The organism is Secundilactobacillus silagei JCM 19001 (assembly GCF_002217945.1).
GTDB classification, from domain to species: Bacteria; Bacillota; Bacilli; order Lactobacillales; family Lactobacillaceae; genus Secundilactobacillus; species Secundilactobacillus silagei.
On sequence record NZ_BCMG01000016.1, the window covers coordinates 1 to 44859 of the forward strand.

General features: G+C 45.9%; 38 protein-coding genes and 1 other annotated feature. Of the genes, 25 read left to right on the top strand and 13 right to left on the bottom strand.

Annotated elements, in window-relative coordinates; genetic code table 11:
- Positions 1-245 precede the first annotated feature (245 nt).
- The gene (locus tag CES79_RS11815; protein WP_054656437.1) at positions 246-446 is read right to left on the bottom strand and encodes a cold-shock protein; all 201 of its coding nucleotides are present in this window, start codon (positions 444-446) and stop codon (positions 246-248) included.
- Positions 447-775: 329 nt separating this feature from the next.
- Here CES79_RS11815 and CES79_RS11820 point away from each other — a divergent pair, with 329 nt between their 5' ends.
- On the top strand, positions 776-1024 hold the full coding sequence (locus tag CES79_RS11820; RefSeq protein ID WP_089137321.1) for a hypothetical protein: 249 nt from the start codon (positions 776-778) through the stop codon (positions 1022-1024).
- A 69-nt stretch (positions 1025-1093) separates the two neighbouring features.
- On the opposite strand, the gene phoU is transcribed toward CES79_RS11820, so the two are convergent.
- The 6 genes from phoU to CES79_RS11850 form a co-directional block, all read right to left on the bottom strand.
- Positions 1094-1771, bottom strand: a complete 678-nt coding sequence (gene phoU / locus CES79_RS11825; protein ID WP_089137322.1) for a phosphate signaling complex protein PhoU — start codon at positions 1769-1771, stop codon at positions 1094-1096.
- A gap of 15 nt (positions 1772-1786) precedes the next feature.
- Entirely contained in the window at positions 1787-2542 is a 756-nt protein-coding gene (pstB, locus tag CES79_RS11830) for a phosphate ABC transporter ATP-binding protein PstB (protein WP_089137323.1), read from the bottom strand.
- A 16-nt stretch (positions 2543-2558) separates the two neighbouring features.
- Positions 2559-3359 carry a phosphate ABC transporter ATP-binding protein PstB gene (pstB, locus tag CES79_RS11835; RefSeq protein ID WP_054656440.1) on the bottom strand — a complete coding sequence of 267 codons (801 nt, stop codon included), beginning with the start codon at positions 3357-3359 and terminating at the stop codon, positions 2559-2561.
- Between the two features lie 7 nt (positions 3360-3366).
- Entirely contained in the window at positions 3367-4254 is an 888-nt protein-coding gene (gene pstA, locus CES79_RS11840) for a phosphate ABC transporter permease PstA (protein WP_089137324.1), read from the bottom strand.
- Positions 4251-5174, bottom strand: a complete 924-nt coding sequence (gene pstC, locus CES79_RS11845) for a phosphate ABC transporter permease subunit PstC (protein WP_054656441.1) — start codon at positions 5172-5174, stop codon at positions 4251-4253. Before pstC ends, pstA begins: the two co-directional genes overlap by 4 nt.
- Before the next feature lie 171 nt (positions 5175-5345).
- Positions 5346-6248 carry a phosphate ABC transporter substrate-binding protein PstS family protein gene (locus CES79_RS11850; RefSeq protein ID WP_089137325.1) on the bottom strand — a complete coding sequence of 301 codons (903 nt, stop codon included), beginning with the start codon at positions 6246-6248 and terminating at the stop codon, positions 5346-5348.
- Positions 6249-6444: 196 nt separating this feature from the next.
- On the opposite strand from CES79_RS11850, the gene CES79_RS11855 reads away from it, so the two are divergent.
- The 3 genes from CES79_RS11855 to CES79_RS11865 are packed head-to-tail and all read left to right on the top strand — an operon-like array spanning position 6445 to position 8454.
- A complete protein-coding gene (locus CES79_RS11855) occupies positions 6445-7158 on the top strand; it encodes a response regulator transcription factor (RefSeq protein WP_159459496.1) in 714 nt (237 codons plus the stop codon).
- Between the two features lie 43 nt (positions 7159-7201).
- Positions 7202-7669, top strand: coding sequence for an NUDIX hydrolase (locus tag CES79_RS11860; protein ID WP_054656444.1), 468 nt, complete (start codon positions 7202-7204; stop codon positions 7667-7669).
- Positions 7654-8454, top strand: a complete 801-nt coding sequence (locus CES79_RS11865; RefSeq protein ID WP_089137327.1) for a C39 family peptidase — start codon at positions 7654-7656, stop codon at positions 8452-8454. The genes CES79_RS11860 and CES79_RS11865 overlap by 16 nt, the downstream gene beginning before the upstream one ends.
- On the opposite strand, the gene CES79_RS11870 is transcribed toward CES79_RS11865, so the two are convergent.
- Positions 8451-9545 carry a DmpA family aminopeptidase gene (locus CES79_RS11870; protein WP_089137328.1) on the bottom strand — a complete coding sequence of 365 codons (1095 nt, stop codon included), beginning with the start codon at positions 9543-9545 and terminating at the stop codon, positions 8451-8453. The genes CES79_RS11865 and CES79_RS11870 overlap by 4 nt on opposite strands.
- A gap of 208 nt (positions 9546-9753) precedes the next feature.
- Here CES79_RS11870 and hisJ point away from each other — a divergent pair, with 208 nt between their 5' ends.
- The 13 genes from hisJ to CES79_RS11935 all read left to right on the top strand — a co-directional run bounded on the left by hisJ (position 9754) and on the right by CES79_RS11935 (position 30249).
- Positions 9754-10590: a histidinol-phosphatase HisJ gene (hisJ, locus tag CES79_RS11875; RefSeq protein WP_089137329.1), complete on the top strand. Its 837-nt coding sequence runs from the start codon at positions 9754-9756 to the stop codon at positions 10588-10590.
- 150 nt (positions 10591-10740) lie between these two features.
- Positions 10741-10999: a binding site (T-box leader), on the top strand.
- Between the two features lie 54 nt (positions 11000-11053).
- Positions 11054-12199 (top strand): ATP phosphoribosyltransferase regulatory subunit, encoded by a 1146-nt coding sequence (locus tag CES79_RS11880; RefSeq protein WP_328590732.1) that lies wholly within the window; start codon positions 11054-11056, stop codon positions 12197-12199.
- Positions 12200-12838 (top strand): ATP phosphoribosyltransferase, encoded by a 639-nt coding sequence (hisG, locus tag CES79_RS11885; protein ID WP_089137330.1) that lies wholly within the window; start codon positions 12200-12202, stop codon positions 12836-12838.
- Positions 12838-14118 carry a histidinol dehydrogenase gene (gene hisD, locus CES79_RS11890; RefSeq protein WP_089137331.1) on the top strand — a complete coding sequence of 427 codons (1281 nt, stop codon included), beginning with the start codon at positions 12838-12840 and terminating at the stop codon, positions 14116-14118. Before hisG ends, hisD begins: the two co-directional genes overlap by 1 nt.
- Before the next feature lie 11 nt (positions 14119-14129).
- Positions 14130-14714, top strand: coding sequence for an imidazoleglycerol-phosphate dehydratase HisB (gene hisB, locus CES79_RS11895; RefSeq protein WP_054656445.1), 585 nt, complete (start codon positions 14130-14132; stop codon positions 14712-14714).
- On the top strand, positions 14714-15340 hold the full coding sequence (hisH, locus tag CES79_RS11900) for an imidazole glycerol phosphate synthase subunit HisH (RefSeq protein WP_089137332.1): 627 nt from the start codon (positions 14714-14716) through the stop codon (positions 15338-15340). Before hisB ends, hisH begins: the two co-directional genes overlap by 1 nt.
- Positions 15318-16046, top strand: coding sequence for a 1-(5-phosphoribosyl)-5-[(5-phosphoribosylamino)methylideneamino]imidazole-4-carboxamide isomerase (hisA, locus tag CES79_RS11905; protein WP_054656446.1), 729 nt, complete (start codon positions 15318-15320; stop codon positions 16044-16046). The genes hisH and hisA overlap by 23 nt, the downstream gene beginning before the upstream one ends.
- Positions 16036-16794, top strand: coding sequence for an imidazole glycerol phosphate synthase subunit HisF (gene hisF / locus CES79_RS11910; RefSeq protein ID WP_054656447.1), 759 nt, complete (start codon positions 16036-16038; stop codon positions 16792-16794). Before hisA ends, hisF begins: the two co-directional genes overlap by 11 nt.
- Positions 16795-16796: 2 nt before the next feature.
- Complete coding sequence (gene hisI, locus CES79_RS11915) at positions 16797-17132, top strand: phosphoribosyl-AMP cyclohydrolase (protein ID WP_054656450.1); 336 nt, start codon at positions 16797-16799, stop codon at positions 17130-17132.
- Between the two features lies 1 nt (position 17133).
- A complete protein-coding gene (gene hisE / locus CES79_RS11920) occupies positions 17134-17454 on the top strand; it encodes a phosphoribosyl-ATP diphosphatase (protein ID WP_054656448.1) in 321 nt (106 codons plus the stop codon).
- A 12-nt stretch (positions 17455-17466) separates the two neighbouring features.
- Positions 17467-18543, top strand: coding sequence for a histidinol-phosphate transaminase (hisC, locus tag CES79_RS11925; RefSeq protein ID WP_089137333.1), 1077 nt, complete (start codon positions 17467-17469; stop codon positions 18541-18543).
- Between the two features lie 196 nt (positions 18544-18739).
- Positions 18740-19609, top strand: coding sequence for a helix-turn-helix domain-containing protein (locus CES79_RS11930; RefSeq protein ID WP_089137334.1), 870 nt, complete (start codon positions 18740-18742; stop codon positions 19607-19609).
- Between the two features lie 686 nt (positions 19610-20295).
- The gene (locus CES79_RS11935) at positions 20296-30249 is read left to right on the top strand and encodes a KxYKxGKxW signal peptide domain-containing protein (protein ID WP_159459497.1); all 9954 of its coding nucleotides are present in this window, start codon (positions 20296-20298) and stop codon (positions 30247-30249) included.
- A 184-nt stretch (positions 30250-30433) separates the two neighbouring features.
- Here CES79_RS11935 and CES79_RS11940 read toward each other — a convergent pair whose 3' ends face one another.
- Together CES79_RS11940 and CES79_RS11945 are read right to left on the bottom strand one after the other, a co-directional pair.
- Positions 30434-31051 carry a DedA family protein gene (locus CES79_RS11940; RefSeq protein WP_089137336.1) on the bottom strand — a complete coding sequence of 206 codons (618 nt, stop codon included), beginning with the start codon at positions 31049-31051 and terminating at the stop codon, positions 30434-30436.
- A 95-nt stretch (positions 31052-31146) separates the two neighbouring features.
- Positions 31147-32310, bottom strand: coding sequence for an NAD(P)-dependent oxidoreductase (locus CES79_RS11945; RefSeq protein WP_089137337.1), 1164 nt, complete (start codon positions 32308-32310; stop codon positions 31147-31149).
- Positions 32311-32373: 63 nt separating this feature from the next.
- Between CES79_RS11945 and CES79_RS11950 the strand changes: the two genes are divergently transcribed.
- The 6 genes from CES79_RS11950 (at position 32374) to CES79_RS11975 (ending at position 38618) form a co-directional block, all read left to right on the top strand.
- The gene (locus CES79_RS11950; RefSeq protein ID WP_054656467.1) at positions 32374-32997 is read left to right on the top strand and encodes a DapH/DapD/GlmU-related protein; all 624 of its coding nucleotides are present in this window, start codon (positions 32374-32376) and stop codon (positions 32995-32997) included.
- 148 nt (positions 32998-33145) lie between these two features.
- Positions 33146-33469 carry a PTS sugar transporter subunit IIA gene (locus tag CES79_RS11955; protein WP_054656468.1) on the top strand — a complete coding sequence of 108 codons (324 nt, stop codon included), beginning with the start codon at positions 33146-33148 and terminating at the stop codon, positions 33467-33469.
- 116 nt (positions 33470-33585) lie between these two features.
- Positions 33586-34884: a nucleobase:cation symporter-2 family protein gene (locus tag CES79_RS11960; protein WP_225362437.1), complete on the top strand. Its 1299-nt coding sequence runs from the start codon at positions 33586-33588 to the stop codon at positions 34882-34884.
- Positions 34885-35233: 349 nt separating this feature from the next.
- On the top strand, positions 35234-36010 hold the full coding sequence (locus CES79_RS11965; protein WP_054656469.1) for a hypothetical protein: 777 nt from the start codon (positions 35234-35236) through the stop codon (positions 36008-36010).
- A gap of 87 nt (positions 36011-36097) precedes the next feature.
- On the top strand, positions 36098-36571 hold the full coding sequence (locus tag CES79_RS11970) for a nucleoside 2-deoxyribosyltransferase (protein ID WP_089137339.1): 474 nt from the start codon (positions 36098-36100) through the stop codon (positions 36569-36571).
- Between the two features lie 214 nt (positions 36572-36785).
- Positions 36786-38618 carry a glycoside hydrolase family protein gene (locus tag CES79_RS11975; protein WP_054656470.1) on the top strand — a complete coding sequence of 611 codons (1833 nt, stop codon included), beginning with the start codon at positions 36786-36788 and terminating at the stop codon, positions 38616-38618.
- A gap of 219 nt (positions 38619-38837) precedes the next feature.
- Here CES79_RS11975 and CES79_RS11980 read toward each other — a convergent pair whose 3' ends face one another.
- Positions 38838-39716: a matrixin family metalloprotease gene (locus CES79_RS11980; RefSeq protein ID WP_089137340.1), complete on the bottom strand. Its 879-nt coding sequence runs from the start codon at positions 39714-39716 to the stop codon at positions 38838-38840.
- Positions 39717-39888: 172 nt separating this feature from the next.
- On the opposite strand from CES79_RS11980, the gene CES79_RS11985 reads away from it, so the two are divergent.
- Positions 39889-41082 carry an acetate/propionate family kinase gene (locus CES79_RS11985; RefSeq protein WP_089137341.1) on the top strand — a complete coding sequence of 398 codons (1194 nt, stop codon included), beginning with the start codon at positions 39889-39891 and terminating at the stop codon, positions 41080-41082.
- Between the two features lie 65 nt (positions 41083-41147).
- Here CES79_RS11985 and CES79_RS11990 read toward each other — a convergent pair whose 3' ends face one another.
- Positions 41148-41759: an alpha/beta hydrolase gene (locus tag CES79_RS11990; RefSeq protein ID WP_054656472.1), complete on the bottom strand. Its 612-nt coding sequence runs from the start codon at positions 41757-41759 to the stop codon at positions 41148-41150.
- Positions 41752-42726 (bottom strand): ring-cleaving dioxygenase, encoded by a 975-nt coding sequence (locus tag CES79_RS11995; RefSeq protein ID WP_054656473.1) that lies wholly within the window; start codon positions 42724-42726, stop codon positions 41752-41754. The genes CES79_RS11990 and CES79_RS11995 overlap by 8 nt, the downstream gene beginning before the upstream one ends.
- 573 nt (positions 42727-43299) lie before the next feature.
- Here CES79_RS11995 and CES79_RS12000 point away from each other — a divergent pair.
- The gene (locus tag CES79_RS12000) at positions 43300-44208 is read left to right on the top strand and encodes a GH25 family lysozyme (RefSeq protein ID WP_054656494.1); all 909 of its coding nucleotides are present in this window, start codon (positions 43300-43302) and stop codon (positions 44206-44208) included.
- The last annotated feature ends 651 nt before the right edge of the window (positions 44209-44859 follow it).

The following is a 44859-nucleotide window of genomic DNA, read 5'->3' on the forward strand; positions in this document are numbered from 1 at the left end:
TTAAGAATTTCCGTTTGCGCGTCCTTGTTATGTTAAGGACAAAAACAAAACACCCAATCATCAAATAATGATTGAGTGCATTATGGTCGTTACCAACAACAGTTGACAGAGAACCGTTTTAACTAGATAAAAATAACGAGCTGACAGAAACTCCAAGTTGGGGTTTCTGTCAGCTCGTTTTTAACATCTAGACAATAAAAAAAGAACCCACCAAAAGGCGAGTTCTTTTAAATTACTTAAACGAATTAAGCAACAGTAACGTTGGCTGCTTGTGGGCCGCGGTCGCCTTGTTCTACGTCTAAGGTTACATGTTGACCTTCTTCAAGAGTCTTGTAACCTTCAGCATTGATTGCTGAGAAGTGAACGAAAACGTCTGAGCCGTTTTCCAAAGTGATAAAGCCATAACCCTTGTCGCCGTTGAACCATTTAACAGTACCTTGTTCCATAAGAATGAAACCTCCGAGCGCATAGCGCAATAAATTTGTGTATCTGAAACTTTAGAAATCGGGGAAGTCATTCTCACGAACGTCGTACCAAAATTTCGAAGTATTAAATACATTAGTTATAAGCTTACCAGCTATTGGTCGGAATAGCAAGGCCTTCCACCCCGTAAATTGAAAACTCTTTTTAGTTGTGGTGCGTGGCCCCTACTCCCAAAGCAGTTTGACGTAATTAAATTTTATTTTCATGGACTACAACTAAATCGGAAGCAGTAGCCGTATTTTCACCCGCAATTTTACCTGATATCAGATATTCTGCAAGGTTAGTCTCCCGTTTGGTACTGATTGACAATATGCCACTCAGTGTGCCATCGCCGCAAGCCGCGGTACGGGCAGTGAGTCGAGTAGCAGGATCGGCCACGATTGCTACGTTCGAAATTGCTGCAGCGGCTTTGCCAGATGGTGAGTATAATTTAATGACCTTACCAAAGAACTTTTTGAAACTATCCGAAACGGTCACTTATCTTAAGACGGCTGACAATCAAGTTCTTGATTTAGTGACCTATTTAGAAAATACGTTATAAACGTACGCAACAGGGCCATGCACTTCCGCTGGTAGAAGTGCATGGCCCTGTTTATGATTCCTTAGTTACCTAGTTATTAGGATGCAGCCGGCCTTGGTTTAATTCAACAATTTCGCCGGTTTGGTTATAAACCATTTCTTCAGCTAAATTAACGATCCGATCACCGATGCGTTCTAATAATTTGGTGACCATCAGATAACTCGCGCCGGCTTCGGCTACAGCTGGATCGTCCTGAATGGCTGCCGTAATCGTACGCCGAATTTCGTCGAACTGAGCGTCTACTTCTTGGTCTTGTTCAGCGACGGTTTGGGCTTGTTCCATGTTGATAGCTTGCAAAGCCGTCAATGCTTCAGTCAGCATACCGCGAATTGTTTTAGTTAATGACGCAATCTTGGCTTCAACATCGTCGTTGCGCTGCAATCCCTTGACCCGAATCGTTTCCAAAGCAATGCCAGTGGCGTGGTCGCCAATTCGTTCTAGGTCCGAACTGGCTTTTAGGATGGTAATGACATTACGGAAGTCATCTGCTACCGGCTGTTGCAGGGTCATCAAAGTGAGTGCCTGTTTTTCCAGGTCAACTTCATTGGAGTTGATGGATTGGTCTTGCTGCACTAATGCTTGAGCAGCGGCCTTGTCGTGGTTAACGTAGGATTCAGTGGCCTGTTTGATCTGGTCGCTGACGGCGTTACCCATTTCAGTGAAGACATTATAGAGTTTTTTGAGTTCAGTGGTAAAAATATTATTCATCTGTTTTGTCCACTCCTAACCAAATTTGCCGTTGAGATAATCACTGGTATCCTGCTTGGCAGGCTGAGTGAACATCTTGCTGGTAAGGTCGTATTCAACGAGGTTGCCATTTAACATAAAAGCGGTTCGATCTGCAATTCGTGAGGCTTGCTGCAGATTGTGGGTGACAATAATAATGCAATAGTCTTTCTTTAGTGTAATGAGCGTTTCTTCAATTTGCGCGCTGGAAATCGGGTCGAGGGCACTGGTGGGTTCATCCAGTAAAATGATGTCGGGCTGAACCGCTAATAAACGTGCGATGCAGATGCGTTGCTGCTGTCCACCGGAAAATGACATGGCGCTTTTATTCAGATTGTCTTTGACTTCATCCCAGACGGCGGCTTGTTTTAACGCCCGTTCGACCTGCTCGTCCAGAAATTTACGCTCGTGATGGCCGGCTAGTTTTAACCCGTAAGTGACGTTTTCATAGACTGAAAATGGGAAGGGGTTGGGCTGCTGGAACACCATGCCAATTTGTTTGCGTAATTCGACTAAATTCGTTGTTGGGGCGTATAGATCCTGTCCATGAAATTGAAAGCTACCGGTGATTGTTGTGTTAGCAATGAGGTCGTTCATCCGGTTTAGACACCTTAAAAAAGTGGATTTACCGCAGCCTGACGGGCCAATTAGCGCGGTGATACTGTGATCATCAAAGTCGAGATTGATCCCGTGAAGAGCTTCTTTACTCCCATAGGAGAGGTGAACGTTCTTAGTTTGAAGAATTGCAGGCATCCTGTCAGCTCCTTTCTTAACCGAAGTTACCCGTAACGTAATCATGGGTAGCCTGAATGGTAGGGGTTTGAAAAATAGTTTCCGTTTGATCGTATTCAATGACGTGACCCAGGTGAAAAAAGGCCGTGTAGGAACTCACTCGAGAAGCCTGCTGCATGTTGTGGGTCACGATAATGATGGTGTAGTTTTTAGCCAGTTCTTTAAGGGTCACTTCCAGCTTAGCTGTGGAAATGGGATCTAAGGCACTGGCGGGTTCGTCCAGTAATAGAATATCTGGTTTCATGGCGATTGAACGAGCAATACAAAGCCGTTGCTGCTGCCCACCAGATAGGGCCAAAGCGCTTTTGTTCAGGTCGTCTTTGACTTCATCCCACAATGCAGCTTCTTTTAAACTGGTTTCAACGCGCTGACGTAATTCTTGCCGATTCGTGATGCCGGCAGCTTTGAGTGCAAACGTGATGTTTTCAGTAATCGATTTGGCGAAGGGGTTGGGTTTTTGAAAGACCATTCCAATGTGCTTGCGGACCTCATAAACGTTCACTTTAGGACTATTAATATTCGTGTTGTGGTACATGATCTCACCATGAACAGTTGCAATCCGGTCATTCATCCGGTTTAACGAACGCAGGTAGGTTGACTTGCCGGAGCCAGAAGCACCAATCAGCGCGGTGATCTGGAAGCGCGGAAAGCTCAGGCTGGCATTAACCATAGAAGCCTGTTTGCTGTTACCGTAGTTGACCTGCAGTTGATTAGTGGACAGTGCAATTTCTCCAGGTGGTGTGACGATATGATTTTTATTGAGATCATAAGCTTGCATGGGCGCCTCACTTTCCTCCGGTCATTTTCTTATACATCCGGTTACCAATTGCGCGGGCACCGAAGTTAAACAGCAGGATGATGATAATTAAAACGGCGGATGACCCGGCTGAAATACTGACAGCATCGGGGGTGACCCCTTCTGTATTCACTTTCCAAATATGGACGGCTAGGGTTTCGGCCGGTCGCATGGGGTTCAGAAAACTGCTGCTGGCGGTGGGGTTCCAATTCGTATAATCCAATATCGGCGCGCTTTGCCCCGCCGTATAGATCAAAGCAGCGGCTTCGCCAAAGATTCGACCGGCACTTAAAATAATGCCAGTCAGGATTCCCGGTAGAGCCATTGGTAGGAGGATTCCACGAATCGTTCGCCAGTTGGAGAGCCCCAGTGCGATGCCGGCTTCACGTTGACTATTAGGGACGGCGTGCAGGGAACCTTCGATACTCCGAATTAAGAGCGGCAGGTTGAAAAAGGTCAGCGCAATCGCACCGGACAGGATGGAAAAGCCTAAGTGAAATTCAATCACGAACAGCAGGTAGCCAAATAAACCGACGACGACTGAAGGCAGTGAGCTCAGTACTTCAATCGCAGTTCGAATCAGACTGGTAAACCAGTTATCGCCGGCATATTCCGATAGATAAATCGCGGAACCCAGCGCCAGTGGAAACGAAATGATCAGCGTTAAAACTAGTAGATAAAGTGAATTGAAGAGTTGGTCACGAATACCACCGCCAGCGCTGAAAGAACTGGCTGGTGACGTTAGAAAATGCCAACTAATGTGGGGCAGACCACTGATAATAATGTCGCCCAATAAAAACAGTAAGATCAAGACCACGATTAAAACCAGAAATTGAATGAACCGAGTAGCAAGTCGGTCGGTTTGGTTGGGAGTCATGATTTAATTTCGCCTCGCTTTCCGATGTAGCGAACTAGTAGATTAAACACTAAGGACATTAATAACAAGATCAAAGCTAGTGACCACAGCGCGTTATTGGGTAAGGTGCCCATAATGGTATTCCCAATATTAGTTGTAAGTTGGCTAGTTAACGTAGAAGTTGGGGTGATCAGGTTACGCGGCATCAAAACGGCGTTACCAATCACCATTTGAACGGCTAAGGCTTCACCGAAGGCCCGAGCCATACCGAAAATAACGGCGGTGAGTAACCGGGGCATAGCGGCCCGGAGCAGCACCTTATAAATGGTTTGAAACCGGGTGGCACCTAACGCCAGGGAAGCAGATCGAAAATAGGCGGGAACCGCTCGCAGTGCGTCAACGGCTAGTGAAGTAATCGTGGGCAACACCATGACGAATAACACGATGGTTCCGGCTAAAATACCGGCACCGGTGCCACCGAAGAGGTTACGGATGACGGGTACGACCACGGTTAGACCGATAAAACCATAAACTACAGAAGGAATCCCGACTAGTAGTTCAATGACCGGCTGGAGAAATTTCGTGCCACTCTTAGGGGCAATATCCGTCATGAATAAAGCGACTGCAATGGCAAAAGGGGTAGCAACTAAGGCGGATAGAATCGTGACACTAAAAGAAGTTACGATCATGGGCAGTGCGCCGACTTGCGGCTTCCCCTGAGCGTTTAATGAACCGGGATTCCAGTCTTTACCAGTTAAAAATTGCCATAAATTCACGTGATCAGTTAAAAACGTTGCCAAACCACGTGAGGTAATAAAATACAGGATGCTGATCACCAAGATGATAATGGCCGCAATGCAGGAATAACTAATGATCCGGCCGACAATGTCTTCGTGAGATGCCTTGGACGGCGATGCTAATTTTTTTTGAATATCATCCATAAAAATCCTCCCATAAAATTAAATGATTATGGCTTAACGCCAGCAAAAATGATGGTGTTTTTGCTGGTACTTCGATAGATAAGCGGAAAATCAAGGATCGCTAGTGATCGCTTGATTTTCCGCCTATTTATTGGGGTAATGGGGTTACTTTTGATTTAGGGTTAACTTTAATTATTTAGCAACAACGTTTTTAGCGTTCTTAGTGACTTTCATGTCATGAATACTGATGTAGCCAAGCTTGTTGACCAAACTGCCTTGAACTTTACCGGAGTTCATGTATTTTAAGAAACCCTGCGTTGCCTTGTTAGGTTGTCCCTTGGTATACATATGTTCATATGACCAGATCGTCCACTTGTTGTCGGTTACGTTAGCATCGGTTGGTTTGACGTTGTTGATTGAAAGGGCGTTAACCTTGTCATTGACGTAAGAAAAGGCGAGGTAGCTGATGGCACCGGGCGTTGTTGAAACTAATTTTTGAACGGTACCATTGGAATCTTGTTCCTGAGAAGTAACGGCTTTTTTGCCTTCTAGAACGGCTGACTCAAAAGTTGCTCGGGTACCAGAACCTTGGGCCCGGTTGATAACGGAAATCTTTTGGTCCTTACCGCCAACTTGTTGCCAGTTAGTGATCTTACCAGTGAAGATATCGCGTAATTGTGCCATTGAGACGTTCTTGACACCCGTTTTGGGGTTCACTACCGGGGTCATACCGACTACGGCAACCTTATGGTCAACGAGTTGTTTTGCTTTAATACCGGATGACTGTTCTGCAAAAATATCAGAGTTTCCAATTTGAACGGCCCCTTGCTGAACTTGGCTCAGCCCAGTACCTGAACCGCCACCTTGCACGGTCAGATTCACGTTCTTATTCGTTGCTTGATAGTCCTGAGCAGCCTGTTCAACCAGTGGCTGAAGGGCGGTTGACCCGACGGCAGTGATCTTAGTGACCTTGGCTGCTTTGGTATCGCTTGAGTCACTGGACTTCTTGCTTGATGAATTTGAACTGCAGCCCCCTAAAAGTAAGCCAGCAAGACTAAATGCAACTAGAGTGGAAATTAATGTTTTCTTGTGCATGAGCATATTCCCCTTTGAAAGTATTATGTCCTAGAAATGGTCGATAGAAACGTGCGATTCCTAAGTACAAAATCAGTATAGAACGCCTACGTAAAGGTAATGTATAGGTCGTGTAAAGATTATGTAAAATGGGTTTTGCTGGACGGAGAAACGTGGGATAACTATTGTAACAACCGAAATGAAAAGAGGAAGCCTCATGGAAAGAAGTATTTTACTGATTAGTGATAACGCTAATCTCTTAAAGCGACTGAAGCAGATCATGACCGATTGGCAAGTCATCAGCAGTTCGACTTATTTACCAGACTTCTTATTAAACCGTGACAATCAAACCTTAATTATCATTGATTTGGATCATTTTTTGGCTTTAGGTCACAGAGTTGAAACACTGGTCCTCATGCGGCAGCAGTTTCGTGGCCCCATGCTGGCCATTCACCACAAACGATTGGGGGCCGCGATGCTCTATGACGTGTTTGAACGGTTTCACTTTGATGAACTATTATCGGTCGAAATGGCTAACCGCGAACTGCATGCCCGAATTCAGCAGAAAATTTGGCGCTATTATCAGCCCCAAGAAGAAAGTCGTGAAGTCTTAAATACCGGTCAGCTGAAAGTTGATTTTCAGCACTACCGGGTGACGGTCAATGGTAAACGGCTCACGATGGGGCCCGTTGACTTTCGGATGCTGGTCTTTTTTATGCAACACGAAAATATCGTTTTGACCCGTGCTCAGATTGCTGAAGGGGTTTGGCGCAACGGGCGGGATTCGACCATGCGGGCAATCGATTCGCACATCAGTAAGTTACGTAAATTAATTGAGGTTGATTCCAAGAACCCGCAGTGTTTAAAGACGGTGCGCGGGTTTGGCTACATCTTTAAAAACCTGGCTGAAGGGGACATCAGTATTGAGTAACTGCTATAATGAAGCTGAATTTTGATGTTGAAAGGATGGTTTTATGGCAGACTATATTCATGAAATGCGCGCGTTAGTGGGACATCGGCCCATGATCTTAAACACCGCTGCTGGTGCGTTATTAGATGATCAGCACCGCTTATTGCTGCAAGAACGGGCAGATACTGGTGGCTGGAGCTTTCCAGGCGGCTACATGGAATTTGGTGCCAGCTTTGCTGAAACCTGTCAGCGTGAGTACCTTGAAGACGCCGGGATTAAAGTCGAGCCCGTTAAGCTGATCAAGTTTTTCGACAAGGACTTCTACACGTATCCTAACGGTGACCAGACACAGCTGATCACAGCACTGTACTTAGTTCGTCAGGTCGGCGGGAAACCCCTAGATCACGTCACTAATGAAACTAAACGAGTTAAATACTTTGATCTGGATAAGGTACCAACGTTGTTTAATGGACAATCTAACAAAATGGTTCAAGCCGTTATCAATGAGGTGAATTCATGGCAGACCGATTAGCATTAGCACCGCATCAGCCGCAACAAAAACAGGGGTTGGTGATTGAAGATCATACCGCAATCGTTGATGCTGATAATCAGCAAGTAGCTGAGGTAAACGCTTTGACGACGGTTGACCTTAGCCAAGAGCTGACGGATGAACACGGTGAACATCTTTATCAGCTGCGAGACGGACGCTACATTTTGAAAAATGCCGTGACCACCGACCCCGAGTTATGGCGGGCAGCGTTAAAAAACGGTCAGCAGCTGGTTAATCTGGGTGCCGAGAATATTAATCAAAATTGGTGGCGGATGCCCAACGGTTGTGAACCAGCGGCGTTACTGGAAGGACTGCATTTAAAACAGGTTGCCACTCAATTTAATTATTTAGATTTTTTAAAACAAATGCCACGAGCCGCTGATTATAATCCGTATCACGGCTTTGGCGGGGAACCCGACCAAGATGTTGCCGGCCACTTTGAGGCAATCTTTCCGGAACCGCTCATCGCATGGGCGCAAGAATATGCACCGGTCCGCAATTTAAGTGGCTTAGCAGCTGATCAGCTAGCGGTGTCAGTACAACAAAAAAGGCCCGTGGTGGCATACGTCACCGTGGGCTTTGAAGCGCCGCAATGGGCGCAATATTCGTTTGGTAAAGCACTGCGTAACAACCATGCTGTGTTAGTTGATGGTTTCTTTGGTGAACTCCTGCACGTTTCAGACCCCATTGAAGGGCGTTATTGGCTGAGTCTAGCGCGCTTTAAACAAGCCTATGATGCGCGTTTGTGGGCGATTGAAATTGGTTAAATGCCTAACTGTGCCTGTAAACGCGCAACCTCTGGGTCGGCATGTTCGGCTTGGTAAGCTTGTAATGCATCATGAAGGCTTAAACGGGGATTACCCTTACGATCAGTGACCGTTGTGGCGTGCGTTAAGACGCTTAAGATGGCTTCTTCCACCACTGAAACGGTCATCCGAAAGTAGCGGTCAATTTTATCGTCTGTGATGGCAGTTTGTGCAGTGAGTTCGGTCTTCGGGTAGTGGGCGACGCGGTTAGCCGTTGAAAAGGCTAAGACAATCTCACCGCTGCCGTTACCAATGAAGGCACCAGTACGGGTGATACCCACGCTGGCACGCTTGGCGATACGGGTTAATTGACGTGAATTAAAGGGGATATCGGTTGCTAAGACAGTCACGATACTGCCCTTTTCTTTTTGTCTTTTTTCAGCCTTGTCAGTGGCTAATTTTTCGCCAACAGGGACGTTGTAGATGTTGAGGTCGCGCAAAAAGCCATAGTTGGACAGGACTAACGCGCCCATTGTAAAGGGCTTGCCGTCAATATTGATGACCCGGCTAGCAGAGCCGATGCCGCCTTTTAGATCATAGCAGCTCATGCCCACGCCTGCGCCGACGGTCCCTTCAGCCACTGTTTGGCTAGTCTGATGCAAGGTGTTCAAAACGTCTTTCTTAGTGATAAAAACGTCACGAATATCGTTGATGTCACCGTCATTGCATTCCATGATGACGGGATTGACCGTACTGGTCGTGTCACCGATTGCCGGATTTTCGGCCATCATCGTTTCTGCCAGCGCGGTTTCGGCGGTACCCACGGCAAAGGTATTGGTTAGAACGATTGGAGTTTCCAAGGTGCCCAGTTCGTTGATCTGAACCAGACCGGTACTCTTGCCAAAGCCGTTAATCACGTGCGCGGCTGCCGGTAATTTGTTCAAAAATACATTATCGTCGGTAGGTTTAACGACGGTGATCCCCGTGTGATGGGTGCCACTATTGAACGTTGTTTGGCCGACCGAAACGCCCGGCACGTCGGTGATCAGATTTAACGGGCCGCGAGTTGATTCGGTACTGATGGTATCTAAAAAAGGTTTTGTAAGTCCCACAGAATTTTCCTCCTCATATTGCGTAATTAAAAATGATAAAAAGATGAGATAATCAAACTCATTATAGCAATTATGCGTTGAATTGCGCATCGTTTGGTGAGCAGTAGCATATCATTTAAGTGGTTTAAGCTGATCATTTGGCCTAAAACAGCAACATTCAGCCGAGAATATGTTACAACTAAAACAATTAATCCTAAGGGGGAATTTTATGCTGAAACAAGATGGACATTCACACACCGAATTTTGTCCTCACGGCAGTGGTGATGACGTGGAATTAATGATTCAAAAGGCCATTCGGCTGGGATTTAAAAGCTATAGCGTCACTGAACACGCACCGTTGCCGCCAGCCTTTAAACAGGAGTACGCGGGGGTGGAAACGGGATATACCGAAGCTTCAATGGCAATGAGTGATCTGCCAGCTTATTTTAAAAAAATTCACCAGATGCAGACCAAATATGGCGCTCAAATTCACATTAACATTGGGTTTGAAGTGGACTTTTTGCCCCATCATGTTCAGTGGACGCGGGACTTTTTGAATGCGTACGGGCCGCAGACGACCGATAACGTGCTGTCAGTTCACTTTATGCAGGGAACCAATGATCAGTTTTGGTGCATTGATGACACCCTCGAGGACTTTAAACGGGGATTGTTAACGCCGGCAGCGGATGGACAAGCGCTGTACCGCCAATACTTCAACGCCGTTACTGAAGCGGTTATCGCCGATTTAGGCCAGTATGCACCCAAACGGATCGGCCACATCACGTTGATCAAAAAGTTTCAGGATTATTTTGGCTTGCCCCGAACTTATGATGAGCAGACGCAGCAAAGTATCACGACATTATTGCAGGCCATTAAGCAGCGGGGCCGTGAGCTGGATTATAATGCGGCTGGTCTTTACAAAGAATTCTGTAACGAAACCTACCCGGATCTGCCGATTCTGAAACAAGCGCAGCAGATGAAGATTCCGTTGGTTTACGGCAGCGACGCACACAGTATCAAAGAAGTCGGCCACGGTTATCACACGTTAATGGACCTAGTTAATTAAAAAATGATGAAAAACTTTTTTAATTTGAAATGCCGTCATAATGGGATAAAAACGGATAAATAGCTAGATAATCGTAAAAACAATTAAAAGTGGCGTTGACAAATTAGATTTTGGTGTTAAATTATATACAACCATTAAAACTGAATGACAAAATAAGTTGTGATTAGAAAAAGTAGTTGGCTACCAATGTGAAGAGAGCCTGGGTTGATGGAAACCGGGTGATTGGGACAACGAAACACCTCTATGAACTGATCGGCTGAATCAAGTAAGTCGCTCCGCATGTTTAGCGTTATCAGGGTTACCTTAACTGTTCTTGGACTGTGCCCAACGACTAGTTACTGGCAACGTAAGGCCGTCATCGTGAGGTGGCGACAAAATGAGGTGGAACCGCGATCTAATCGTCCTCGTAAACTAACATAGTTAGTTTGCGAGGGCTTTTTTGTTTATCAGAAAGGAGAACAGCATGATTAAAAATCGAAATTTACCCAATGGAACTCGGGACGAATTTGGTCCGCGAGCGGCCGTTAAGGAAACCATTTCCACACAGCTTTTTTCAATCTTTAAGCAACGTGGCTTCACTAAATTAACAACCCCGATTCTTGAATATGCCGATGTATTTAAACCGTTGAATCTGGCTAATTACCGGCCTTACCAATTACTGGACGAACAGGGAGAGGCGTTGGTGTTACGGCCCGACTTGACCCTGCCAGTTGCCCGGATGATGAGTACCACCGGCGTTGAGTTACCCGCTAAGTGGTATTACGGCGGCGATGTGTTCCGGGTCAAAAAGCAGTTATCCGGCAGTTACAACCAAGTGACACAAGCAGGAATTGAGCTGGTCGGCTACGGTGGCATTAAAGGGGAGCTGGAATGTTTGACCATCGCGCTGGCCGGCTGCCAGACCACGGGGATCGAGGAAATGACCTTGGAACTTAGTGATGCTCGTTTCGTAGAAGGGGTCCTAGCCGCGTTGCCGGTGCCTGAACCAACCAAAATCGCGCTGAAACAAGCCTTGTTTGATAAGAACCTCACCGTCTACAACCAGATTTCCAAATTACTGGCGGACACAGCGTTCGGTGATTTTCTCAGTGAATGGCCGTGGTTATTCGGTGATTTCGATACGGTGATGAAAGTCGTTCAACGGCTGCCAAAAATCCCGCAGATTGAGACCGTAATCAAGAATTTAAACGTCATCCGACAATTTATCAAGCGGATGGCACCAGATCAAAAAGTTGTTCTCGACCTCAGCATTCCGTCGCCGCAGACCTATTACACGGGCATGGCATTTCGGGGTTACACCCAAAACGCGACCGATTACCTGTTTAGCGGCGGTCGCTACGATGATCTGCTGACCAGCTTCCAGCAGATTAAGGAACCAGCTGTTGGATTAGCCTTTGACGTTGATGCGTTAGCGGATCGCGCCCCGCTTCCGGAAACTCCGAAGCAGACCCTGATTTATTTCAACCAAGACCAATGGCCAGAAGCCGAAAAGGTGTTAAAAGAAACACCCAACAGTACCTTATGTCTCGCGGATAGCCGTGAGGAAGCCAACCGAATTGCGGTCAGCAATAATAAGCAGCTGCTGGATCTAACGAAAGAAGGTGAGTAAATGCCAATCAAAATTGCGTTAACTAAAGGCCGCGTGGAACAGCAAGTCGTGCCTCTACTGGAAGCCAGCGGAATCGACTGCAGCGGGGTCCGTAATAAGGGGCGCCGGCTGATCTTCAACGAAGACCCGGTGTATCAGATGATTCTAGTCAAAGGGCCGGATGTTCTTACGTATCTCAATAACGGATCCGTGCACCTCGGTATTGTGGGTAGCGACGTGTTAGCTGAACAGGGCAATCCCCAGTACGCCATGTTAGATCTGGGCGTTGGCCGGTGCCGCTTCGTGCTCGCCTCCACCAGTGATTTTAATCCGCAGCAGGTTCGCCGCAAGATCATTGCCACCAAGTATCCCAATATCACGAAGCGTTATTTTCAAAGTATTGGCGAAGACGTTGAGATCATTCGAATCGAAGGGTCAGTGGAGCTGGCACCGTTGATTGGCTTAGCGGATGCCATCGTTGATATTACGGAAACTGGGACCACGTTACGTGAGAACAATTTGCACGTCTACGCGGAACTGCAGCCGGTCAGCACTCAATTGGTAGTGAACCGGTTAGCTTTAAAACAGTACCATTCAGAAATCAGAACCTTAGTTGATAATTTACAGCAAGCCAAAATTAATTTAGGAGTGAATGCATAATGAAAATTTTAAAAAACCAAACTTTAGACCAATTACTCGAACAAGTCGATCGTCAAACTGACCAGCAAGCTAACCAGCCAGAAGTTGAAGCTACCGTCTCAGAAATTATTGCCAACGTGATCAAAAACGGTGATAAAGCCCTTAAGGAATACAGTCGGAAATTCGACAAAGTTGAGCTAGATGACCTACGGGTGCCACAAGCTGATATTGATAACGCCTATAAAAACGCCGATCAGGATTTGCTGGATGCATTGAATCTAGCTAAAAACAACATTATTAGTTACCACAAAAAAGAGATTCAAAACGGCTTCGTGGACGCTGAACAGCCCGGTGTTGTCCGTGGCGAAAAGATTACCCCGCTAGCTGCGGTTGGTCTGTACGTTCCCGGTGGTACCGCTGCTTATCCATCATCCATTTTGATGAACGTAATTCCCGCTAAGTTAGCCGGTGTTGGTAAGATCGTGATGGTCACACCACCACAAAAAGATGGCATTGGTCAAGCCGTTTTGGCTGCTGCTAAGGTTGCCGGCATTGACGAAGTTTATCAAGTCGGTGGTGCCCAAGCGATTGCTGCTCTGGCATACGGGACTGAAAGCATTCCTAAGGTGGATAAGATCACTGGCCCCGGTAACATTTTCGTAGCTGTTGCTAAGAAGCAAGTCTTCGGTCAAGTTTCGATCGATATGATTGCTGGCCCATCAGAAATTGGTGTGATCGCCGATGATACGGCTAATTATAAAGAAGTTGCTGCCGATCTGCTTTCTCAAGCTGAACACGATAAGATGGCCCGGCCAATGATGGTCACCCCTAGTGAGAAGTTTGCCGAAGCGGTAAGCGATGAAATTGACCGTCAAGTTCAGACGTTGCCACGAAAAGAAATTGCCAGTGCTGCGGTTGCCAATAAGGGCTTTATCGCCGTGGTTGACGACATCAACGAAGCCTTTACCGTCATGAACGCCATTGCCCCAGAACACTTGGAAGTCGAACTGGAAGATGCTATGCAGTATCTCAACCAGATCAAGAATGCCGGTTCCGTCTTCTTCGGCTATAATGCTTCCGAACCTGTTGGTGATTACGTGGCTGGTCCTAACCACATTTTGCCAACTGGCGGGACTGCTCGATTCTTCTCACCACTGGGCGTTTCCGACTTTGTTAAACGCACGCAGTTTGTGACTTATTCTAGAGCTGCTTTAAAGAAGGAAGAAAAAGCCATCACGACCTTAGCTCGAGTTGAGGGCCTTGAAGCCCACGCCCGTGCCGTTGAAGCCCGGTTTAAGTAGGGGGCAGCGCAATGAGAGAAGCAACGATTGAACGAAATACGAAGGAAACCCAAATTAAATTAAGTTTGAACCTTGATAACTACGATACGATCAGCATTGATACTGGTATTGGTTTTCTGGATCACATGCTGGACGCCTTTGCCCGCCACGGCCGCTTCGGCCTGGTGGTCAAAGCTCACGGTGATTTGAACGTGGATCCGCACCACACCACAGAAGATGTTGGTATTGCCTTGGGGATGGCCTTGAAACAGGCGCTAGGTGACAAGGTCAGCATCGAACGGTTCGGTTCGGCTTTGATTCCGCTAGACGAAACGTTGAGTCGGGTCGTCATTGATCTATCCGGACGCAGTTACCTAGTCTTTAAAGCCGAACTGACCAATCCCAAATTAGGAGATTACGATACAGAGGTTACCGAAGACTTCTTCCAAGCCTTTGCGTTTAACGCTGAATTGAACCTGCACGCCGAAGTGCTGTACGGCCGTAACACCCACCACAAAATTGAAACGTTATTCAAGGCACTGGGCCGGGCACTGCGCGCAGCGGTGACCATCAACCCAGAAATCAAAGGAGTGCCATCGACTAAAGGAGTGATTTGATGATCGCGATTATTGATTACGACACGGGGAACACTAGAAACGTTAAAAAAGCCATGGATTATCTCAACATTCAAAATACCCTGTCGGCTGATCCCGCAGTGATCGGCAATGCGGATGGTTTGATCCTCCCTGGCGTGGGGGCGTTCGGCAAGGCCGTGGAGGCTTTAAAACAGCGTCAACTGATACCAGTGATCAAGCAGGCCGCTAAAGCCGGCACACCAATTTTAGGCATTTGCCTAGGGATGCAGTTATTATTTGACCGCAGTTTTGAATTTGGCGAAACGCCGGGGCTAGGCTTAATTCCGGGGGAGGTCGTCGCCATTCCGGATGATCTCGGTGTGAAGGTCCCACATATGGGCTGGGACCAAAACCAGGTAACGCAGACTGATCCCATCGCTAACGGCTTTGACCAGGAAGCGACCTACTTCGTGCATTCGTACTATGTCAAAACGCAGCCGCAATACATCCTGGCTGAGAGTGACTATGGCGTTAAAATTCCCAGTATCGTGCGTAATCAAAACGTGATCGGCATGCAATTTCACCCAGAAAAGAGCGGTCGGATTGGCTTAAACGGTCTGGCTGCGTTTAAGGAGGTGGTAACTAATGGAAATTATTCCCGCAATTGATTTAAGAAATCAGCAGAGTGTCCGGCTTTACCAGGGCGACTTTGACCAAACAACATTAATCGATCAAGACCCGGTCAAACAGGCGAAACAAATTGAAGCAGCTGGCTTAAAACGGCTGCACCTAGTTGATTTGGATGGTGCTAAAAGTGGCCGGCCAGTTAACCGGGACCTGATTAAACAAATTTGTGCTGAGACTAACCTCAAAGTTGAAGTTGGCGGCGGTATTCGCACGTTGGCGCAGATCAATGGTTACCTCACCAGTGGGGTTTCACGGGTCATTTTAGGCTCAGTAGCACTGACGGATCCTAAGCTTGTTCAAACCGCCGTGAATCAATTTGGCAATGACCAAGTCGTCGTTGGCATTGATGGTCAAGACGGTAAGGTTGCCATTGCCGGCTGGCTGGAAAAGAGCGACGTGTCAATGAGTTCGTTAATGACGTCCATGGTGGCGGTCGGTATCGTGAACTTCGTCGTCACGGATATCACTAAAGACGGGACGTTAAGCGGCCCTAACGTGAAATTACTAGCTAAATTGCAACGGGACTTCCCAACGACGGCAGTGATTGCTTCCGGTGGCGTCACCACGGTTGATGATCTAAAGCGGTTAGCCGATGCTGGCATTAAGTCCGCCATTGTTGGCCGGGCAATGGCTACTGGTGATCTGCCATTAAGCACCTTAGCGGAGGTGTCCGACAATGCTGGCTAAACGAATTATCCCGTGTCTGGACGTGGATCACGGTCGAGTCAAGAAGGGCGTTAACTTCGTGCATTTAACGGATGTTGGCGACCCGGTAGCAATTGCTGCGGCCTACGAAAAGCAAGGCGCTGACGAATTGGTCTTCTTGGATATCACGGCAACTAACGAAAAACGGCCAGCCATTGTTGATACGATTGAAAAAGTGGCAGCCCAGGTATTTATGCCACTAACCGTTGGCGGCGGCATTCACACCGTGGCAGATATGCAGCGGTTACTGAAAGCCGGTGCGGATAAAGTCGCAGTGAATTCCCAGGCGGTTCGTGATCCTTCACTCATTTCAAAGGGCGCAGAGAAGTTTGGTGCCCAGTGCATCGTGTTAGCTATTGACAGTAAATGGGATCCCGCAAAACAGCGGTATACCGTTTACGTCAACGGTGGCCGGCAAGCCACTGACCTAGACGTCATCGAATGGGCGAAACAGGGCGTGGCAGCCGGTGCCGGTGAGCTGATGGTGACCAGCATGGATAAGGATGGCACCAAAAGTGGCTTTGATATTCCGCTCTATCAAAAATTGACTGTAGCGGTCAACGTACCGATCATCGCTTCCGGTGGTTGCGGTAAGCTGACTGACTTTAATGATGTTTTTAAACAAACAGACGTTGACGCGGCCTTAGCTGCCTCCGTGTTTCACTTTGGTGAACTGACGATCCCAGACGTTAAGGCAGCCTTGAAAAAGGATGGTGTAACAGTACGATGACGTTGAAACCTGATTTTGATAAATACCCGGATGGTCTCGTGCCGACCATCGTGGTAGATGATAAAACTGAGCAAGTGCTGATGCTGGCGTACATGAACGCTAAAAGCTATCAGCTTAGTCTAACCGACAAACAGACCTGGTTTTGGTCCCGCAGCCGTCAAGAACTGTGGCACAAGGGCATGACTAGTGGTAACACTCAAGACATTGTGTCGATGCAGATCGACTGTGATGAAGATACGCTGTTAGTGCGGGTAAATCCGGCCGGTCCAGCTTGTCATACTGGGCACACGAGTTGCTTTTACCGGAATATTGAATTAAATTCAGCAGGGGGCAAATAAGATGCAAGATTTAGATGAATTATACCAATTGATTTTAGACCGTAAAAACAAGCCTAAGGAAGGCTCATATACCGATTATTTATTTACTAAGGGCTTGGATAAAATTTTGAAGAAGGTCGGCGAAGAGTCTACCGAAGTCGTCGTCGCGGCTAAAAACGATAGCGACGATGAATTTGTTTACGAGCTGGCCGATCTCGCTTATCACGTGTTAGTCCTCATGGTTGACCGCGGTATCAGCGTTGACCAGGTCAAAAAGGAATTAGCTGAACGTGAAGGCCTGATGAGTAAAACTAAGGAACGTCGAGATATTAAAGATCTATAGGAGGAAACGCCAATGGTCAAAAAAACGATTGCTAAATTAACACCCTACATTCCGGAAAAAACGATTGCTGAATTGAAGCAGGAGCAGGGTTTAACCAAACTGGTTCGCCTGTCCGCTAATGAAAATGAGTGGGGCACGTCGCCCAAGGTCGCCCAGGCGATTTTGGACTGGGGTGTCAAGGATGCCAACCGCTACCCGGATAGTGAAGTCACCGACTTACGGCAGGCAATTGCGACTGGCCTGAACGTTGATCCAGAAGGACTAGTTTTTGGTGATGGGCTAGACGAAATCATTCAATTGCTGTCCCGAACGCTGCTGTCGCCTGGTGACGAGGTCGTCTTAACACAGCCCACCTTTTCAGAGTATGCTTTGCACGCTGAAATTGAGGGTGCCAAAATGGTCAACGTCCCAGTCGATGTTTCAGGCGTGACTGACCTAAATGGTATGCTGGCAGCTATCACGCCGGCAACCGCAATGGTCTGGCTCTGCAATCCCAACAATCCTACGGGAACCTACGTCTCACATCAAGCGATTGCTGAATTTATGGCTAAGGTCCCTAAGTCGGTAACGGTAGTGGTTGATGAAGCCTACATTGACTTTGTGACGGCTGAGAAACCGGCTTCAGTGGTTGATCTCCTGTCGAAATTCACTAATTTAATCGTTTTGCGGACCTTCTCGAAAGCCTATGGCCTAGCTAACTTTCGGGTCGGCTTTGCGGTGGTGGATCCTCAGCTGGCGCAGACACTGCAGACCGTGAGACTGCCCTATAACCTGAGCACCTTTGCTGAAATTGCGGCTTCAGCGGCCTATTCTGATCAGCAGTTTGTCCAGAAAGTGGTTACCGTAGTGGCTGAAGAACGGCAAAAATGGGCGGCCTTTTTCAAGCAACTAAACCTATTGAGTTATCCTTCCCAGGCGAACTTTGTGTTTTTTAAGGTTGATCAGTCGGCTCAACTGAGTCAGTATCTTTTAAAACACGGTTATCTCGTTCGTACCGGGCTTGGACCGGACTGGTTACGGATCACGATTGGACAGCCGGCTGACAACCAGGCGGTTCAAAAATTGATTCGTGAATTTGTTAAGCAATAATAATTATAAATAAGTGTTACTAATCCTAAAAAAAGTACGGATTTAGTAACACTTTTTTGTTGTTATAACGTCTCTGATATTGTTAAAATAGAAGCTGAGATTTATAAATCAATGAATTATTTTTCCAAACGGATCAGAATTTGATTAGGCAACTCAACTATTCAAGTGATAGCAAGTGCTGTTAGGAGGACGTAGCATGGCACAGACTGCATATATTTCGCTGTCTTGTCTGCCATTACCGACTTTTATTGAAGGTCGCCGGGTCGAACTTAAACCTGATGGTGGTAAGATGAACCAGGTTCACTTGGAGTATTTTGTATTCGCTTTTGTACGCCAAGGACGCTTAGCAATGGTCCAAGACGGCGTGGAACAGCATATCAATAACGGCGAGCTCTTCATTATGACTCCGGGATATCATAAATACATGTGGTGGGCGGAAGGCGCAAAAGTAGAATTAGACTGGATCTACGGCTATGTTGCTGGTGATTGGCACGTTCAATCGTCTTTGACACCGGCCAAAAATTCCATGGACACGCTGATGCTTCACCCACCAGTACCGGTTCAAACCCTGTTTTTGATGCAGCATCGCGGCGTTGAAAAACCTGAAAACGTTTATCCGCTAGTTGATCAGTTAGTCTCTAAAGAATTAAATTGTAATTCTAAGCAATTTTTCGAGGCGCAAGAGACGTTTATTAAACTACTGAGTTATCTGCAGACGCAAGATAATGCTAAAAATGAGTTAACACAGATGTCGCTTTCCATTCAAAAATTTCTTAAAAAGAATTTTAATCAAAAAATTACCGCCGCTACTTTAAGTGAGCACTTTGATGAGCGACCGAACTACATTGTACGTGTATTACGGCAGACGATTGGCTTATCACCAGCGGAATTTTTGATGCAGTACCGGATGGAAGAAGCTGCGCAATGGTTGCTGAACACGGAGACTTCGGTGGAAGATATCGCACTGAACGTGGGATTCCAAAACATCTATTACTTCTCAACCTCGTTCAAAAAGTATACCGGGGTTTCGCCAACTAAGTATCGCCAAAGTGCCAAACGCGAATAGTAACATTATTTAAAGGGCAACTCGGTTAATTGCCAGTAAATAACGACCAGTTTTCTGAATAAGAGAACTGGTCGTTTTTTAGATTAAAATAAGATTAAAATTTATTGTGAAAAGCATTGACAGTACTAGCTGATAATGTTTAAATAATAAGCACAGTAGGCTTAACTGTTTTCTCATTTTACGACATAGCTTTAAAAGATGTTGGCAAAGGCACGGATAGTTTCCTGAATTTGGAAAATTGATCTGGATTTTTACCGTTTGACTGGGAAGCTGATTGGTTAGAGCATGGATAATATTTTTGATAGTTAGAACCATAACCTTAAATGGTCATTAGTTTTTCATGCAACAAGCTTCACGTTCCACAACCTATCAACCTATAACTGATTTTCCTGAACATTTTAGACAAAATAATTGATTGTTTTGGTTTGAAGGCGCATTATAATCAAATGTAAGAATAGTATTTAAGTTATTCTTAATTTGGAGTATACTGTTTGTGAACATTTATACATAAATGTAAGGATAGGGGGCATACGGGGATTTTAGTAGGCGTTACGTATGATTTTTAAGTTTAACGAGTTGGCATTTCCGCAACTAAGTGCACTAGTCGGATAGTCAGTCACGGGGCCGCATGGAGAACGGTCGTTACAAGTGACTCTTGGCACTTAGTTGCGATGGGGGTTATACAAATGAATAGTAGGCGTTTTATGAAGTCGCGTAATCAGCTGTTGCGTGATGAAGGGCAAACAAAGACCCATTATAAGATGTATAAGGCACATAAGAAATGGCTCTACGCAGGCATTTCGATGCTGTTTTTTGGCGCTGGTATGCTGTTAACGGATGTTAACGTACAGGCTGACAGTGATTCAAGCAACGCCAATTCAACAGACACTACTGCCGTTGAAACCGCACCTAGTCAAGCATTACAACAGAAATCTGTTGTGCTTGGCACTGGGGCGGCTAATTCTGTATCTTCAGATAGTGCTAGTGATGCTGCAGCACCAAAAACTGCTGATACTACTGGCAGTACAACAGCTGAAAACGCTGGAACTGCAGCTAACGACAATGCCACGCAAAATACGCGTGGTGATAAGGTCAGTTCAGCTAGTGCTGATACGGCTGCTAATACGGATCAAAGTGCAGCTAAGAGCACTACTCAGTCGAAGACGGGTACTGAAACCGGCAATCAACCAGCTTCAAGTACTGTAACTGATAATTCGGCTACGAAAACTTCTGATGCAGACAGTCAAAATGAAACACCAGTAACGAAAGCTGCTAGTGATTCTTCTACTAAACAAGCTACTGATAAGCAAGCTACTGAAAATGACAATCAATCGGCTGCTAAATCGGCCGCTGCAACTACTGATAAGGCTAAGACAGCTGATACATCATCAGCTTTGTTTGCTAAAGACGGGTCGTTGTCAGACGCTGCTAAAGCGCTGATTGCTGTACAGGATAAAACCAATTTAAATACTACCAATGCTACAAGTAAAACTGGTGACGCTACGGCCACTAATAATGGGAAAACTGCGAGTGTTTCTGCAGTCACCGATAAGCTTGCCCAAGCATTAGCTAAATTACCTGATGGCTCAGCATTTAAGACCTTAGCTGATGGCACCGTTGAATTTGATTTGCCAGCTGGTGTGACTAGTGAAGAACTACAATCCGCTCAAAACGCTTTGGCCAATAGTGGGCTTAAGGCGATTAAGGTGACTGCGGTTGAAGATGGGAATACTACAGGCTGGCGCAATTATGACACTTTAGGCACCGATAATGTAAAAGCAAATACAGGTGTCAAGACCGGTTATTTGGAAAACGTACTTCGGACGCCAATGACCATGGCTGATTTTGCGTTAATGACTGCTGCTGGGACAGGTGCGTTTAATGACCCAGTTACAAATGCAAACGTGACAAACGCTACCGCAACACAACTACAAACATTTTATAATGACTTGGTAACAAAATATGGTCCATCTGGAGTCCATTTGACAAATGCATTAAGCGATGGTGTTTTAAGCGATACGGCCAATGGTAACGCTACAACAATTGAAAACTTTGCCGGAATGATGGATTATCTGTCAAAGATGTACTATTACTTTGTGGGTTCAAGTGATAGTTACGTCAATCAGTTGGTTGACAAATTGAATAAGTCGACGAGTGATATGCAGGTTGCAATGACTGAGTATGGTCACGGCGCTGATACTGATATTTTGCATGTCTTTGAACTAGCAAATAACGTATTTTCAACTAAATACATCATGCCTGTAAATGAAGGATCAACACAACAAGACTTAAAGGCTTCAGCAATGGATTCATATACTACCTTAGATAGTACGGATCCTACTTTTGCAAAGGATATTTTCGAACCATTTATTAACGGTATCGTGGGTACTTATATTTCTGAAATTGTACCTGGTGCTGAAAAATATATTATTGAAAATGTTGTCCCAGCCGTCAACACTATTTCTGATACTCGAAATTCGACGGTATCAGATAAGGCTGGTGTGTTAGCTGCAACAAATGCCAATTCTAACGCATTAACACATACTTTGATGACACTTGATGGGTCATATTCTTTGACAACGATTATCACTCACATTGAAGCTATGTATCAGAAAATTGGTTCATCATTTGATGGTAGTATTTTTACGTCTTGGATTCCTGCGTTCATGAGTCTCGATTCAAATGCTTATGTAGGTGTCTATGTCGGAGCTCTTGAACCATCAAACAATTTGACTTTTGATCATGACAAGTTGGCTGGTAATGCGACACCATTCTATAATTTCTCAATGTATAACCAACTCTATCTAGCTTATTCAAAGGCGATTGTTAGTGCCGCCTATGGTTACGCTATGGTTGGTAAGTACAATGCCATTAAGTTAATGTACTCAGAAAATCCAAGCGATCCGAATGCTGTTTGGAATGGTATGAACGTGTCAACAAAGCCTGCTGATATTGATATTTCTAAGTTTGGTTCTCAGGTTGCACCAACGTCTGATGTCGCGGGTACTACGGTTCAAAACGATGTCATTAAACAAACTTATCAACAAGGCATTTGGGATGTCTACCATTACATCAAGCCATTCTATGATCAAGCAATCAAAGATAAAGCTGCAAATAATGCTATTTCAAGTTCAGACCCTGACTTTGTGAATAAAGTTTGGAATGAAGTAAAGGGATCCCTTGTAGATACTACTGGGGCAGCTGTTACAACAAACTATACAGGAACAGACACGGGTAGCGCTAATCCTCATGATCAATCCAATTACGCTAGTCCTCAAACTCAGGCGTATTTAGCAAGTTTCTATGCTAATGCTGTTGGGGAGAATCAGTTATCTTATTCTCTTCAACCGACACTCGAGACGGTGGTTCAAGATGCCAGCGGTTCTGTTATCAAGACTAACTACACGCCTCTTGGGAAACCAGTGATGACTGGTAGCAATGGTCAACCATTAGTTGGCTCTTTTGGTGGTCAGGCGGATCTTTCTAACTTGCCTCAGACTGCTTACGATGCCGAGAACAATCCTTATCAGAAACCAGCTAACTTAACTTCAGTCATCATTCCTGAAAGTGGTGGTCTGATTAACGTACCATACGATGTTGAAACAGTTACTGCTGGCCAAGTAACCGTACAGCAAAAGGGTGCACCTGCTGATGCAACCTTCGATTATACGATTACTGACTCAACTGGTAAGGTCATGGGCGGTGCTCATGGGGCTACTTACTCTGACACTAATAAGATTGACCTGAGTGATGGTCAAACTATTAATATTAGTGTTCCAACCACAACTGGATACGTAACCAGTGTTACTCCACAATCATCAATCAGTTACAACGATACAATTAACGCAATTAACAAAATTACCGTTAATTATGGTCATCTTGTTAATTACACGGTTCAAGCTAAAAGTGCTAGTGGCGATGTTCTTGGGACATCAGCCAGCATTTCTGGTGTTAGTGGTGCACCTATTGATGTCAGCAAATTGCCTGTCATCAACGGTTACACTGCACCAAAATTCAATGATAACGATACAAACACTAAAAACGATACACCTGTAATTCCAACAACAGACGGAGCCGTCGCAGTCACTTATGTGGGTGATGCACAGACTTTGACCGTTACACAAACGGGTGCACCAACTGGGCAAGAAATGCCAACGCCTAGTTTTACCTACAAAGTTAACCAAGATACTACAGAGCAGACTGGTACGTATGGCGCGGCAATTAATGTCCACACTGGCGATAAGATCACAATTACTCCAGGTGCAGTCTCAAACTATCATGCTGCTGGGTCTGCAGTAACTGTGAAGCCTACTGCAACTAAAGCAGTAGTTAATTATATAGGTAATAACGCAACGTTGACTATCAACCAAGTCGGTTTGCCCGCTGGTAGTAATCCTGGATTTACCTATGTCGATGGCTCAGATGCAGCTAAGCAAGGTACTTATGGAACGAATCTCACTGTGCATTATGGCGACCATATCGTTATCACAGCAGGCGCATTTCCAAACTATACGCCTACCTTTGGAACTGAAACAATTAATACTATGGGCAATACCGCTTCGGTAAACTTTGTTTATGTGATCGATACCAAGACGGTTCCTCTTTCATTAGCTAACGCCTCAGGTCAAGCAATTAGCGGGACTTATGATGGGACAACCAAAGCTTCAGACTTGCTGAAAAAAGCAGTCCAAACTGGTGATGGTACTAGCTGGTTAGCATGGAATACTGGCGCACTGGGTACTTATCTGAATGATCCAGCAAACTCATCTGCAAAGACCATCTTTTTAACCAGTCTTAAAAACATGGGTACAGACCAAAACTTTACTAAATACTTTAGCGTTGACGGCGATGGTACAGACGTGAAACAAGGCGGCTATGATTATTCTCTGACTGCCGATGGTATTGCCAAAATTAATGCTGCATTATTCACTGCTGGCAATAAGTACCAAGTTACATTCACACCTGATGCAACGAAGGGTAAAGTCAACATCAAGCAACTCGGTGTTACCGTTACACCGGTGGTTACTGGATTTACTTCAAAGAGCACAGTTAAGACCGTAACGCCAGAAGGTGGTGGGGCACCAGTTTCAGAAAGTGTTCTCACGATTACTCCAACTGCTACTTTGACTTACACGGTTACTGGTAAGCCAACTACCAACGTACCAAGTACTACTGGGTTAGTCACTGCTTTCCCAGATGCTGATGACTACGCTGTTACTAATCAGACTGATTTCACACAAGTGAAAGTTGCGGTGTCTGCTAAAGGGCTTGGTGTACTTTCAGCTGCAAATGGCAACTATGCGTTTACAAGTGCCACTGTGCCAGTTGATACAGTTTCTGCAAGTTTTGCTTATACGGATCTAGGTTCTCCAGTTCCTACAGTGCTCTTTACTGATCATGTTGTGGACATGGTAAATGCCTCAACTAATGGCAATAACAGAACATACACAGTTAACTTAGCTGGTTTCCCAAATGGGAATCTGTATCAGCTACAAAATCCAGCAGACAAAACAGTTACTTATAACTTTACGAACAATAAATCGCATCTTATTTATTTGACACATTTGAACACCACAATTCCAGTGACTGTCACGGATACAAATGGCACCGCGTTAAAGAGTGGGACTGTCACAGTTGATCCACTTGACAAGCCTAATGGTACAACGACTGTGGATCCAACGGTTGACGGTTATCCAGTATCCCAGTTACATTCTATTACGACTACCTATATCAATGATGTAGCACGTAATCCACAGGGTGTCGTAAAGCTAGTCTCGACAATGACTGCAGACGGTACTTCGTTCACGACTATTCGTACTCATGCTGATGGCACAATTGAAAATATGGGAACGACTAACGCAACTCAATTTCAAACTGCCGGTCAGTTGATGGCTAAAATGTATACTGGTGGCGGAAGTCCAATCAGTTTCGGTTCTCCTGTAACGATTACAACACCGAATAACTTCGTACCTTTCGCATCAGTTCAGGTCGTTTACAACGCCAAAGCAACTGCAAATATTACTTTCCATGACGATACAGATAACAAAGATTTGCCTGATACTCAAACTGTATCTGACTTTCCTGGTGGATCAGCTCAGAACGTAGTTGTTAACATTCCTACAAATTACGTTCTTGCACCTTCAATGACGACAGGTGCGAATTTGACAATTGCCCCTGGTGTTGTTACCTATACTGGTAGAGTCACAAATGATGATTATGATAATGCTGTTGTGCATTTGGTACACAAGACTACTACTATTAATCCGAACGATACTACAACTGACACTGATGACTACAAAGCCACTCATAAGATGATTTCGGTCAATGTAACAACGAACAACCCAGATGGCGGTACTGTCACCAATGGTACTCAATCTGCTGTATATACTAGAGCAGCTCTTAAGGATGCCATTACAGGTGCATACGGTTATGGTTCAGATACCTCATGGGCAATTGATCCGTCTGCCGGTGCATTGAAACCCGTTTCTGTGAGTGTAAACACCGGTTATAAAGCTACCTATTCAGGTACTGAGAACGGAACGGCTCTGACTATTTCAGATAACTCGGTTGCTAATATTGGTACTCGAATTTCAGACACGGATATTAGTAATGCTGTTAAAGCTGATAATGCCGACGATGTTAATTTGGCATATGCAGTTGAATATACTCAGACTAATTTTGATCCAACTCATGGTGGAGATACCACAAAAGGTGATCCAGAGGGCTCACAAGCTAAGTATTTGAACGGTGTTATTAACGTTAACTACACGGCTGATGGGGCTACTACTGCTTCCATTAACAGTCATGATCAGAAGATTAAAGTTTACCGGACTGCCACTCTTAATAGTGATGGTAAGTCGGTTAGCTATACACCATGGACTAAGAATACGAATGGAAAAGTTTCTACTGATCCTGCTAACCCTGAACCAGCTGACTTAGTTGACGAGTTGACTAAAGTCAATGCTCCAACTGTTCCTGGCTTTACGGTTGATGCTGTCAGTGGTGATACTGATGCAGTTACCGCAACTGATATGGCTGAGGTAACGCCGAGTGAAAATGATACGACCACTAACAAGACATTGAAGCGGACCGTTGACTATACGGCGGTTGAGTATGACAAGAATCATGCTGGTACGGTTGAAGGTACTCAAGTAGATTATCTACAGGGTAAGATCACCGTTAATACCAGCTATCAAGGTTTGGACACTCCAAAGGCGGCCACCAAACAAACTGTGAACGTCCAACGGACGGCGCATGTTGGCGCTGATGGTCACAGTGTCACTTACGGCGACTGGACGACTAGCGATGGCCAGACGACTACGTTAGTAACTACCTTGACTACGGCCAATGCCACACCACAACCAACCTATGATGTGACGAGCGTCACGGGTGATACCGGCGCTTATGACAGTGCAGCCTTTGATAAAGCAATTGACGGTGATGCCACTGCCACGCCAGCTAAGCCAGCGCAAAAAGCCAGTGACGGCTACAAAGACACGTTGAACCGGACCATCAACTACACCAAGCACAGCTTCGGTCCAACCGATGACGGTGGGACCAACGACCCAGATGGGACGCAAGCGAAGTACTTGAACGGTGAAATTACCGTTCATTACACCGCCGCAGGCGCCAACCAAGATCTGAGCAGCCTCGATGGTCAGCCGGTTAAGGTTTACCGGACGGCAACTGTCGGTGATGACGGTCATAGTGTCAGCTACACATCATGGACGACTAATACGAACGGAAAGGGTGGCAAAGACAGTGATGTCTTAGTTGCCAGCCTCGCTCCAGCCGATGTACCAGGTGTACCTGGCCATACCCTGAAGAATATCGATCAGTCCGATTACACGGCGAAAGACTTTGCCGGAGTAACCGCAGGTGCCACGGATACCGAAACGACGTTGACTCGGACAGTGAACTACACGACCGACGAGTACAACGTTACCCATCCAGGGAATGTCGACGGGACGCAAATCGAATATCTGCAAGGTAAGATCACCGTTAATACCAGCTATCAAGGTTTGGACACTTCAAAGGGTGCCACTCAAGAAACGGTGAACGTCCAACGGACGGCGCATGTTGGCGCTGACGGTCACAGTGTCACTTACGGCGACTGGACGACTAGCGATGGCCAGACGACTACGTTAGTAACTGCCTTGACTACGGCCAATGCCACACCACAACCAACCTATGATGTGACGAGCGTCACGGGTGATACCGGCGCTTATGACAGTGCAGCCTTTGATAAAGTAATTGACGGTGATGCCACTGCCACGCCAGCTAAGCCAGCGCAAAAAGCCAGTGACGGCTACAAAGACACGTTGAACCGGACCATCAACTACACCAAGCACAGCTTCGGTCCAACCGATGGCGGTGGGACCAACGACCCAGATGGGACGCAAGCGAAGTACTTGAACGGTGAAATTACCGTTCATTACACCGCCGCAGGCGCCAACCAAGATCTGAGCAGCCTCGATGGTCAGCCGGTTAAGGTTTACCGGACGGCAACTGTCGGTGATGACGGTCATAGTGTCAGCTACACATCATGGACGACTAATACGAACGGAAAGGGTGGCAAAGACAGTGATGTCTTAGTTGCCAGCCTCGCTCCAGCCGATGTACCAGGTGTACCTGGCCATACCCTGAAGAATATCGATCAGTCCGATTACACGGCTGAAGACTTTGCCGGAGTAACCGCAGGTGCCACGGATACCGAGACGACGTTGACTCGGACAGTGAACTACACGGTTGTTCCACAATTTAAGGCATTTGTCGGAGATGCATTGAGCATCAATCCAGGCGACTACTATGGTCCAACGACGAAGCAGGATCCTGACGGCGGTACTACAACGACGGTCACGAATCCAAAGCACGAAGTGACGACCATTGATAAGACATGGCCAGATGGCGACAAGACGCACGTGGATATCACACCAAATGATACCGATCCATCGAAGACGGCAGTTACGATGACTGAAACAACTAAGGGCCAAACTCCGGTAGGACCAGTCAACGTACCAACAGGTACGTCGGTAACGACTGGTAAGACGACAGTCACGAACAACGAACCCAAAGATGGTGTGACCTTGAAGCATCAGCCAACTGACACGCCAAGTGACCCGGCAGGCAGTACGACGACTACCACGGGTGAAACGATTCTGCCAGATGGTACGCGGGCTTACAGTAAAGGCCAAGTACCGGACGCAGTGAGTGTTACCCCAGGCGACTACTATGGTCCAACGACGAAGCAGGATCCTGACGGCGGTACTACAACGACGGTCACGAATCCAAAGCACGAAGTGACGACCATTGATAAGACATGGCCAGATGGCGACAAGACACACGTGGATATCACACCAAATGATACCGATCCATCGAAGACGGCGGTTACGACGACTGAAACAACTAAGGGCCAAACTCCGGTAGGACCAGTCAACGTACCAACAGGTACGTCGGTAACGACTGGTAAGACGACAGTCACGAACAACGAACCCAAAGATGGTGTGACCTTGAAGCATCAGCCAACTGACACGCCAAGTGACCCGGCAGGCAGTACGACGACTACCACGGGTGAAACGATTCTGCCAGATGGTACGCGGGCTTACAGTAAAGGCCAAGTACCGGACGCAGTGAGTGTTACCCTAGGCGACTACTATGGTCCAACGACGAAGCAGGATCCTGACGGCGGTACTACAACGACGGTCACGAATCCAAAGCACGAAGTGACGACCATTGATAAGACATGGCCAGATGGCGACAAGACACACGTGGATATCACACCAAATGATACCGATCCATCGAAGACGGCGGTTACGACGACTGAAACAACTAAGGGCCAAACTCCGGTAGGACCAGTCAACGTACCAACAAATACGTCGGTAACGACTGGTAAGACAACGGTTACGAATCACGAACCTGATGGTGGTGTGACCCTGAGTCACCAGCCAGATGATGATATTACTGGTCAACCAACCGGCAGCACCACAGGTGAAACTATTACGCCAAACGGTTCAATCAGTTATACCAAGTCAAGTATGACCACACCTGAGAGTGTGACGACTGACGATTATTACGACAATACTCAGACGTCAGGGAACGATAATAGTGGTCGTACTGATACTACTGATACTACTGGTACTCCAACTGGTTCTACTGTTACGACTGGAACTGCAGTTACTAATCCTACGACGACTACTACTGGTGATGCTATTGCCAACAGTGGTACTCCTAACGCTACTGGTACGACAACTGCTAATGATGGTACGACTGATACCACAAGTGCCACAGTTGCTAATACTAAGAATGGTAAAGCTGGTAATCCAACTGGTACGACTACGAACCAATCTGGTTCTGAAACGACAACTAGCACGAGTGCTGCAAATACAGTAAGTAATAACAGCACGAATGGTACAGGTCGTAATTTGAGTAATGATCAAGCAACTGGTCAAGTGGTTACTGCAAGTCAAGCTGGTACAGCCTCAGTCTCATTGAAGGCAAATGCTAACAAGACGAACCAGGGTAAGTTGCCGCAAACATCAGAAGCTTCTCACAATGAAACAGCAGTATTCGGTCTCCTAGGTGTAATCTTGTCATTCTTCGGTTTGGCAGGTGCACGTCGTAAACGTCACGATGATGACTAAAATACTAAGTAACAAGTTAACTAACGCGCAGAGACACGTTTAGCTGACGACAAATGGACACCCTTCAATAACTGGAGGGTGTCTTTTTGTGTCGTAAACAGGATTCATATTTAGCATATTATTACTTAAATTCAGCACAAAAAGCCCGCATATCACAATTGATATGCGGGCTTTAGCATCATTTTCAATTCTTTCGTTGCTTCTTTAAATAGTACAGAACACTAACGAGCACGATTAAGATGATAACCACAATTAAGATGATTGATGAGGCGTCTTCAAACCAGCCCAGAACGGTTTTCCAATGATTACCAGCAAGCGCCCCTGCATAGATCAGGACCGTGTTCCAAATCGCTGCTCCCAGAATTGAAAGGACGACAAACGACCAGAAGGGGTATTCAGCCATACCGGCGGGGATTGAAATCAGACTGCGAACTACCGGTACGAAACGACCGTAGAAGATGGCGATGCTGCCCCGGCGATTGAAGAAAGTACTGGCACGTTCAATGTCAGACTGTTTTAAGCGAAGCAGCCGGCCCATGCGGGTACCGACAAATTGACTTAGCCGCTCCACTGAAACCAGTCGGCCAATACCATATAGGAGAATTGCACCCAGTATTGAGCCCAGTGTTGAAGCCAGAATCGCGCCCCAAACGGTTAGATGACTGGTGAGGGTTAAAAAGCCAGTAAAGGTGAGAATGACCTCAGAAGGAATTGGTGGAAAAACATTTTCTAGCATGATTAAAAAAATGATTGCCAGATAACCATACTGATCAATGAGTGTCATGATCGTTTGCGTATTCATAAGCGCGCTCCTAACGATGTAGTGGGATGAGTTCTCTTTAGTTTAGCGAAACTTTAGTCACGCGGTCAATCAGCTTGCACCAGGCTTAGAGATTCTTAAGCATTCAGATTATCGAGAATACGAACTCGCAAGGTGCCAGTAACTGCCTTAAGTTCATTAATTAACTGATTTTTCTGATCAGTTGTGACGTTGTTAGCCACTAGATTAATGTTGACCAGCATGTAGCCGTAGTCGCCCTTAGTATTACTGATCATCTCCAGGATCGGCACATGGTAGCGGTTGAGGATGCTTGAAACGTCATTCCACAATGAAGCGCGCGACTTGAAGAAGACGGTTAAACGGTTGGGACTGCTAAAGCTGAGGTCGGCGGTTGGAAAGTTAACGGAAGCGCGAATGACACCCGTTTCCAGGAAATCCCGCATGTTTTTCACGGTCAGGTTGGCGCTCTTGGAGAGGGCTTCGACCGTGTTGCCGCCTAGGTGCGGTAACATCACCACGTGACCTTGGTCCTGGAGGGCTTCAGCTGGAAAATCAGTGATGTATTGTTTAAATTGGCCCTGGTTCAAGGCTTCAATTACGGCTTGATCATCCACCAGCGCACCCCGCCCAAAGTTGAGCAGCACCGCTTTTTTCTTCATCAATTGGAACTGTTTGGCAGCTATAATCCCGCGGGTACTTTCAGTAAGCGGTAGGAGCAATACGACGAAATCCGCTACGGCTAAGACGTCATCAATGGTTGCCAATTGCTGAACGGCTTGCAGCCCCTTAGAACTGCGGTTATAGCCCACCACTTGCATACCGAGGTGATAACAGCTATCGGCCAGTTGCTGACCAATTGTACCAAGGCCCACGATGCCGATGGTTTTACCGTATAATTCGCCGCCAATAAACTGGTAGCGTGTGGCTTCGGCCTGCGTCTGCAGGTCATCGCCAGTCAGGGCTGCCGTGTGTGCGATGGCGGTCTGCAACGGCCGCACACTAGTAAAAAGCGCCTGCAAGATAAGTTCTTTAACGGCGTTGGCGTTAGCACCTGGGGTATTAAAAACGGCCGTTCCGTTTTGCGTGCAGGCCTCAATATTAATGGTATTCGTGCCAATACCGGCGCGCGCTACTAGTAACAGCCGTGGCGTGATCAACTGATCTGAGACGTTGGAACTGCGGACAATAATGGCGTCAGGCGTGTTGGTATCGCTGACCTGGAAGGTCTTGTCGTTAAATGCACTTAAGTTAAATTCATCAATTGCTTTTATTTGATACATCATTTAACCTCCAAAAAGGATTTTCGAGTATAATAAGTTCAAATTTTAAAAGGGGTGAGACCAATGCATATTGATTACGTAAAACTCTCAAAGGATCGGCCAACGATTGGCGAAGGTGGCCAGATCAAGGATACTAAATTTGGTCACTACGTTGAAATTGGCAGCCAGAATTTTATCGATAACAGTACCATTGATGATTACACGTATACTGGTCAGCTATGCTTTATTCAAAACAGTGAGTTGAAGCGTTTCATCAGCATGGCAGCCATGGTTCGCATTGGCCCGACTAACCATCCTTATAATAGACCAAGTCAGCATATTTTTGCATACAATGGTGTTGGTTACGGCTTTGGTGATCCCGACACGGCGTTTTTGCAGCAGCGCCGAGAATTGAAAACGGTGATCGGTAACGACGTCTGGCTGGGACACGATGTAGTGGTTCAAGCTGGCGTAACCGTGGGCGATGGCGCGGTGGTCGGGGCTGGCGCGGTCGTCACTAAAGATGTTGAACCCTATACGATTGTTGGTGGTATTCCGGGCAAAAAGATCAAGGACCGATTCCCGGATGAAATTAAGGCGGATCTGGCTAAGATTGCTTGGTGGAATTGGTCGCGGGAAGAATTGGAAGCAAACTACGCCGATTTTAGATTACCGATTGAAGAATTTGTTGCTAAGCATTTACAGTAGAATTATCAGAGGCTCTACCGTTGTGGTAATAATGGTAGAACCTTTTTTGATGGGCAAATAATGTAGACCAATTTCAAAAAACAATTGCATCTGACGGCAATTGGCGCTACGGTAATAGTTAAAAAACTTTTAAGAAGGGAGCATCCAAATGACCGATGATGAACAGCACGTGGCCATGCAATTGATCTTAGCTGCGGGTGACGTTAAGAAGTTGGCGTTTGAGGGGATCGACCTAGCCAAAAAGGGTGATATTCAGGCAGCCAAGGCCAACTTTACTGCTGCCCAAAAGCGCCTGGGTGAGGGGCATCAAGCCCAAAGTGACTACATTCGCGACCACGTTGATTCAGATGATGGGCCATCGTTACTGATGGTGCATGCTCAGGATCATCTGAGCATGGCGATGACGACGATTGAACTTGGTCGTGAACTGGTCGAAGTCTACGCGCAAATGGCTAAACAAAAATATCTGTGAAACCGAACTTTTAGCAAACAATTGTGTTTAATGTTCAGAATTTATTTGAATGACGATTCTATAGATGATAGTATGGAAATACAGACAATATAAAACCGAATGAGGGGTAGTGGATCTTGGAAACTGTTCATAACGATCGTTCAGTAGTAAAGAACTTAATTTTAGGCTTTCAGCATTTATTAGCGATGTATTCTGGTGACATTTTAGTTCCGTTACTGATTGGTGGCGCGCTTCACTTTAGCGCTGCTCAGATGACTTATTTGGTTTCAATGGATATTTTTATGTGTGGTATAGCAACGTTGCTGCAGTTAAAGCGAACGGCGATTACCGGGATCGGGTTACCGGTCGTCTTGGGGTGTGCCGTTGAATACGTCGCACCGCTGCAGAGTATTGGGAATCATTTCGGCTGGACTTATATGTATGGCGGCATTATTGCTGCTGGGATCTTTATCCTTTTGGTGGCTGGACCATTTGCCAACTTAAGACGGTTCTTTCCACCAGTAGTGACCGGCTCGTTGATCACTTTGATTGGTTTTACGTTGATTCCGGTGGCGTTTCAAAACCTTGGTGGCGGCAATGCGGCTGCTAAAAGCTTTGGTTCACCAATCAACTTAACGTTAGGGTTTACAACGGCATTAGTGATTGTGATTTTTAACATCTGGGGTCGCGGTTTTATTAAGCAAATTGCGATTTTAATTGGTATCTTAGTTGGCACATTGTTAGCCATTGCGTTGGGAAAAGTGGGCTTTGCACCAGTGAGTGCCGCTCATTGGCTGCAGCTGCCGCGGCCATTTTACTTTGGCGTTCCCCGCTTTGAATGGTCATCCATTGCCACGATGATCTTAGCTGCCGTTACTTGTATGATCGAATCCACCGGCGTTTACTTCGCACTGGCAGAAATTACCGGTCGTGATCTGGACACGAAGGACCTGAAGCATGGTTATCGTTCTGAAGGGATTGCAGCCATTCTTGGTGGTATTTTCAATACCTTTCCATATTCGACCTTCTCACAAAACGTTGGGATCGTTCAATTATCGGGAATTAAAAAATTACGACCAGTTTACTATTCAGCGTTCCTATTAATTGTCTTAGGTTTGATTCCCAAGTTTGGGGCCATCGCAACGTTGATCCCAGCTTCTGTCTTGGGTGGCGCGATGCTAGTGATGTTTGGCATGGTGGGCGCTCAAGGCATCAAGATGCTGATGAAGGTTGAACTTAACAACCGTAACCTGTTGATCATTGCGGTTTCTGTCGGCCTAGGATTAGGCGTGACTACTCAGCCCGCACTGTTCCAGTTCTTACCAGCTGAAGCCCAGACCATTTTGAGCAACGGGATGGTAGTTGGGAGCTTTGTCGCGGTGATCCTCAATATTTTGTTAAACAATACGTCACTGCAGCATAAAGTTGAAGAATAATAGTTAACGAAGCAGTCCAGTAACGGGCTGCTTTTTTTGTTCTAAAAAAGCTTGAATTAGCAAGCTTAAGGTAAGTTGAAAGTCATAAAGTGTAAAGGACCGTTAAACAGTGGCTAAAGGAAGCCAATTGGACTGATTCTAATCAAATTTTAACTGAATAAAGAGCTAAAAACTGCTACGATAAATGTGCTAAATACTTGTTGGCATACGATTTTGCCGTCGTGTGCAGAAGAAGGGGTCTCAATAACTAATCAGTTATTGGGGCTCTTTTTGCGTAAGGTCTTAATCGTTGCATTTGCCGTAAAAGTTCAATATGATAACGGAAAATAATGAATAGGGGGAAGCACAAATGTTATCTGAAAAGGATTTAAAACGCCCATTGCTGGCTGAACTGAAGACCATTACGCTACCACCAAAATTAGTTGCCCAATTGCAGGCGAGTTACGCTTGGGTGGCTGTTGAAGGTGAGCAATCCTTTGCGAGCTTAATTTCGCCCGTGGGTACTGACGAGGTGGCACTGGCGCATTTTATGGATAATGCCCAGCTGAACCACCATGATCTGAAACGGTTCAAGGACCGCAACGTTTCCGACGGCGATATTTTAGCAAGCTTTAAATTCAACGAAGTAACGGCTACTACTGAGCAGTATTTAGGCACCTATTTGTTACAACAAGTTCAACACGATGCCCGGTTGCTGCCGTTGATGGGGGCGCTGTCGTTAGCGCGTTACGACACGATCGGCGTGTTTGCGGCAATGTTAACGTCAATGACTGATTCGGTAGCCGATACGCTTATTGAAATGAGTGCCCGGTTATTAGCCCGGATTGCGCCTCAATTAGAAACGCTGGACCATGTACCAGCAGAAGCGGATGTCATTGTTCCCGCAGACCTGGTAATCGCGGTTGAAGATCAGCAGGGGCATGTCAGCAAAATTCCGGTTGCGATGATCGATTGGCTCGCCGATAATTTGGCAGCCATCAAGCAGTTAGCCTCTGACGATGAAATTGGACTGCTCAACTTACTGAACGGACAAACGGATGATAATAGTCTTATTATTCGTGACTGGCTGATACGCAACAATGATGATTCTAAGCCGTTTACTCAGTGGATCTTTCAGCAGCGTTAGCCGGTTAAAATGAGGGCATTTTAATGATTAAATTCGGTCTAAATATGGTATGCTAATGGATAATATAACAAAGGAGTGTGCCTTGTCATGAATAATATTTATTTAGCAGCCCCATTCTTTAGCGATGGTCAAAATGAACGTGTGAACGAAGTTGTGAGTTTATTGCGGGCTAATAAAACGGTCGCTGAAAATGGTATTTTTATTCCTTCTGAACACCAGCAAGAAGATCTCGAATTCGGTACCTTTAAGTGGCAAGTTGCAACGTTTAATAGCGACGTGCGCCAGATTCGCAGAGCGAACGCGGTAGTTGCCATTTTGGATTACCAATACGAAGAAACCAAGGAAAATGAACCAGATTCCGGCACCATTTTTGAAATTGGTGCGGCGTGGCAGGCGGGTATTCCAGTCATTCTGGTTCAATATGACGAAAGCAAAAAGTTGAACTTGATGCTGGCACAGTCGTACACTGCTTTTTACAATGGCAAGGAGGCCATTCAAGCATTGAAGACCTATGACTTTAATGACCTGGCACAGCACTATACAGATAAAGAAGTTTTCTAAAACAGCGATTCTAGTAGCGATAACGTGTTTTTCAGTTTTAACTGAGGAACACGTTATTTTTGATTTCAATTCTGTTAAACCGCTTCCAACTTGTAATAATACAATAACTGAAATGTAGCTTAATAGTAACGCCTTTAAGTAAAATTTTTGTTATTATATTAACAGTGGTACCATATATAGGTGCTTTTTGTTTCGGGAGAGGATGAAGTAATATATGCGAAAACCTAGAAAAATGATACTAGGATTTTTAGTTTTAGGCCTTATTTTAGGCGTGGGCGTTACGCAGACCGGCATGAATTATAGCAAAAACAGTTCAACCGTTGTCGCTCATGCGGATGATAACATCAATGCTACAGATCAGGGAATGATCGGTGACGGCAAAACCGATAACGCTCCCATGCTGCAGAAAATTCTTGATGATACTAAGAATGAAGATAACGTCACGATTCACGTGCCAAAGGGTAACTACTTATTTACCAATGCTGAATTAAATGCTATTGTGCTGCATTCACATATCACCTTTGATTTTGATAAAGATGCGGTTTTCCAGATTGCCCATGGCGACCGGATGGCCTTTGTTTATCCGAGTCCTAATGCCGGCTATGATGGCGGTATTAGCTATGTTAACTGGAACAACGCCACGTTCCGCGGTGACTATACCCAAGATGATGGTCAAAGTGTCTTCGTACAATCGATCAACCATGCGCAACACGTTAACTTCAATGGCTGCACGTTTGATAATGCTGAGTCACCAACTGGCCACTACATTGATATCGATGGTAGTCACGATGTTAATATTGAAAATTCAACCTTTACTGGTTTTAATGCCAATACTGACTTCGATTACAAGGAAGCCATTCAAGTTGACTATTCAAATACGAAGGCCATGTCTTACCACCAACCAGGTGATGCCTATGACAACTTGCCATCGTACGATATTAACGTCAATAAAAACAATTTTGTACCGCTGTCAAACGCTTCAGGGACAGTGAAATCATTTGCACCAAACCCAATTGGCCAACACGTTGTGTACGCTAAGGGTGTCGGTGGTATTATCCACGATATTCACTTTACGAACAACTACGTGCAAGATGCCAAGCCACAATTAAGTGACGATGGTGCTAACATTCACTTCGTTTGTGTTTCAAATCTGTATATTAGTAATAACACGTTTGAAAATAAGGGTGCTTTAGGTTCAGGTAACTATATCCGAATCTTTAACACGTCACCAACTGTTAAGATGTCTAATATCCAAATTACCGATAACAACTTTGTGAACTTGGATCCAAATAACCGTTACGTCTACTTTGATAACACCAAGGGTGCGGGCATTAGCGGCGTTAAGGTTACTGGCAACAAGATCACGAGTTCTAAGAGCAACATTCCGTTCGTGCTGAGTGCTGGGATGAATACCGGTGATATGACGGTTAGCTCCAACACCAACAATAAGAACGTCACGGTTAAGCCAACTGATGTGAAGAACACGACCAAATTAAAGAAGCTGACGGGTAAGTATAAGAGTAATAAAGCCACCAATAAGAATGAGACCTATGTTTCTGGTCTTAACTCACAATACGCGAAGCTAAACGCAAAGGCTGCCAAGAATTACAGCCTTTACAACCACGTCCGCGGCCACGCTAACTGGTACATCTATAACCAAAAAGATGGCTGGGCTAATGCTAAGAAGTCGGGTATTGTCTACGTTGATATGCGCGCAACGGCCGACACTGGTAAGTGGTACCGGATTCGCTTCAGTTCTAACCCGAATGCTCGGAAGTACTGGGTACGTTCTGGTGCATTACAGTTCGATAAGATCACGTATGAAGACTACGAACGGACAATGAATCCAATCAAGAATTATCCAATGTACTCCGCTGTATTTAATGATTCGCAGTTAGCTAAAGCTGCCGGAACCACTGCTGATCTGGGTTCCAAATCAGTTGATATCACTAAACGGGCACGTAGAGTTTCCGTATGGAATGGTAAGACAACCACTTATTACTTGATTAATAACAAGTATTGGACTAGAGCCAGTGCGTTCTATTAAAATGAGGCAACAAAAAAGCCGACCGCAAAAGCGATCAGCTGGAATAATTGCTCTATGTGCATTCACCAAGAGTGAATAGATAAAAGTGGTGATATGTACGCTTGATTTCTATCTCTCATAATAACATGGCGGATGACCTAAGTTCAATAGAATTTTAGTCAGGCAAATGAAAAGAACCTGGCACGACTATTTGAAATAGTTGTGTCAGGTCCTTTTTAGTTAGTAGTGGGCATCATGGACACGCAATGCTAATTTGGCGCGGTTCACGTCCGTTTTGTCTAAGGTATTAAAGCCGTTTTTACTACTCTTTACTTTACTGTAGTTATAGATATTGGGTGTGGAACTGTTAGCTGCCATGGCGTCTTTGGCGTTAGCCGAGTGCTTGAGCCCCAGTGAATGGCCCATTTCGTGAGCAATAATGTTAGCGTACTTAAAGGTTCTTGCCTTCACATCGACCTTCTGGCCGACAATGTTGCGCTTTTGAGAAGCAATCTGTTTTTGTGCAGAATTGATCTGTGTTGCCCGGTAAGCATTGTATTGATGGGCAAAGTTAGCGCGGTGAGCGATAGCGTGACCGTAAGCGGTGATCCGCTGGTTAGCGGTATTGACCGCCGTTGTCGTACTTTGATTGATCATTTTATTACGGATCGAACCGAGCTGCTGGCTATAATCGGCCTGTTCCAGGACGATCTGGTGCTGTGCCGGCCTCCACCAGGCATCAGCGCTGGTGTTTTGAGCGGTCATGCTAATCGTCATGTTGTGATTGTATTTAGTGCCGGTGACGAAAACTTTACGACCGAGTTTCTGGTTCCAATATGAAATGGCTAGATTGGCACTTTTCTTGACCTGAGCGTCGTTACTGGCAACGTAGACCCGAGTGGTTTCGTTGCGTGTTAAAGCCGTTTGTGAAGCGTAATTTAGCCCGTAGCGACTAGCTAAACTCCCAGCGTTTGTTCGGTAGTAAGACTTGCTTTGTTTCAGAACAGCAGCGCTAGGCGTTAAGGTAGCAGCCTGTCCCGTAGTTGCCAGCGTTGTCAGTGGTAAAACAACGGCTGTGACTAAAGCGGTGACCACAGTAAAAAGACTTCCTTTTTTCAAAAAAGATTCCCCCTCGAAAACCCTATTAGTTGTATCAAATTGTATTGTATAAGATAAGTTTTGCCTGTTCAATGAATATGCATTTTTTTCGAAAGGTGTATGACCTTTCTATGAACTTACCTTAATTGGCCATAATCTCCTGTAAAATAAAGGTAAACGGAGGTGTTGACCTATGACAAAAATACTGCTGATCAACGCAGGAAGCTCCTCTTTAAAGTGGCAGTTGGTGAACATGCCAGCTGAGCACGTCATCGCTTCAGGTCAAGTTGAACGGCTTAATCTGCCTGGTACGATCGTTAAAGTTGAAGTGGGCGGCAAAAAGAGTAAAGAAGTTGTTGAGACCTTAGATGAAATGACGGCGATCGATCGGGTACTGAAACGCTTGATCACGGTTGGCGGCGTGCAGTCGTTGGACGAAGTTGAAGCCGTGGGTCACCGGGTAGTGGCTGGCGGAACGGTCTTTAAGGGCCCCGTTAAGTTAACGCCCAGCCGGATCGACCAATTAAAAAAACTAAGTGAACTGGCACCGCTGCATAATCCGCTAGAGGTGAAGTGCATTGAACTGTTAGCGCAAAAACTGTCAGGCGTGCCGCAGTACGCGGTCTTTGACAGCGCGTATTTTCACGGGTTACCAGAGAAAACGGCCATTTACGGGATACCCTATGAATGGACCAAAAAATATCAAATTCGGCGTTATGGCGAACACGGGATTTCCCACCAGTATTTAGCTAATCGGGCAGCGGAAATGTTAGCCAAACCGCTGAATGAACTAAACCTGATTACCATGCATTTAGGCAGTGGCGCGTCGATTACCGCCGTGAAAAATGGCCAGCCCTATGATACTTCTATGGGGCTCACACCGGTGACGGGGGTCATGATGGGTACTCGCAGCGGCGACGTTGACCCGACGTTAGTGCCGTATCTAATGAAACGTTTAGATCTGGAAACACCCGAAGTGGTCCTGCAAGAATTAAATGCTTCCTCCGGTTTACTAGGGGTTTCGGGCGTTTCTTCAGATATGCGTGATCTGCACGAAGCTGCTAAACATAATAAGCGCGCTAAGTTAGCGCTGGAAATGTTTGTGAACCAGGTCGTGAAACTGGTGGGGGCCTACTACACTGAAATTGGCGGCGCGGATGCGCTGGTATTTGCGGGTGGCATTGGCGAAAAGGATCCGGAAATTCGGCAGGCGATTATCGATGGGCTGAGCATTCTGGGTATCAAGATCGACACAACGTTAAATGAAGCGGGGGATACTGGCCCGTTACAGACGGAGGACAGTCGAGCTCAGATATTGCTGATTCCAACTAATGAAGAATTGGCCATGGCGCGGGGTGTGCAGCAGGTGATGGATAAAGATAAATGAGACCATGAAAAAACGGCTTACTATCAGTATTAGACTGGTAGCAAGCCGTTTTGTTATGGTTTAGTTCATAATTTCTTGATCCAAGTCTGAGCAGCCATTAATTCCGTTTGGGTAAGCCGGTGTGACTGGTGATTTTTGAAGCTTTCAATCGTGGCGTGCGCATCGGTTAATTGCTGCATGAGCTGATCAAAGTTAGCTTCGGGGACGATGGAGTCAACGTCACCGTAAGTGGCAAATGCGCGGAAATCCGTGAGATCAACGGACTGTACCGGTGGGGTGATCATCATCGGATGTAACAGGACCGCCGTTTTAAATGGGGTGGACCTATTTAGCCAAGCATAAGCGGCGATATTAGCGCCATTGGAAAAGCCCAAGACGATTAATTGATCGGCGTCTAAGCGGTAACGCTTTGTTTCCTGTTGGATGGCCGTTAACAGCCAGTCAGTTTCCTGATTTAAATTATCGAGGTCAAAGGTCCCATCTTCGCGGCGAATGAAGTAACGGTTGCTGCCGTTTTGCTTGACGCGCCCGCGAATGCCTAATTTGGGGTGTTCGGGGAACAGAAAAGTCGCAATTGGCAGCAGATCACTTTCATCGCCACCGGTACCATGCAGCATAAGGACTGGTACTAGATTCGGTTTACCCGGGTAAAAGGCAGCGTGAATTTCTTCAGTCATGATTTATCACCTCCCCAGAATTAAACGGTACGAGATTAGCTTCAATCGCTGACCGCTGGGCTTCTAAGAACGGCGGTAATTCTAAATGGATACCGGCTTGCTCATAGGTTTCATCGACTAGAAAGCCGGGCCCATCGGTAGCAATTTCGAATAGTACGCCCGGTGCTGTGCGGAAGTATTCCGATTGAAAGTAGAAACGTTCCACGAAGCCGGAGTCGTGGAGATCGGTCTGCTGGATGCGTTCGATCCAATAGTTTAAGCTATCAGTATCAGGCGTCCGAAAAGCCATGTGATGCACCGTACCAAAGCCTTGGATACCATCTGGTAAAATTAAACTGCTCTCAACGATGACTTGCGCACCATGGCCGCCATTGTGAAGCTCATACAGTGTTTGTGCGCCCTGGGTTGCCAGTTGGCTAAAGCCCATTAGATTGGTTAAAATATCACCCAATCGGTTCGGCTGCGAGACGGTGATCATGGTCGGGCCCAGGCCGCTAATGGCCATTTCACTAGGCACCGGACTATGGCGATAAGGCGTGCCACCGGGAAGACCAGCGTTATGTTCGTCCGAAACTAACTGGTAGCGCTGCTGGTCAAAGTCGTAAAATGGCAGTATTTTAGCGCCAAACTGTTCTTGAATAGCATCAGTTTTAACACCATATTGCGCGAACCGCTGGGCCCAATAAGCTAACGCGGCATCGCTGGGTACCCGAAAACCGATACGGGAAATACTGTTTTTGCCGTAATGACCACGGCCGATTCCTGGAAAATCAAAGAAGGTCAGGTCAGTGCCCGCGGTTCCCATATCGTCAGTGAAATAAAGGTGATAGGTAGCAACATCATCTTGATTAACGGTTTTTTTGATCAGATGCAGGCCCAGTACTTCCGTCATGAAGTGAAATATCTTGGGCGCACTCGAGGTGATTGCGGTGATATGGTGCAAGCCGATTAAGTCAGTATTTTCCATAATGATTCCTCCTCCAATGCAAGGCTTAATTTTGACCGTATTATGACAGATTATGGGGTTGGGGACAATGATGTTGGCTTGAGAGGTGTAATGTATTCTAATCGGGTTCAAGTGGGCAGAGAGCTGCATGGAAGCCGCCTAAGACATAAATCCAAGTTCGGAATTTTCGCCTTAGTCAGCTTCCACTACGCTCTCTAAGCACCCACTTTCACACCTTGCTTAATCGGGCTCCAGCAGGCAGAGAGCTGCATGGAAGGTGACGATGGCATAAATCCAAGTTCGGGATTTTTGCCTTAGTCGGCTTCCACTACGCTCTCTAAGCACCCACTTTCACACCTTGCTTAATCGGGCTCCAGCAGGCAAAGAGCTACATGGAAGGTGACGATGGCATAAATCCAAGTTCGGGATTTTTGCCATCGTCACCTTCCACTACGCTCTTTAAGCGCCTGCCTTCGCACCTTGTCTTACACCTTGTCACACAACAGTAAATGAACTGTAATTCTCATGTTTTCACTCTGTTTCATTTGTGCGTTACACTAGTTATAATTAATAAATTAGATTAAGGGGAATTGTATGAAGACTAATTCGTTATTTAAGAAAATTTTTGCGGGTTCATTAGCCTTAGTTAGTGCTTTGACTATCGGGACAACCGCTTTTGCTGCCAAGACCAAAATTGCCGACGTTTCACAATATCAGGGGAACATTAACTGGTCGAAAGCTTCTAAAGATCTGCGGATGACGATTATTCGGGTTAAACACGGGAACCCTGGCGACCGTGATTACCGCGTCGATCCAAAGCGTAATGTGAATGCTAACGGCGCTCACAAGTACGGGGTTCCATTTGGTCAATACGACTTTACCGAATTTAACAGTTCTAAAGACGCTGTCAATGATGCGCGTCAGTTCTACGCTTTATCCAACAAGAATGCTAAGTTCTATGCGTTGGATAATGAAAAACGGGTCTCTGGTGCCAAGGGTTCGGAACAATCTTACGTAAACGCTTGGTATAGCACCATGCGCAAGCTAACTAATAAGCCATTGGTTTACTACTCATACCAAAGCTATGTCAGTCTGCATAAGATCAACGCTTCGAAGTTCAACGGTTCTTGGATCGCTAACTATTCTAAAAAGCCCAACGTACCAACTGATCTATGGCAATATTCCAGCACCGGTTCACTCTCTGGTATCAGCGGTCACGTTGATTTGAGTCGGACAGTCAATAATTCAAAAGTTACTAGCTGGTACACTAATACACCAAAGGACACCTACTTCACCAGTGTTTCTAACGGTCAGAAGTTACGGGTAACGCGGAACGTTAATAAATACAAGACGGCTAATTTAACCGGTAAAACTGGTAGTTTGAAATACAACACCATTGTGACTGCGAAATCAATTGCCCGTTCAACCGGCGGAACATACCGGATTCAACTGTCTGATGGCAGTTACATGACCGCTAATAAGAGTTATGTACAGGTTCAATAATAGTTTGAAATTAGGGGTCATCGTCTGATTGGGCGGTGGCTCTTTTTAGGTTACATAGCCGAATCAGGCTCCAGCAGGCAGAGAGCTGCATGGAAGCCAACTAAGGCATAAATCCAAGCCCAGGATTTTTGCCTTAGTCAGCTTCCACTACGCTCTCTAAGCGTCTGTCTTCGCACCTTTGCCTAATCGGGCTCCAGCAGGCAGAGAGCTATATGTAAGGCAGCAATGGCCAAAATCCAAGTTCGGGATTTTCACCATTGCTGCCTTCCACGCCGCTCTCTAACCGCCTGCTTGCGCACCTTTTATTAAAATGCTATGATAAAACTAACATCTATTCTGAGAGGCGCATTATGATGCAAATGATTAAAATTTCTCAACTGAATAGTCGATATTACTTTTGGTTTTTCCAGTACTGATCTGTGAAGAGCCAAAAGCATTTTGTGATTGAATGCTAAAGACCACACAGATCAGGTTCTGACTGTGTGGGGATAAACCTTGAGACCCGTGCAGTGAGAAACTGCACGGGTCTTTTATGGTTCTCTGTCAACTGTTGTTGGTAACGACCATAATGCACTCAATCATTATTTGATGATTGGGTGTTTTGTTTTTGTCCTTAACATAACAAGGACGCGCAAACGGAAATTCTTAAAT

Bases quoted from the DNA above. Each gene is read 5' to 3' on its own strand.
- hisC (WP_089137333.1), top strand. From the start codon at position 17,467: ATGGTCAAAAAAACGATTGCTAAATTAACACCCTACATTCCGGAAAAA.
- CES79_RS11990 (WP_054656472.1), bottom strand. From the start codon at position 41,759: ATGACTGAAGAAATTCACGCTGCCTTTTACCCGGGTAAACCGAATCTA.
- CES79_RS11865 (WP_089137327.1), top strand. From the start codon at position 7,654: ATGGCAGACCGATTAGCATTAGCACCGCATCAGCCGCAACAAAAACAG.
- CES79_RS11945 (WP_089137337.1), bottom strand. From the start codon at position 32,310: ATGTATCAAATAAAAGCAATTGATGAATTTAACTTAAGTGCATTTAAC.
- CES79_RS11930 (WP_089137334.1), top strand. From the start codon at position 18,740: ATGGCACAGACTGCATATATTTCGCTGTCTTGTCTGCCATTACCGACT.
- CES79_RS11975 (WP_054656470.1), top strand. From the start codon at position 36,786: ATGCGAAAACCTAGAAAAATGATACTAGGATTTTTAGTTTTAGGCCTT.
- pstA (WP_089137324.1), bottom strand. From the start codon at position 4,254: ATGACTCCCAACCAAACCGACCGACTTGCTACTCGGTTCATTCAATTT.
- hisB (WP_054656445.1), top strand. From the start codon at position 14,130: ATGAGAGAAGCAACGATTGAACGAAATACGAAGGAAACCCAAATTAAA.
- hisD (WP_089137331.1), top strand. From the start codon at position 12,838: ATGAAAATTTTAAAAAACCAAACTTTAGACCAATTACTCGAACAAGTC.
- CES79_RS11970 (WP_089137339.1), top strand. From the start codon at position 36,098: ATGAATAATATTTATTTAGCAGCCCCATTCTTTAGCGATGGTCAAAAT.
- CES79_RS11995 (WP_054656473.1), bottom strand. From the start codon at position 42,726: ATGGAAAATACTGACTTAATCGGCTTGCACCATATCACCGCAATCACC.
- pstB (WP_089137323.1), bottom strand. From the start codon at position 2,542: ATGCCTGCAATTCTTCAAACTAAGAACGTTCACCTCTCCTATGGGAGT.
- hisJ (WP_089137329.1), top strand. From the start codon at position 9,754: ATGCTGAAACAAGATGGACATTCACACACCGAATTTTGTCCTCACGGC.
- CES79_RS11985 (WP_089137341.1), top strand. From the start codon at position 39,889: ATGACAAAAATACTGCTGATCAACGCAGGAAGCTCCTCTTTAAAGTGG.
- hisF (WP_054656447.1), top strand. From the start codon at position 16,036: ATGCTGGCTAAACGAATTATCCCGTGTCTGGACGTGGATCACGGTCGA.
- CES79_RS11815 (WP_054656437.1), bottom strand. From the start codon at position 446: ATGGAACAAGGTACTGTTAAATGGTTCAACGGCGACAAGGGTTATGGC.
- CES79_RS11935 (WP_159459497.1), top strand. From the start codon at position 20,296: ATGAATAGTAGGCGTTTTATGAAGTCGCGTAATCAGCTGTTGCGTGAT.
- CES79_RS11965 (WP_054656469.1), top strand. From the start codon at position 35,234: ATGTTATCTGAAAAGGATTTAAAACGCCCATTGCTGGCTGAACTGAAG.
- CES79_RS12000 (WP_054656494.1), top strand. From the start codon at position 43,300: ATGAAGACTAATTCGTTATTTAAGAAAATTTTTGCGGGTTCATTAGCC.
- CES79_RS11850 (WP_089137325.1), bottom strand. From the start codon at position 6,248: ATGCACAAGAAAACATTAATTTCCACTCTAGTTGCATTTAGTCTTGCT.
- hisG (WP_089137330.1), top strand. From the start codon at position 12,200: ATGCCAATCAAAATTGCGTTAACTAAAGGCCGCGTGGAACAGCAAGTC.
- hisE (WP_054656448.1), top strand. From the start codon at position 17,134: ATGCAAGATTTAGATGAATTATACCAATTGATTTTAGACCGTAAAAAC.
- hisA (WP_054656446.1), top strand. From the start codon at position 15,318: ATGGAAATTATTCCCGCAATTGATTTAAGAAATCAGCAGAGTGTCCGG.
- CES79_RS11955 (WP_054656468.1), top strand. From the start codon at position 33,146: ATGACCGATGATGAACAGCACGTGGCCATGCAATTGATCTTAGCTGCG.
- CES79_RS11855 (WP_159459496.1), top strand. From the start codon at position 6,445: ATGGAAAGAAGTATTTTACTGATTAGTGATAACGCTAATCTCTTAAAG.
- pstB (WP_054656440.1), bottom strand. From the start codon at position 3,359: ATGCAAGCTTATGATCTCAATAAAAATCATATCGTCACACCACCTGGA.
- CES79_RS11880 (WP_328590732.1), top strand. From the start codon at position 11,054: ATGATTAAAAATCGAAATTTACCCAATGGAACTCGGGACGAATTTGGT.
- CES79_RS11940 (WP_089137336.1), bottom strand. From the start codon at position 31,051: ATGAATACGCAAACGATCATGACACTCATTGATCAGTATGGTTATCTG.
- hisH (WP_089137332.1), top strand. From the start codon at position 14,714: ATGATCGCGATTATTGATTACGACACGGGGAACACTAGAAACGTTAAA.
- phoU (WP_089137322.1), bottom strand. From the start codon at position 1,771: ATGAATAATATTTTTACCACTGAACTCAAAAAACTCTATAATGTCTTC.
- CES79_RS11860 (WP_054656444.1), top strand. From the start codon at position 7,202: ATGGCAGACTATATTCATGAAATGCGCGCGTTAGTGGGACATCGGCCC.
- pstC (WP_054656441.1), bottom strand. From the start codon at position 5,174: ATGGATGATATTCAAAAAAAATTAGCATCGCCGTCCAAGGCATCTCAC.
- CES79_RS11950 (WP_054656467.1), top strand. From the start codon at position 32,374: ATGCATATTGATTACGTAAAACTCTCAAAGGATCGGCCAACGATTGGC.